This window comes from Pseudomonas sp. Pdm06 (assembly GCF_014851795.1).
GTDB lineage: Bacteria > Pseudomonadota > Gammaproteobacteria > Pseudomonadales > Pseudomonadaceae > Aquipseudomonas > Aquipseudomonas fluorescens_AA.
In genome coordinates, this window is the sequence record NZ_JACVAH010000015.1 from 166207 (window position 1) to 209309 (window position 43103).

Consider the following 43103-nt stretch of genomic DNA (forward strand, 5'->3'; position numbering starts at 1 on the left):
GGTCAAGGAGCTGGAGCTGGCGATCGGCAGCGAAGTGATCGCCTTCGTCAAATCCACCGAGGTGTCTATCGCCAAGTTGTGAACGATGCTTCACCCACAGCCCCGGACGGCGTGAGCCCTTCGGGGCTTTTCTATAGCGTAGTGCCGGTCAGTCAAGGACCAAGCGGCGCAGAAATCTGTGGGAGCAAAGCTTGCTCGCGATTGGGCATGACCGTTGAAAACCGTATCGGCTGGACCACCGCTATCGCGAGCAAGCTTTGCTCCCACGGGTCAACTGACAGTGGCTGTCATCACCGGATGGTTTCACGCTTGGGCAAATACGGCGGCAGGTACAGCCCCAGGTACGCATCGAACACCCGCATGCCTTCTTCGGCCATGCGTGGGGTGATCTGGCCGTGCTGCTGTATCGAGCGGGCGTAGACGCGATCGCCCAGCTCCATGGCCAGGGCGAACACATCGACGTCGCCGGGCAGGGGCGGCAGGGCGAAGTGGTGGTCGAACACCTTGTGCATCAAGTCACTCAGCTCGAGGTCGTGTTGGCGGTCGGCCTGGGTGACTTCGGTCAGGCCGTGCTGGGCCAGGATCAGTTGGCGAGCGGCGGCGTCCTGGTTGTAGATGGCGAGCATGCGCTGTTCCACCAGCCGTGACAGGTCGTGCCAATGGTTCAGCGCTGCATGATCGATCGGTGCTTGCAGGCCAGCGCGAAAAGCGGCGTGGACGTCGGCGGTCAGGGCTTCGAGCAGTGCCGGGACGCTGGCGAAGAAGTGGTACACGGAAGAGGGCGGGATCCCGGCGCGCTCGGCGACGCTGTAGATCGACAGGCTGGCCACGCCTTCGGCGGCAAGCAGCGTACGGGCGGCATCGAGAATGGTGTCGATCCGGGCCTGGCTGCGTGCGCGGGGTTTGCGGGGTGTGGCGATGCGTGTCATGAAGCTCTCCTGCGGGGCTGCCGGGCATTGTACGAGTCGGGTCCGGTGTTGTCTTCCCGGCCCTCATCGCGGGCAAGCCTTGCTCCCACAGAGCAATACTCAGTGAATCAGACCAAACGATCACAAAGCCCCCTGTGGGAGCTGAGCTTGCTCGCGATCCGCCGAAGGCGGCCATCCCTTCAAATACAAAAAAACGCCGCAGCCCCGAAGGCCTGCGGCGTTTCTTTTTTACCGCAACTGCTTACACGGTATGCAGGTACCAGTTGTACTCGAGGTCGGAGATGGAGTGTTCGAACTCCTCCAGCTCACTCTCCTTGCAGGCCACGAAGATATCGATGTATTTCGGATCGATGTACTTGGCCATGACTTCACTGTCGTCAAGCTCGCGCAGGGCATCGCGCAAGTTGTTCGGCAGGCTTTGCTCGTTTTGCTCGTAGCTGTTGCCTTCCACCGGCGCACCGGGCTCGATCTTGTTGACCAGGCCATGGTGCACGCCCGCCAACACGGCCGCCATCAGCAGGTAGGGGTTGGCATCGGCGCCGGCGACGCGGTGTTCCAGGCGCACGGCATCGGCCGAGCCGGTCGGCACGCGCAGGGCCACGGTGCGGTTGTCCAGGCCCCAGGTCGGCGAGTTCGGCACGTAGAACTGTGCGCCGAAACGACGGTAGGAGTTGACGTTCGGGCAGAGGAAAGCCATCTGCGCGGGCAGGGTCTCGAGCACACCGCCGATCGCGTGACGCAGTGCGGCGTTCTGCTCGGGATCCTCGCTGGCAAAGATATTCTTGCCGTCTTTATCCAGAATCGAAATGTGGACGTGCAACCCATTGCCCGCCTGGCCCGGATACGGCTTGGCCATGAAGGTGGTGTCCATTTCATGGTCGTAGGCGATGTTCTTGATCAGGCGCTTGAGCAGGACCGCATAGTCGCAAGCCTTGATCGGATCGGCCACGTGGTGCAGGTTCACTTCGAACTGCGCCGGGGCACTTTCCTTGACGATGGCGTCGGCAGGAATGCCTTGCTCCTTGGCCCCTTCCAGAATGTCCTGGAGGCAATCGACGTATTCGTCGAGGTCATCGATCAGGTAGACCTGGGTCGAATGCGGGCGTTTGCCGGAAATCGGCGAGCGAGGCGGTTGTGGGCGTCCATTCACGTTCTCCTGGTCGATCAGGTAGAACTCCAGCTCGAATGCGGCGCAGATGGTCAGGCCCAGTTCATCGAACTTGGTCACGACTTGGCGCAGGACTTCACGGGGATCGGCGAAGAAAGGTTCGCCTTCGAGTTCGTGCATGGTCATCAACAGTTGCGCAGTCGGGCGCTTCTGCCAAGGCTCGTTGCACAGGGTGTCAGGAATTGGATAACAGATCCGGTCAGCATCACCGATGTCCAGGCCCAGGCCGGTGCTTTCCACCGTAGAGCCATTGATATCCAGAGCAAATAAAGAGGCCGGCAGGTTGATGCCTTTCTCGTAAACCTTGTGGAGGCTGGTGCGTTCTATGCGCTTGCCGCGCACCACACCATTCATATCCGCAATCAGAAGGTCAACGTACAGAACCTCAGGATGTTCCTTAAGGAACGCGTTCGCTTCGTTAAGCTGAACGGCACGCGGGGGTACCGACATGATGCAACACCTTTGTTGTTAAAAATATCAATCATTGATCTCTTCGAAAGCCAGTCAACCCGAACGGCATGCCGAAGTCAAGCAGGGCCTTTTTTGCCCTAAAAAAGCACCTGCAGGGCTTTTTTGAGGCAATTTAGGGCGTTTTTTTCCCTTTAGGGGCCTTGGCGCCCGCAGGCTTGAGCGGGCCGTGTTGTATTTTTTACGGGGGTGTTGTGTAAAAAAATGAACAAGGCTAAGCTCGATTCAAACCCATAACAGCAATAATACCGGGGTGCTTCATGTCTCGCCTGCCGTTAATCGGCGTCACCACCTGCTCCAGGCAGATGGGTCTGCATGCTTATCACACCAGCGGCGATAAATATGCCCGGGCTGTCGCGACAGCCGCCAAGGGCTTGCCAGTGCTGGTCCCGTCCCTGGCGGATCTGTTCCCGCCGTCCGATATTCTGGACGCCCTGGACGGCATTCTTCTGACCGGCTCTCCTTCCAATGTAGAACCTTTTCATTATCAGGGCCCAGCCAGCGCGCCAGGCACTGCCCATGATCCTGCACGGGACGCCACCACCCTGCCGCTGTTCCGCGCCGCTGTCGAGGCGGGCGTCCCGGTGCTGGGCATTTGTCGTGGTTTCCAGGAGATGAACGTAGCCTTTGGCGGCAGCCTGCATCAGAAAGTTCATGAAGTCGGAACGTTCATCGATCATCGTGAAGACGATACTCAAGCGGTGGAGGTCCAATACGGTCCTGCCCACGCCGTGCACATCCAGCCTGGCGGCATACTGGCAGGCCTGGGGCTGCCCCAGTCGATTGAGGTCAACTCGATCCACAGCCAGGGCATCGAGCGCCTGGCGCCTGGGCTGCGGGCCGAAGCGGTGGCGCCGGATGGCCTGATCGAGGCCGTTTCGGTGCCAGAAGGCAAGGCTTTTGCTTTAGGTGTGCAATGGCACCCTGAATGGGAGGTAAGCTCTAACCCGCACTACCTTGCGATTTTCCAGGCATTTGGCGATGCCTGCCGAGCAAGGGCAACACAACGCGACGCAGATGCGTCAAACAACGCCTGACAACTAATAGCAGTCAGGAAACTCACGCCTAGAGGCATTTATGAGTAACAACCTCGACCAGCTCACCGATTGGTTGAAAGACCACAAGATCACAGAAGTCGAATGCATGATTGGCGACCTGACCGGTATCACCCGGGGCAAGATCTCGCCGACCAACAAGTTCATCGCCGAGAAAGGCATGCGCCTGCCCGAGAGCGTTCTGCTCCAGACCGTTACGGGCGACTATGTCGAAGACGACATCTATTACGAACTGCTCGACCCGGCTGACATCGACATGATCTGCCGCCCGGACGAGAACGCCGTGTTCCTTGTGCCCTGGGCCATCGAGCCCACCGCCCAGGTCATCCACGACGCCTACGACAAGCAGGGCAACCCCATCGAGCTGTCGCCGCGCAACGTGCTCAAGAAAGTGCTCAAGCTCTATGCCGACAAAGGTTGGCAGCCTATCGTCGCGCCGGAAATGGAGTTCTACCTGACCAAGCGCAGCGACGACCCGGACTTCCCGCTGCAACCGCCCATTGGCCGCTCCGGCCGCCCGGAAACCGGTCGCCAGTCTTTCTCGATCGAAGCGGCCAACGAATTCGATCCGCTGTTCGAAGACGTCTACGACTGGTGCGAACTGCAGGAGCTGGACCTCGATACCCTGATCCACGAGGACGGCACGGCGCAGATGGAAATCAATTTCCGTCACGGCGATGCCCTGTCCCTGGCCGACCAGATCCTGGTGTTCAAGCGCACCATGCGCGAGGCGGCACTCAAGCACGACGTGGCCGCCACCTTCATGGCCAAGCCCATGACCGGCGAGCCGGGCAGCGCGATGCACCTGCACCAGAGCATCATCGACAAGGAAACCGGCAAGAACGTCTTCTCCAATGAAGACGGGACCATGAGCGATCTGTTCCTGCACCACATCGGTGGCTTGCAGAAGTTCATCCCCGAGCTGTTGCCGCTGTTCGCCCCCAACGTCAACTCGTTCCGCCGCTTCCTGCCGGACACCTCGGCACCGGTGAACGTTGAGTGGGGCGAAGAGAACCGCACCGTGGGCCTGCGCGTGCCGGATGCCGGGCCGCAGAACCGTCGGGTGGAAAACCGTTTGCCGGGCGCCGACGCCAACCCGTACCTGGCGATTGCCGCCAGCCTGCTGTGTGGCTTCATCGGCATGGTCGAAGGCATCGATCCGAGCGCGCCGGTGGTGGGCCGTGGCTACGAACGCCGCAACCTGCGTTTGCCGCTGACCATCGAAGACGCCCTGGAACGCATGGAAAACAGCACCACCATCGAGAAATACCTGGGCAAGAAATTCATCACAGGCTACGTCGCGGTCAAGCGGGCCGAGCATGAAAACTTCAAGCGCGTCATCAGTTCGTGGGAGCGGGAATTCCTGCTCTTTGCCGTCTGAAGCGCCGGGCGAGGCTGCTTCAGGCAGCTTCGCCCCCACCGATAACAGGAGAATTCGCATGACCCGCAATAACCCGCAAACCCGTGAATGGCAGGCCCTGAGCAACGATCATCACTTGGCGCCGTTCAGCGATTTCAAGCAGCTCAAAGAGAAAGGCCCGCGCATCATCACCCACGCCAAGGGCGTCTACCTCTGGGACAGTGAAGGCAACAAGATCCTCGACGGCATGGCCGGCCTTTGGTGTGTGGCCGTCGGTTATGGCCGCGAGGAACTGGCCGACGCCGCCAGCCAGCAGATGCGTGAACTGCCGTACTACAACCTGTTCTTCCAGACGGCCCACCCGCCGGTGCTGGAATTGTCCAAAGCCATCGCCGACATCGCCCCTGAAGGCATGAACCACGTGTTCTTCACCGGCTCCGGCTCCGAGGGCAACGACACCATGCTGCGCATGGTCCGCCACTATTGGGCGATCAAGGGCCAGCCGAACAAGAAAGTCATCATCAGCCGCAAGAACGGTTATCACGGTTCGACCGTCGCGGGCGCGAGCCTGGGCGGCATGACCTACATGCACGAGCAGGGCGACCTGCCGATCCCGGGCATTGTCCACATCGCCCAGCCTTACTGGTTCGGTGAAGGCGGCGACATGAGCCCCGAAGAATTCGGCGTGTGGGCGGCCAACCAGTTGGAAGAAAAGATCCTGGAGATCGGCGTGGACAACGTCGGGGCCTTCATCGCCGAGCCGATCCAGGGCGCCGGTGGCGTGATCGTGCCGCCGGACAGCTACTGGCCGCGCATGAAGGAAATCCTCGCCAAGTACGACATTCTGTTCGTGGCCGACGAAGTGATCTGTGGCTTCGGCCGCACCGGTGAGTGGTTCGGTACCGACCATTACGGGTTGAAACCGCACATGATGACCATCGCCAAGGGCCTGACCTCCGGCTATATCCCCATGGGTGGGCTGATCGTGCGCGACGACGTGGTCGCGGTGCTCAACGAAGGCGGTGACTTCAACCACGGGTTTACCTACTCCGGTCACCCGGTGGCCGCGGCGGTGGCCCTGGAAAACATCCGCATCCTGCGCGACGAGAAGATCATCGAGCGTGTCCACAGCGAAACGGCACCCTATTTGCAGAAGCGTTTGCGGGAACTGAACGATCATCCGCTGGTGGGTGAAGTACGCGGGGTCGGTTTGCTGGGGGCGATCGAGCTGGTCCAGGACAAGGCCACGCGCAAACGCTACGAAGGCAAGGGCGTGGGCATGATCTGCCGGCAGTTCTGCTTCGATAACGGGCTGATCATGCGCGCGGTGGGCGACACCATGATCATTGCGCCGCCGCTGGTGATCAGCAAGGCCGAGATCGATGAATTGGTGACCAAGGCGCGGCAGTGCCTGGACCTGACGCTCAGTGCGTTGCAGGGCTAAGTGCTAGGCTCTGAGCGAGGTGCCGGTACAGGCCTCGCCCAGCGTGAACAAAAGGCTGGGCTTGTGTTGAAAGCCTGCCCTGTAACTTGCCAGACTACCGACTGTTCAAGTTGCCCGCGAGCCGGCTACTGAACGTGGCTAAAAAGAATAACTGGAGCATCAATCCATGAAGGCATTAGGTATGAAGATAGCTGGCAAGACCCTCCTCGCCATGTCACTGATGGGCGTGATGGCGGGCGCCGTCCAGGCGGACGACAAAGTGCTGCATGTCTACAACTGGTCCGACTACATTGCGCCGGACACCGTCGCCAAGTTCGAGAAAGAAACGGGGATCAAAGTCGTCTACGACGTGTTCGACAGCAACGAAACCCTGGAAGCCAAGTTGCTGGCCGGCAAGTCCGGTTATGACATCGTGGTGCCGTCGAACAACTTCCTGGCCAAGCAGATCAAGGCCGGCGTCTACCAGGAGCTGGACAAGTCCAAGCTGCCGAACTGGAAGAACCTGGACACCGACCTGCTCAAGGCTGTCGGCGATGCCAGCGACCAGGGCAACAAACACGCCTTCCCTTACATGTGGGGCACCATCGGCATCGGTTACAACCCCGAGAAGGTCAAGGCCGCATTGGGCGTCGACAAGATCGATTCCTGGGACACCCTGCTCAAGCCCGAGAACATCGCCAAGCTCAAGAGCTGCGGCGTGAGCTTCCTCGATTCGCCAACCGAAATGATTCCGGTGGCCCTGCATTACCTTGGCTACCCGACCGACAGCCAGGACAAGAAACAACTGGCCGAGGCCGAAGCACTGTTCCTCAAGTTGCGTCCATCGATCGGTTACTTCCATTCCTCCAAGTACATTTCCGACCTGGCCAACGGCAACATCTGCGTCGCCGTGGGCTACTCGGGTGATATCGAGCAATCCAAGAGCCGTGCTGCCGAGGCTGGCGGCAAAGTGAAAGTGGCCTACACCATTCCCAAGGAAGGTGCCGGTTCGTTCTACGACATGGTCGCCATTCCCAAGGATGCCGAAAATGTCGAGGCCGCTTATAAATGGATGAACTTCATCATGCAGCCGGAAATCATGGCGCAGATCACCGACAACGTGCGTTTCCCTAACGGCAACAAGGCCGCCACCGCGTTGGTGGACAAGGAAATCTCCGGTGACCCGAGCATTTACCCATCGGACGAAGTGAAGGCCAAGCTGTACGCCATCAGCGATCTGCCGCCCGCGACTCAGCGGATCCTGACCCGCAGCTGGACCAAGATCAAATCCGGTAAATAAGCCGGTCTGAAGCATCCTCCTGTTGTCGCTGGCATCGCCGCGGCGGCAACAGGAGCAGCTCAATAACTAAAAGTTTTGCTGGATCGGTTTATCGAGGGTAAGTTGCGCGCCGGTTTTGTTGCAGGGTCCATCGTGGCCAAGTAACGGGGGCAACTTGGGCCCAACTATTTAAGAGGACCTCCACGTGCCAGTCTTTTCTTTGTTACGCAACGCCTTGCTGGTCGGCGCCGGCCTGACGCTCGCCGTCAGTGTCCAGGCCGCTTCCACCGTGCATATTTATAATTGGTCGGACTACATCGGCGAGACCACCCTGGCGGATTTCGAAAAAGCCACTGGCATCAAGCCGGTGTATGACGTGTTCGACTCCAACGAAACCCTGGAAGGCAAGTTGCTGGCCGGACGTACCGGTTACGACGTGGTCGTGCCGTCCAACCACTTCCTGGGCAAGCAGATCAAGGCCGGGGCGTTCCAGAAACTCGACAAGGCGCAGTTGCCCAACTACGCCAACCTCGACCCTGCGCTGCTCAAGCGCCTGGAAAAGAACGACCCGGGCAACCAGTACGCCGTGCCTTACCTCTGGGGCACCAACGGCATCGGCTATAACGTCGAGAAGATCAAGGCGGTCCTGGGCGTCGAGAAGATCGATTCGTGGGCCATGCTGTTCGAACCGGAAAACATCAAGAAGCTGTCCAGCTGCGGTGTTTCGTTCCTCGACTCGGGCGACGAAATGATCCCGGCGATGCTCAATTACCTGGGCCTGAACCCCAACAGCGAAGACCCCGAAGATTACAAGAAGGCCGAGGCGCAGCTGCTCAAGATCCGGCCTTACGTGACCTATTTCAATTCCTCCAAGTACATCTCCGACCTGGCCAATGGCGAGATCTGCGTGGCGGCCGGTTTCTCCGGCGACATCTTCCAGGCCCGTGCTCGTGCCAGCGAGGCCGGCAAGGGCGTCAACATCGCCTACGTGATTCCCAAGGAAGGCGGCAATCTCTGGTTCGACATGCTGGCGATCCCGCGCGACGCCACCAACGTCAAGCAAGCGCATGCCTTCATCAACTATGTGCTCAAGCCTGAGGTCATCGCCCAGGTCAGCGACGTTGTCGGTTATGCCAACCCGAACCCGAAGGCTGGCGAACTGATGGATCAGAAAGTACGCACCGATGAAGCGGTTTATCCACCGCAGGCGGTCGTCGACAAGCTCTACGTCAACTCCGAGTTGCCGCCCAAGATCCAACGACTCATGACCCGCAGCTGGACCAAGGTCAAGTCGGGTAAATAACCTCAACACTCTTGTTCGTCCGCGTGGGGCGAACTGCAAATTCTGTGGGAGTTTCGTAAATGGCAGTTGCCTCCGGCGCCTATAAGAAAGCCCTCGAGGGCGACCAGACACCCAAGCAGGTGCTGGTCAAAATCGACCGGGTCACGAAGAAGTTCGACGAGACGATTGCCGTGGACGATGTGTCCCTGGAGATCAAGAAAGGCGAGATCTTCGCCTTGCTCGGCGGTTCGGGATCGGGCAAATCCACCTTGCTGCGCATGCTGGCCGGTTTCGAGCGGCCCACCGAGGGGCGGATTTTCCTCGACGGTGTGGACATCACCGACATGCCGCCCTATGAGCGGCCGATCAACATGATGTTCCAGTCCTACGCCCTGTTCCCGCACATGACCGTGGCGCAGAACATCGCTTTCGGCCTGCAACAGGACAAGATCCCGAAGGCCGAGATCGATGCCCGCGTAGCGGAGATGCTCAAGCTGGTGCAGATGAGCCAGTACGCCAAGCGCAAGCCGCACCAGCTCTCCGGCGGCCAGCGCCAGCGTGTGGCCCTGGCCCGTTCCCTGGCCAAGCGGCCGAAGCTGTTGTTGCTCGACGAGCCGATGGGCGCGCTGGATAAGAAACTGCGCTCGCAGATGCAGTTGGAGTTGGTGGAGATCATCGAGCGGGTTGGCGTGACCTGCGTCATGGTGACCCACGATCAGGAAGAGGCCATGACCATGGCCGAACGTATCGCGATCATGCACCTGGGCTGGATCGCCCAGATCGGCAGCCCGATCGACATCTACGAGACCCCGACCAGCCGGCTGGTCTGCGAGTTCATCGGCAACGTCAACATCTTCGAGACCGAAGTGGTGGACGACGCCGAAGGCCACGCGGTGCTGACCTGCAAGGACCTGGACCGCAACATCTACGTCGGCCACGGCATCAGCACCTCGGTGCAGGACAAGTCCGTGACCTACGCCATTCGCCCGGAAAAACTGCTGGTCACTTCCGAGCCGCCGACCTGCGAGCACAACTGGTCCAGCGGCAAGGTCCATGACATCGCCTACCTGGGCGGCCACTCGGTGTTCTACGTCGAGCTGCCGAGCGGCAAGCTGGTGCAGTCCTTCGTCGCCAACGCCGAACGCCGTGGCCAGCGCCCGACCTGGGGCGACCAGGTGTTCGTCTGGTGGGAAGACGACAGCGGCGTGGTACTTCGCTCATGAACATGCGCAAACTCAAACGCCGACTCGATCGAATAACGCCCGGTGGCCGCCAACTGGTCATCGGGGTGCCCTTCATCTGGCTGTTCCTGTTCTTCATGCTGCCGTTCTTCATCGTCCTGAAGATCAGCTTTGCCGAAGCCGACGTGGCCATCCCGCCGTACACCGAGATCTACAGCTACGTCGACCAGAAGCTGCAGGTGCTGCTCAACCTCGCCAACTACGCGATGCTGAGCGAGGACGAGTTGTACATCGCCGCCTACCTCGGCTCGCTGAAGATGGCCCTGATCAGCACGGTCTTGTGCCTGCTGATCGGCTACCCGATGGCCTATGGCATCGCCAATGCCCGCAAAGAGATGCAGACGGTGCTGGTGCTGCTGATCATGATGCCGACCTGGACCGCGATCCTGATCCGCGTCTACGCGTGGATGGGCATCCTCAGCAACAACGGCTTGCTCAACGGCTTTTTGCTGAGCATGGGTTGGATCAGCGAACCGCTGCAGATCCTCAACACCAACCTGGCGGTGTATATCGGGGTCGTCTACTCCTATCTGCCGTTCATGATCCTGCCGTTGTACGCCAACCTGGTGAAACATGACGCCAGCCTGTTGGAAGCCGCGTCGGACCTGGGGTCGAGCACCTTCAACAGCTTCTGGAAAATCACCGTGCCGCTGTCCAAGAACGGCATCGTCGCCGGCTGCATGCTGGTGTTCATCCCCGTGGTGGGCGAGTTCGTGATCCCGGAGCTGCTGGGCGGCCCGGAAACCCTGATGATCGGCAAAGTGCTGTGGCAGGAATTCTTCAATAACCGAGACTGGCCGGTGGCATCCGCCCTGGCGGTGGTGATGCTGGCGATCCTGATCGTGCCCATCATCCTGTTCAACCGCAGTCAGGCCAAAGAAATGGAGGGCAAGGAATGAAGCGCTTCAGTTTTTCAAGCCTGATGCTGGTGCTGGGTTTGCTGTTCATCTACGCACCGATGCTGATCCTGGTGATCTATTCGTTCAACGCCTCGAAACTGGTGACGGTGTGGGGCGGCTGGTCGATCAAGTGGTACGTCGGCCTGCTGGACAACAGTCAGCTGATGGGCTCGGTGGTGCGCTCGCTGGAAATCGCCTGCTACACGGCGATTGCCGCGGTGGCCCTGGGGACGCTGGCGGCCTTCGTGTTGACCCGCATCACTCACTTCAAGGGCCGCACGTTGTTCGGCGGCCTGGTCACCGCGCCGCTGGTGATGCCGGAAGTCATCACCGGCCTGTCGCTGTTGCTGCTGTTCGTCGCCATGGCGCAAATGATTGGCTGGCCCCAGGAGCGTGGCATCGTCACGATCTGGATCGCCCACACCACGTTCTGCGCGGCCTATGTGGCGGTGGTGGTCTCGGCACGCTTGCGTGAGTTGGACCTGTCCATCGAAGAGGCAGCCATGGACCTGGGTGCCCGGCCGTGGAAGGTGTTCTTTTTGATCACCATCCCGATGATCGCGCCGTCGCTGGCGGCGGGGGGCATGATGTCCTTCGCGTTGTCCCTGGATGACCTGGTGCTGGCGAGCTTCGTCTCCGGTCCCGGTTCGACCACCTTGCCGATGGAAGTATTCTCGGCCGTGCGCCTGGGGGTAAAACCGGAAATCAACGCCGTGGCGAGCCTGATCCTGCTGGCGGTGTCGCTGGTGACCTTCCTGGTCTGGTACTTCAGCCGCCGCGCCGAAGAGAATCGCAAGCGCGCGATCCAGCAAGCCATCGAAGAAAGCGCCGCCGACTCCTGGAAACAACCGGAAGTCCGCCGGGCCGAGACCGCACCGGTCTAACCCGACGCAGCTCTACCTGTGGGAGCGAGCTTGCTCGCGATAGCGGTGAGACAGTCGACGAAGATGTTGAATGTCAGTACGCCTTCGCGAGCAAGCCCGCTCCCACAGTTTTTTGGGGCGCCTACAAATCCGCAGTCGAACGCAGAGCCCATTGTGGGAGCGGGCTTGCTCGCGATAGCGGTGAGACAGTCGACGAAAAGGTTGAATGTCAGTCCGCCTTCGCGAGCAAGCCCGCTCCCACAGTTTTTTGGGTCGCCTACCAATCCGCAGCCGAACGCAGATCCCATTGTGGGAGCGAGCTTGCTCGCGATAGCGGTGAGACAGTCGACGAAAAGGTTGAATGTCAGTCCGCCTTCGCGAGCAAGCCCGCTCCCACAGTTTTTTGGGTCGCCTACAAATCCGCAGTCGAACGCAGATCCCATTGTGGGAGCGGGCTTGCTCGCGATAGCGGTGAGACAGTCGACGAAGATGTTGAATGTCAGTCCGCCTTCGCGAGCAAGCTCGCTCCCACAGTTTTTGGGGCGCCTACAAATCCGCAGCCGAACGCAGAGCCCATTGTGGGAGCGGGCTTGCTCGCGATAGCGGTGAGACAGTCGACGAAGATGTTGAATGTCAGTACGCCTTCGCGAGCAAGCCCGCTCCCACAGTTTTTTGGGGCGCCTACAAATCCGCAGCCGAACGCAGATCCCATTGTGGGAGCGGGCTTGCTCGCGAAAGCGATGTGACAGTCGACGAAGATGTTGAATGTCAGTCCGCCTTCGCGAGCAAGCTCGCTCCCACAGTTTTTGGGGCGCCTACAAATCCGCAGCCGAACGCAGAGCCCATTTTGGGAACGAGCTTGCTCGCGAAAGCGATGTGACAGTCGACGAAGATGTTGAATGTCAGTCCGCCTTCGCGAGCAAGCCCGCTCCCACAGGTCTTTTTGTTGCCCACAAATCCGGGGGACAGACCCCAATCCAATGTGGGAGCGAGCTTGCTCGCGATAGCGGTTCAGTTATCGCCGCTCATTTCTTCAGCGCGTCATGGGCCTCCAGGGCTCGCAGGGAATAGATGTACGCCGCGCCGGCATTCAATGACACGGCGGTGGCCAGGGTGGCGGCGATTTCTTCGCGGGTGGCGCCGGCCTTGATGGCGGCGTCGGTGTGTACGCCAATGCAGCCGTCGCAGCGGGTGGTGATGGCCACGGCGATGGAGATCAGCTCGCGGGTCTTGGCATCGAGCACGTTGTTTTCAGCCGCGGCTTCGTCCAGGGCCATGTAGGCCTTGACCATCTTCGGATTGCTCTTGCCCAGGGCGCCAAAGGCGCTCTTGATGGTGGGCAGCAGTTCGGACCAGTTATTGAACATAGCGTTGACTCCTGTGAGAGAGGCGGGGAAGTGGGCCCCTGTAGTCTTGACCATCCGTGACGATCGAGCCCGGTTCAGTGATGAAAAAGATCTGCACGCACGGTTCAGGGCGCCCGGGCCGGCAACAGCTTCAGGGTCGTGCGGGTATTGGCGACCACTTCTTCCTCGGCCAGGTGCGCCTGGTAATAGACCCCTTCGATGTACGCCTCGGCCTGATCCTCGTAATGCTTGTCGAACGGCACGCCGCTCTGGCCGACGGGGTTGATGGTGACGCTATGGCTGGGGTCGGCGAAGTCGATGATGCGCCGGGTCGAAGGCCCGTAGGTCACCGGCCACGGCGCCGGGCCGATTCTGGCGGAGAGGTTGTTGGGCACTTCATGGGTACCAGGGGCCGCAAATGGCCCAACGTTGAAGACACGGTCCAGCGGCTTTTGCTGACCCAGCGGATGACCATGGGTCAGGGTGTGAGCCTTGCCCCATTGCCATTGCGTGGCATCGTCGCCCAGGGTGGCCCGCAGGTGCGCCAGGCTTTTCTTCCAGGCGACGCTCACCGTGTCTGCACGGGTTTCCGTGCCCAGCGTCGTGCGGTCATCCCACCACGGTGAATCCTTCGATGCCGCCAGGCGTGGCAGGGCCGCGTCGATCACCCGGGTCGACAGCGCGGTGTCGAAGAATCCGTCACCCAGTTCATCGTGCAGGGCGGCGTCGGCCAGGTTGAACAGGAACTGGTTGAACAGCGTGGCGTTGATGGAGTCCAGCGGGTAATCGCCCGGCCATTGGGCCAGTTGTTCCACCCATTTGCGTTCCTGCGGGTCGCTGACCACTTCACGCAGCACCGGCAACAACGGCGCGAGCACGCGAGGGCCGTAGGCGGTGGTGGTGCCCAGTTGCAGCTTCTGGGTGGTTTGGATGTCCCATTTCGCCTGCTTGTCGCTGAGCTGCTGGTTGAGTTGCTGGCCGCGGTCGGCGGGGTTGTAGTAGCCCGGGATCTCGATGCCGCTGGCCGGCACCGGCTGAAAGTTGGCCGAGACGATGTAGCCCCGTGCCGGGTTCTCTTCCTGGGGGTTGCTGCTGAACGGGTAGAAGCCTTCCTTTTCCGACTCCGGGCTGCTGCCATCGAGGATGAACGCGGGTTTCACGCCGGCGGGGCGCTTGGGCAGTTGCGCGGCGGCCCACCAACCGATATCGCCCTTGGCGTTGGCCCACACCACGTTCAGCCCCGGCGCGTGGATCTGGGCCGAGGCGCCACGGGCCTTGGCCAGGGTATCGGCGCGGTTGAGCTGGTAAAAGGCGTCGAGGATCGGGTTGCGACTTTCCAGGAACCCCCACCACATGGCGACCGGGGTCTTGCCGGCGTTCGCACCGAGGGCATCGTTGACGATCGGGCCGTGGGGCGACTGGCGCAGCACCAGCGTCACCGGTGCCTGGCCCTTGACCGCGATCTGCTGTTCGCTGCGGGTCATGTCCACCCATTGGCCGCGATACCAGACCTGCTCGGGATTGTCCGGGTTGACCTTCTCGGCGATCAGGTCCAGGTCGTCGTTCTGGAACATGGTGATGCTCCAGCCGAAATCCTTGTTCATGCCCAGCGTCGCAAAGGGCATCAAGGCCTGATAGTGCCCGTAGAGTTCGAAACCCGGCGCGGACAGGTGCGCCTCGTACCACACCGACGGCGTGGAAAAACGGATATGTGGGTCGCCCGCCAGCAACGGCTTGCCGCTGTGGGTACGGCTGCCAGCGAGCGCCCAGGCGTTACTGCCCTCGAACTGCGGCAGGCTGTTTTCCGCCAGGGCCTGTTCGCTCAGGCGGGCCAGGGCATTGAGGTCTTTCCAGTCGGCGGCGGCCAGGGCCAGGCCGCGCTTGGGACCTTCGGCCAGCACGCCCTGGGGCTGCCAGTCGAGGTCGAAGATGTTCAGGTAATCGGCGCCCAGTTGATCGCGCACATAGGTCAGCAGCGGTTCGGTTCGGAACGCCGCCGCGAAGCTGTAGGCCATGTAGCCGGTAATGCTCACGGTGTCTTCAGCCGTAAAGGGGCGCTTGGGAATGCCCAGCACATCGAACTCCACGGGCCGGGTGTGGCTGTCCTGGTAGGCGTTGATGCCGTCCAGGTAGGCCTGCATGGCGACCCAGGCCGGGGATTGCGGGTCTTGTTCGGTCACATAGGCCGCGGCGCGCTCGCGGATACGCAGGCTGCGCATCAGTTTGTCGGTGTCCAGCAGCTTCGGTCCCAGCACCTCGGCCAGTTCGCCCCGGGCGAGACGACGCATGATCTCCATCTGGAACAGCCGGTCCTGGGCATGGACATAGCCGAGGGCGCGGTACAGGTCGGTTTCGTTCTCGGCGCGGATATGCGGCACGCCACGTTCGTCGTAGCGCACCGTCACCGAGCCCTGGAGCCCTTGCACCTGCATCGTGCCCTGGCGGGTGGGCTGCTTGCTGTAGAGGTAGCCGCCCGCGACGATGATCGCGGTGACGATCAATGACAGGAAGGCGATGAGGGTGCGTTTCATAAAAATCCTTTTCTAAATGCCTATGGCTATCGATAAACAGCGTAGAGCATTGATCTTGAAAAAATAATAACCCGGCACCGAGTGTGATTCCTACTAAAACAAGTTGTATGTAAGAAGCTTCCTTCGATTTTTTGGGAATTGCACTACAAGAATTCCGTTGCTGGAGGGCGTAGACGAGACCTATAAATATAGGAGGGGTATAGGGTTGATTTATGTAGAGGCGGATCTTGAGAAGGCCGTAAGGAGGTGGGCATGTCCGGACTCATGGAATATATTTCAAAAAAAATAGCAGATGCTGATTTGGTGAGTAAGCCATTCAAGTTTTTTGAAGTAAAGGACTTTGTTCCAGAGCGGTGTTACAGCGCATTCGTTTCTAGCTTGCCAGCGTTGGACCTGTATAAGCCTTTAATGCATAAAAGCACTTTGAAGAATGGGCGTCCAACACGTTTTGAATTGCCTCTGTCTCTTGAAGACTGTTCGGCTGATTTGGGTAATGTTTTTTTGGGGTCTAAGGTTTCTATCGATGTTGTTGAGTTTCTTCGTGGTGAACAGTTCAAAAGTCTTTTGCTAAGCAAGTTTGGTTCAAGTGTTGATGTCACTCCTTATCCGCATCTGTACAAGGATTTCGCTGGATTTGATTTGCCTCCGCATACGGATATTGTTGAAAAGGCAATAACCTTTGGATGGTATTTGCCAAGGAGTGATGAATGTAAGGATTCGGGGCTTGGGCTGTTTGTGAAAAACGAAGATGGGTTTGAAGAGTTCAGGAAAATTCCCTATGCACCTAATGTGGCATTTGCTTTTTTGAGGTCAAATAATAGCTGGCATGGTGCTACACACCATCCCAATGCTCCCTATGAGAGAAATAGTTTTTTTGTAACGTTCTATCGAAAAAATCATTATAGGAATGGGGCTCTGCTAGTAAATGATCCAAATGTCAGCCGTAAGGAGATAAGGATTTATGAAGGATGAATTGTCGTTGGGCATAGGGTCTGATAAACATGTTCTAACTTTGGGGCGAGAGGTTTTGATCCGTGAGGGGCAGGCATTGATAAAACTTTCCAATGAGTTGGAGGGTAGCGGTTTTGTCGATGTCGTTAGACTTATATTGGCCTGCAAGGGACACGTGGTGATTTTAGGTGTTGGGAAAAGTGGCCATGTCGGTAAGAAAATTGCGGCAAGCCTAGCCTCCACTGGTACGCCTAGTTTTTTTATCCATCCGTCTGAGGCTAAGCATGGGGACTTGGGTATGATTACGGCACGCGACCTTGCAGTGTTAATATCGTATAGCGGTAGAAGTGAAGAGATTTTGTCTCTGCTTCCATATCTTCATGATATAGGTGTAAGTACGGTAGCGTTGACAAATCTTTCAAGCTCGGAATTGGCAAGTAAAACAAGTGCGCACGTCGCGTTGAAAGTTGATAGGGAAGCATGTCCGTATAATCTCGCGCCAACGGTAAGCTCCAGCGCTACATTAGGTGTCGGAGACGCTATTGCTATGGCTCTTATGAGGATTAAGCGTTTCACGAAGGAAGAGTTCTCAAAAAACCATCCCGCCGGAAATCTTGGTAAAGTGCTAACTGTGAAGATTCGTGACGTAATGGTGACAGGGGATAAAGTCCCTGCCGTACCTCCTGGTACGTTGTTTTTAGATGCGATCAGTTATATGGCGAATAAGCGCCTTGGATTTGTCGTCGTGGTAGATACATTCTCACGACCCTTGGGTGTATTTACGGATGACGATATGGTTCGAGTACTCAAGGGGCGTGATAATGTTTTTGACCTTAAAATCTCGGATGTTATGGCGGTGAATTTAAGGTGTGTGCATGAATATGAACTTATCGCAGACTGTGTAAGTATTGATGTGTCTGCAATTTTGGTTGTTGACCATAAAGGAAAACTTGTAGGTGTGTCGCACAAACATGATCTTGTAGCCTCTATTGTCGTATGAGTTGTTAGGAGAGGAACTCCCTGTTGTTGGTAAAGTGTGTTCGGTTGACTGCTGGCTGATCGGCAAGGCGGACTGGTTATGTTGATGCTGTCGTTGAATTCAACGTTGTCTATATTTGGTTTGATACTTTTGGGCTTTTTGCTTTCGTTGGCCGGCCTTATGCGTCGCGGTGCCGATGAGGTACTGAGTGACTATGTTTTTTATCTTGCTCTTCCGGTAGAGATTTTTTTAACAACGTTGAAATCCAATTACACTTCAGGCGTTAATGTCAGTGCTTATGTGCAAGCGTATGGTGTGGGTGTTTCTATACTGTGGGTTGTGATATTTATCGTGTATAGAATCTTTCTGAGGAAGAGCCTGGTGGAGGTCGGTTTAAATCTTATTGCTATCGGGCAAACTAATACCGCGTTCTTGGCGGTGCCTATCTTCATACTGCTGTTGGGTGATTCAGCTTTGGTTGTGCCAATAATTGTTTTTCAGTCCGTCATTCTTACGGCTGTTGCAATATTTGTCATGGAGGTTTCTTCTTTTTCGAAAGCTGGATCCTTAGGCGCTTTCTTAAAGAAAGCTCTATGGGTGGTGTTCAAGAATCCACTGATAACTTCCGCGCTCACAGGGTCCCTCATTTCGCAGGTTAAGCTCCCGCACTTGATCGATACAGATTTTTTTATCATCGAAGGCATGGAGGTGATTGCTAAAACTGCGGCACCTATTGCTCTAATAGCACTGGGCGCTTCGTTTTATGCTGGTCGCGTAACCTCCACTTTGAAAAACAACTGTAATGAAGTAGCGATGGGTGTGCTTATAAAGAATTTTTTACATCCGGCGATTTCTTTTGGGGTAGGACAGTATTTTTTTGGGTTGTCTGGCTTGTTGCTGTTTTCACTTATTTTGATATCTGCAATGCCGTCTCCGAAAAATACTTTTATTTTTGCGCAGATATATGGTGTGTCAGTGCAGAAGTTTAATTTGATACTTTTAGCTACCACTGGGGTTTCTTTTTTTGTAGTCAATGTGGCTTGTTATTTTTTTCTTCCTCATGTGGCATGAGGTTTTGAATTTGTTTTTTGTCAAACAGATCGGTACAGCAATTGAGGCTGTGATGAAGACGGCCGATGCAATTGCTCTTGGCGCTTTATTCGGCTTCTTCAACCAAACTTTATTTCGCCATTGGCCACGGACAATAACAACCCACCGCCATCGTATGGGTCGCATTGACCGTCCGACCAGCGCTCAATGCCTCGAGAATCGGCTCGATGAAGCTGTTGCTCGAATTGCAGGTCAGGCCTTCACTGTAAGGGCCGAAGTACGCCAGTTGGCCGCTGCGATCCCAGATCGCCACCGCTGGGCTGGCAGGAATCTGGCTTGAACCCGGAAGCGTCGGCAGGTTTTTCAGGCTGTTCAAGGTGGCCGGCAGTTGACCTTGGCTGCCGGCTTTTTGTACGGCATAAAACTCAACGCCTTGCGGTACATACTTATCGATCAGTTCGGCAAGGTGCTGCTGGTTGCCAACGTTGCACGGGCACGCCGGGTCCCAGAAGTGCACCAGGCGGATCGCGCCAGGGCCGGCCAGGTCGGCGGGCAGGCGCAGAGGGTCGCCGGAAAACACCGCGGTGTGTTGACTGAAGGCCCGCAGGAAACGGCCCTGGAACCAGTCGTAGGCCACCCACAAGACGACGGCGCACCCGAGGGCAAGCAGGCTGGCAAGCAAGGTCGTGCGGTGGGTCGGGCGCATGGAGTCGATCCTCTGAAGCCGCGTAGCTTGCCATGCTTGCCGCGACAGATGAATATCGCAGGCCTGTAAAGTCTGTTTCGCGCGATGCGCCCATGCCTGGAAACCTTGATGCCTGTCACTTTCGACCCCGATCTCCTGCGTGCCAGCCTGCAACCGCTGGCACAGTGGCAAGCCCTGTCCGAGCAAGCCCAGGCTTACCAGCGGTTCTACGGGCTGGATTTTCCCCAGCGCAGTGTGCGCAAAGGGTTGGGGCGTTTCGAGGTGGGCGGGTATGAGGTCGTCAGTCAGGTCTGGTGGCCGGAAAAGGCCGTGGCGACGTTGTTTGTGTTCCACGGTTACTACGACCACATGGGGTTGTACCGGCACTTGATCGAGTGGGCCCTGGAGCAGAAGTTCGTGGTGATCGCCTGCGACCTGCCGGGCCATGGCCTGTCCAGCGGCGAACGCGCCAGTATCGAGGATTTCGCCGAGTACCAGGCCACCTTGCAGGGGCTGTTGGCCGAGGCCGCGACCCTGGACCTGCCGCACCCCTGGCACCTGTGCGGGCAGAGCACCGGCGGGGCGATCGTGGTCGATCACGTGCTCAACCACGGCGCGCAGAGCCCGGCCCAGGGCCAGGTCATCCTGCTGTCACCCCTGGTACGGCCGCGGGCCTGGGGGTGGTCGCGCCTGAGTTATTACTTGCTCAAGCCGTTCGTGACGGGTATCGCCCGGCGTTTCAGCGAGAACTCCACCGACCCGCAGTTCCTGCCATTCCTGCAAGCCGACCCGCTGCAACCGCTGCGCCTGCCTACTGCCTGGGTGGGGGCATTGGCGCAATGGATCAAGCGTATCGAAGCGGCCCCGAGCAGCCCGCGCCAGCCCTTGATCGTGCAGGGGCAGGCGGACATGACGGTGGATTGGGTACACAACCTGCAAGTGCTGCGCGGCAAGTTCGACCGGCCGCAGGTCTTGATGCTGCCCGAGGGCCGGCATCACCTGGCGAACGAAGCGCAGGCTTTGCGGCAGGAGATGTTTGGGTTCTTGAGTAAGCGGATGAGTCGGTTTCGGGGTTGACCTGGATATAGCTATCGCGAGCAGGCTCGCTCCCACAGGGGGATTGGGTGAAATCGAATATTGCGACCGGCCACGATCCAATGTGGGAGCGAGCCTGCTCGCGATGGCGTAATCCCAGGCACTGGAGTTCTATCTACTGCCCCAGATTCTGCCCCACCGCCAATCCCGCCCGAATCGCCGCCAAAGCCGCCTGGTAATAAGCCTGGCCCTCGGCCGATTCGGCGAAGGTGGCGAACTCTTCCAGCTCGGTATCCGACAAGTCACGGTAGACGTACAGCAACGTGTTGTTCAGGTCCGCGCCGATCTGCTCCATCAGTCGCTGGCGCTGGCCGTTGAGCATGCCTTGGGCCTGGCCAGCACCCAGCAGACCGGGGATCATCGAACTCAGGCTGTCGGCTGCCACGCCGGCGATCGCCAGGCTGACTTCGGCGCCGGCTTCGCGGGCGGGCAGGGCCTGGGCCAGGTGGCCGATGATCAACAGGCGGTTGTCGCTGGCTTGCATCTTCGGCAGGCCCTTGGCGTTTTTTGCCAATTGATCGCGCCGGGTCGCCAGCAACTCGGCCGCCACGACCTTGCGGCCCAGGGGCGACTGGAAAAAGCCCAGGGCCGGGTTCGGGTCTCGAAGCTTGCTGCGTATTTGCGCCTCGGCCCGCTGGTCCATGGCCTGGGGGGCGAAACGTTGATTGCTGTTGTTGACCAGGGCTTGGAACACCGCCGGCGGCAGGCTGCTCTGATAGCGCTGCTGGGCGGCGCTCAAGGCATCATTGAAATGCGCCCGCTGTTCCGGCCAGCCGGCGACCTTGTACAACTGGTCGTAGCTGTCTGCCCAGGCGGGCAAAACGCAGAACATCAACAGTGAGAAAAGCAAACGGCGCATAGGGACTCCTGTCAGCAGCCGACTATTCTCCGTGGGGTGTGGGGTCTTGTCGAGAATTCGTATCAAGTTCGTACGGTGGTGCTATCCGACGCAGCGAACCCGCTGCGTGGCGCTGTCGGTTTTGCAGGCACAGGCATACTATGCGCGCCATGCAAATACCTTCTGATCACCCACTGCTGTTACGTATCGTCGACGACTTGGCCGAGCGCGGCTGGTCGCAGCAGAACCTCTTCCTGCCGGACGCGCTGACCCGTGCCCTGGCGGCTGAATGCCGCCAGCGTGCCGCCGAGGGCGAGTTGGCTCCGGCAGCGGTCGGGCGTGGGCCGTTCTCGGAGATTCGCGAAGGCATTCGGGGTGATCGTATCCAGTGGATCGAACCCGGCCAGGCGCCAGCCTGCGACCGTTACCTGGGGTTGATGGACAGCCTGCGCGAGGCGATGAATCGCGGGCTGTTCCTGGGGCTGGAGGATTTCGAAAGCCATTTCGCCCTGTACCCGCCCGGTGCGTTCTACCTCAAGCACGTCGACCGCTTCCGCGATGACGACCGACGCGCGGTGTCTGCGGTGCTCTACCTCAACGACGATTGGCTGCCGGAGCACGGCGGCCAGTTGCGCATGTATCTGGAGAATGGCGTGGAGCGTGACGTGGTGCCCATCGGCGGTTGCCTGGTGGTGTTCCTGTCGGGGGATATCCCCCATGAAGTACTGCCGGCCACCCGGGATCGCCTGTCCTTGACGGGGTGGTTCCGACGCCGCGGCAACGAGTTGTTCTGACGATGGAAAAGATCCTGGTCAGTCGCTGCCTGCTCGGCCATCGCGTGCGCTACGACGGCGGTGCCAGCGGGCCGTTCGATCAGCTTCAGCACTGGCTCGACGAAGGCCGGATCGTGGCGCTGTGCCCGGAAGTCGCCGGTGGCTTGCCCACGCCCCGGGCGGCGGCGGAGATTCCCGGCGGGCAGGGTGGACAGGTGCTCGACGGCCACGCCGCGGTGATCACCACCGAGGGCGAAGACGTGAGCACACAGTTTTTGTCAGGCGCGTATCAAGCGCTGGAACAGGTGCGTGAACACGGCATCCGTATCGCCGTGCTCAAGGCCAACAGCCCGTCGTGCGGCAATCTGCTGACCTATGACGGGACGTTCAGCGGTGTGAAGGTCAGTGGCGAAGGCGTGACGGCGGCATTGCTCAAGCGCCATGGGGTGCAGGTGTTCAGTGAGCTGGAGTTGGCTGAAGCGGCGGCGGCCCTCAAGGCCTTGAACAACGATTGATGGATTGCTTTTGTGGCGAGGGAGCTTGCTCCCGCTGGGCCACGAAGTGGCCCCGAAATGCTGAAACGCGGTAGGCCTGACACACCAAGGTGTCAGGTTTTGGGGTTGCTTCGCAACCCAGCGGGAGCAAGCTCCCTCGCCACAGGTCTTGTGTGCTTGCCAGAGGGTTTTGTGTCGCTTAGAGCTGCTCGGCCAACTGCTCGATCAGCTCCTGGCGTTCTGCCTGGCTCAACCGCGCCTGGGGATTGAGGGATGACCATTGTGGATGCGCCCGGGCCTTGTTCAGGGCGTCGGGCAGCTTGCCCTCGCGCCAGGTCTTGTCCTGGGGCGTGGCGATGCGGATGCTGTCCATCGCCGCATGGCCGCGCAGGTTGAGGGCTTGCAGCAATTGTCGTTGGCGCAGGGCCAGCAGGCGCAGCACGCCATCGTCCACCGTCAGTTCCCGTTGCCCCTTGAGCTTGCCCATCAACCGGTTGCCATAGCTGCGGGCGGTTTGCAGGGTGCCACCGACAATGGCCCCGGCCAAGGCCGCGGCACCGAGGGTCAGGCCGCCCACCAGCAAGTCCACGCCGGCACCGGCCGCCGCCCCTGCCGCGATTCCGCCACCGACGCGTACACCCAGTTGTTTGAGGGTTTCAGGGTTGAACAAATCATCGCCCCAGCGTCCGTCGAGCAGCGGCAGGTCGCTGGCGGCAGCGTCCTGGGGGCGGAACGCGTAGAGCTTGAGCAGGGCTTCGACGCAGCGCTGTTCGCGCTGACGCACCGCGTTGCGCAGCTCACTGATGGCCTCGCGTTCCAGCCCGGCATCACTGGCCACGCTGCGTCGGCAGGCGGCGCAGTCGATCAGCAATTCGGCGATCAAGCGCGCCGCGCTCTGCTGGCGGGCCAGGCGTTGGGCCTGTTGGTCGGCGACCAGTCGCTCCAGTTGCCCACGGGCGCTTTCCAGCAACAACGCGAGGCTTTCATACAGGCGCCGCTCGCCGTCCTCGGGCGGGGCGACGCTGTCAAAGCGCACCAGGGCGTGCAGCCCCAATCGCGCCAGGGCTTCGCGCCAGTCGGGCTCGCGATGGTGGGCGCTGCTGACGAAATTCAACACCGGCAGCAGCGGTTTGCCACAACTGGCGAGGACTTCCAATTCATCGCGGTACTTGGCCAGCACCGGCTCACGGGCGTCGATCACATACAGCCCGGCGTCGCTGGCGAGCAATTGCCGCAGCACCTTGGCTTCCTGTTCGAAGCGTTGCCGCGCCTCGCTGCCCTCGAGGAAGCGAGTCAGGCGCGCCGGGCCGTCCAGGCGTTCGCCAGGGCGCTCCAGGCGCTCGAGGTAATCGAGCAGGGCGATGGCGTCTTCCAGGCCCGGCGTGTCGTACAGCTCCAGCAGCGCTTCGCCGTCCACCGACAAACGTGCGCCCTCGACGTGCCGGGTGGTGCTCGGACGGTGGGACACCTCGCCGAAGCCGACGTCGCGGGTCAAGGTACGCAGCAGCGAGGTCTTGCCGACGTTGGTATGGCCGACCACGGCCAGCTTCAACGGCTTCATGGGTTCAGTCATGGCCGGTCTCCAGCCAGTTCAAGGGCATGCAGTCGGCGAAGGGTAGCTGCAACTGCTGCAGCGCGTTGTGCCAGTCGCCCAGGCGTTCGGCGTCGAGGGCTTCGCCTAGCGGCGCCTGCAACAGCCAGACGCGGGTGGCGCTGGCGCTGCGGGCCAGCTCGGCGATCAGCGCCAGGCTGCCCCGGTCCGGTGAACGGCGTGGGTCACAGGCAATGGCCAGGCGTGCGGGCGGAAAGCGCGACAGTTGTTCCAGGAGTTTGTGGCGCGACTCGCGGCTGTCGAGAATGCCGGCGCTTTTCACGGTTTCGGGCAGTTTGGGCGGCCAGGGCCGATCGTCCAGTTCGATCGCCACCAGCAGCGCGCCGTCGCTGTCCATCGCGCCAACGGCACTTTCGATGGGGTGCAACTGCGCGGGTGCGGCGTCGTTGACGCCCAGGCGCTCGCTGCTGGGCATCAGCCGTTCACGCAGTTGGGCGTAGCCCGGCAGGTTCAAATCCAGGTGCAATGTGGCGCGACCGCGTCGCCAGCGCCACAGGCACAGCAACGCCAGGCCCAGGCGCGGCAGCACGCCATAGACCAGCAGCACGCCGACCAGCCAGGCGGCCCAGGCCTGGCGGGCGCTCTCGATGGCCAGGGCGCCGTCACCGCTGGCGCGGATCATCTCCACCGTCGGCACACTGAAGCCCAACAGGGCAGGCAACGCGCCGAGGCCACGGGTCATGGCGACGAAGGTCTCGCTGCCGAGGAGGGTGGTTTCCCAGACAAAGCCATAGCGCCGGGTCGCCATCAGCATCAGTAGGATGATCAGCGCGCTGAGCATCGCCAGCAACCACACGCCGTTGACCAGCGCACCGAGGGCCCAGCGATTGAGCTTGTGTCGTTGCAGCAACAGCAGCAGGGCCGGTGCCAGTTGGGCGGCCTTGGCATCACGGGCGAGTTTTTCGCTGAGCCACAGCCACAGGCGCCCCAGCGCGGCACCTTGCTCGCCCGCGAAGATCAGGCCCAGGACCCAACCGACGAGCAGGATCAGGTTCAGCCCCAAAAGACTGCCCAGGGCCCAGAACACATTGACCGGTGCCTGGCCGTCGCCGAGGGCGGCGAACCCGAGGCCGGCGCCGCTGATGATGGCGAGCACCGCCAGCACGATAAGCGCCAGGCGTGCCCCTTGCAGCCAATGGCGCAGGGCTTGGGTGAGGCCATCGCGCTCGGCCAGCCAGCGGGCGCGGTGGCGGATGCGGGTGGAAAGATCGCCGCCTGCCGCGCGGGCCAGGCGATTGGCTTCCTGGTCCTCGAGCGGGCCGGCGTGTTCTTCACGCAGGCGGATCGTCTCGGTCAACCAGAGGTTCTGCAGTGCTGTCACGGGGGCTTCCGTTGCTCGAATGAGGGTTGAGCATAACCGCTGTGATGCCTGTCGGGGTACGCCGGGCCTCTGGTATCCTCGCGGCCATGAACAAAACTCTCCCCTTAAGCCTGATCGCAGCCCTCGGTGAAAACCGCGTGATCGGCGTCGACAACAGCATGCCCTGGCACCTGCCGGGGGATTTCAAATACTTCAAGGCCACCACGTTGGGCAAGCCGATCATCATGGGACGCAAGACCTGGGATTCCCTCGGTCGCCCGCTGCCCGGGCGCTTGAACATCGTGGTCAGTCGCCAGCCGGACCTGGTGCTGGAAGGCGCGGAAGTGTTTTCCACCCTGGAGGCCGCAGTGGCGCGGGCCGAGGCCTGGGCCCTGGAGCAGGGCGTCGATGAGCTGATGTTGATCGGCGGCGCCCAGCTGTACGCCCAGGCCCTGGCGCAGGCGGATCGACTGTACCTGACCCGCGTGGCGCTGAGCCCGGAGGGGGATGCCTGGTTTCCGGAATTTGATTCGAGCCAGTGGGCGTTGGTCTCGAACCAGCCGAACCCGGCGGAAGGGGACAAGCCGGCCTACAGCTTCGAAGTGTGGGAGAAGCTGTAAGCCCTGTGGGAACATGTCTGTGGGAGCATGGCTTGCCCGCGATGAAAGCGACGCGGTCTTCCATGGACCGAGGCGCCCGGATCGCGAGCAAGCTTTGCTCCCACAAGTGTCAGGCCATCAAGCGTGCACCAACTCCCCATGCTCCTCGGCATCGAGCAAGGCCTTGTCAGTCTGCTGCATCACCTGGCTGGTAATCGCCCCGGCGGTGATCGAGCCACTGACGTTCAACGCCGTACGGCCCATGTCGATCAATGGCTCGACGGAAATCAGCAAGGCGACCAGCGCGACCGGCAAGCCCATGGCCGGCAGCACGATCAGCGCGGCGAACGTCGCGCCGCCACCGACCCCGGCCACCCCGGCTGAACTCAACGTCACGATCGCCACCAGCGTCGCGATCCAGACCGGATCCAGCGGGTTGATGCCCACCGTCGGCGCGACCATCACCGCCAGCATGGCCGGATAAAGGCCGGCGCAACCGTTCTGGCCGATGGTGGCGCCGAACGAGGCGCTGAAGCTGGCAATCGCCCGTGGGATGCCGAGGCGGCTGGTCTGGGCTTCGATGCTCAACGGGATGGTGGCCGCGCTGGAGCGGCTGGTGAAGGCGAAGGTCAGCACCGGCCAGATCTTGCGGAAGAAGCGCAACGGGTTGATCCCGGCAGCGGACACCAACAGGCCATGGACCACGAACATCAGGCCCAGCCCGAGGTACGACACCACGACAAAACTGCCGAGCTTGATGATGTCCTGCAGGTTGGAGCCGGCCACCACCTTGGTCATCAGCGCCAGCACACCGTACGGCGTCAGCTTCATCACCAGGCGCACCAGGCGCGTCACCCAGCTTTGCAGGGTGTCGATGGCGTTGATCACTTTCTGGCCTTTCTCCACGTCATCCTTGAGCAACTGCAACGCCGCGACACCGAGGAACGCGGCGAAGATCACCACGCTGATGATCGATGTCGGCTTGGCCCGCGCCAGGTCGGCAAAGGGGTTTTGCGGAATGAACGAAAGCAGCAGTTGCGGGATGTTCAGGTCGGCGACCTTGCCGGCGTAGTCGCTCTGGATCACTTGCAGGCGCGCCAGTTCCTGGGTGCCGGCCACCAGGCCTTCGGCGGTGAGGCCGAACAGGTTGGTCAGGCCGATGCCGATCAGCGCGGCGATGGCGGTGGTGAACAGCAGCGTGCCAATGGTCAGGAAGCTGATCTTGCCCAGGGACGAGGCGTTATGCAGGCGGGCCACGGCGCTGAGGATCGAAGCGAAGACCAGTGGGATCACGATCATCTGCAGCAATTGCACGTAGCCGTTGCCCACCAGGTCGAACCAGCCGATCGAGGCCTTGAGGACCGGATTGCCGGCGCCATAAATCGTGTGCAGGGCGATACCGAACACCACGCCCAGCACCAGTGCCAGCAGCACTTTCTTGGCCAGGCTCCAGGTGCTATGACGGGTTTGCGCCAGGCCGAACAGCAAGGCGAGGAATACCAGCAGATTGAGGATCAGCGGCAGATTCATCAAAAGAGCTCCATCAGACTTGTGCCAGTCGCCTGAAGCCGCGACTGCGAACCGGGGAGCCTAACAGCCTGATAACTAATGAATTAATACTAAAAAAGCATGTAGATTGTCGTTTATGGAATAAGGCAATGACGTTTACGGATACGCGGCTGGCGTGATCACGATGTAAGCGGTCGCCCACAGGCGAGGACTGTCACAAGCATTTGTTAGCGTCGGATTCTTTGAACCTGGGAGAAATGCCGATGAAACTCGCACCTCGTTTTCTCGCTGTCGCTTTGAGTCTTGGCCTCGCTGGCCAGGTGCTCGCCACCGAACTCAAGCACTGGCCGGCGGAACAGGCCAAGGCCCTGGACGCGATGATCGCGGCCAACGCCAACAAGGGTAACTACGCGGTGTTCGACATGGACAACACCAGTTACCGCTACGACCTTGAGGAGTCGTTGCTGCCGTTCATGGAGAACAAGGGCCTTATCACCCGGGAAAGCCTGGACCCGTCCTTGAAGCTGATGCCGTTCAAGGACACGGCTGACCACAAGGAAAGCCTGTTCAGTTACTACTACCGCCTGTGCGAAGTGGATGACATGGTCTGCTATCCGTGGGTGGCCCAGGTGTTCTCGGGCTTTACGCTCAAGGAGCTCAAGGGCTATGTCGATGAGCTGATGGCGTCCGGCAAGCCGGTGCCGACCACCTATTACGATGGCGACAAGGTGGTCCAGTACAACGTCAACCCGCCGAAAATCTTCACCGGCCAGGCCGAGCTGTACAACAAGTTGATGGAAAACGGCATCGAGGTCTATGTCATGACCGCCGCTTCTGAAGAGCTGGTACGCATGGTCGCCGCGGACCCGAAATACGGCTACAACCTCAAGCCGCAGAACGTGATCGGCGTGACCACGTTGCTCAAGGACCGCAAGACCGGCGAACTGACCACCGCCCGCAAGCAGATCACCGCGGGTAAGTATGACGAGAAGGCCAACCTCGGCCTGGAATACACGCCTTACCTGTGGACCCCGGCGACCTGGATGGCCGGCAAGCACGCGGCGATCCTGACGTACATCGACGAATGGAAAAAACCGGTGCTGGTGGCCGGTGACACACCAAGCAGCGACGGCTACATGCTGTTCCACGATGTGGACGTGGCCAAGGGCGGGATTCACCTGTGGGTCAACCGCAAGGACAAATACATGACCCAGATCAACGGGATGATGGCCAAGCACGCCGCCGCCCAGGCCAAGGAAGGACTGCCGGTTACCGCGGACAAGAACTGGGTGATCGTCAAGCCGGAAGATATCCAGTAAGCCCCACACCCTGTGGGAGCGAGCTTGCTCGCGATGGCGTCGGATCAGTAGCATCCTTGCTGGCTGATACACCGCCATCGCGAGCAAGCTCGCTCCCACATTGAGTGTCGGTGTTCTCAGGATTTGCGCTCATCGCTAAAAAAATGCCCCGCACTTGGCGGGGCATTTTTATTGCGACTAACGACGCTTACAGGCCGTCAAGCATCGCCTTGTTACGCACCGCACCCTTGTCGGCGCTGGTGGCGAGCAGGGCGTAGGCCTTGAGGGCCGTGGTGACTTTGCGTGGGCGCACTTCCACCGGCTTCCAGCCCTTGTTGTCCTGTTCGATGCGGCGCCCGGCCAGTTCTTCGTCGCTGATCAACAGGTTGATCGAGCGGTTCGGGATATCGATCAGGACCTTGTCGCCATCGCGCACCAGGCCGATGGCACCGCCAGCCGCCGCTTCCGGCGAAGCGTGGCCGATGGACAGGCCAGAGGTGCCGCCGGAGAACCGGCCATCGGTCAGCAAGGCGCAGGCTTTGCCCAGGCCTTTGGACTTCAGGTAGGACGTCGGGTAGAGCATTTCCTGCATGCCCGGGCCGCCTTTCGGGCCTTCGTAGCGAATGATCACGATGTCGCCGGCCTTCACTTCGTCAGCGAGGATGCCGCGTACGGCGCTGTCCTGGCTTTCGAAAATCTTCGCGTTGCCTTCGAACACATGGATCGACTCGTCGACGCCGGCGGTCTTCACCACGCAGCCATCCAGGGCGATGTTGCCGTAGAGCACGGCCAGGCCACCCTCCTGGGAGTACGCGTGCTCGACGCTACGGATGCAGCCGTTTTCACGGTCGTCGTCCAGCGTCTCCCAGCGGGTCGACTGGCTGAACGCGGTTTGCGTCGGGATGCCCGCCGGGCCGGCCTTGAAGAAGTGATGCACGGCCTCGTCGGTGGTCTGGGTGATGTCCCACTTGGCGATGGCCTCGGCCATGCTCTTGCTGTGCACGGTCGGCAGGTCGGTGTGCAACAGGCCGCCACGGGCCAGTGAGCCGAGGATGCTGAAGATCCCGCCGGCACGGTGCACGTCTTCCATGTGGTACTTCTGGATGTTCGGCGCGACCTTGCACAGTTGCGGCACGTGACGGGACAGGCGGTCGATGTCGCGCAGGTCGAAATCGATCTCGGCTTCCTGGGCCGCGGCCAGCAAGTGCAGGATGGTGTTGGTGGAACCGCCCATGGCGATGTCCAGGGTCATGGCGTTTTCGAACGCCTTGAAGTTGGCGATGTTGCGCGGCAACACCGACTCGTCGTTTTCGCCGTAGTAGCGCTTGCACAGCTCGACGATGGTCCGGCCGGCCTGCAGGAACAACTGCTCGCGATCGCTGTGGGTGGCGAGGGTCGAACCGTTGCCCGGCAGGGCCAGGCCCAGGGCTTCGGTCAGGCAGTTCATCGAGTTGGCGGTGAACATGCCGGAGCACGAACCGCAGGTCGGGCAGGCGCTGCGCTCGTATTCGGCAACCTTCTCGTCAGAGGCGCTGGAGTCGGCGGCGATCACCATGGCATCGACCAGGTCGAGGCCGTGGCTGGCGAGCTTGGTCTTGCCGGCTTCCATCGGGCCGCCGGAAACGAAGATCACCGGGATGTTCAGGCGCAGGGCGGCCATGAGCATGCCCGGGGTGATCTTGTCGCAGTTGGAAATGCACACGATGGCGTCGGCGCAGTGGGCGTTGACCATGTATTCGACGGAGTCGGCGATGATCTCGCGGCTCGGCAGCGAATACAGCATGCCGTCGTGGCCCATGGCGATGCCGTCGTCCACGGCGATGGTGTTGAATTCCTTGGCAACGCCGCCGACGCGTTCGATTTCCCGGGCAACCAGTTGGCCGAGGTCCTTGAGGTGGACGTGGCCGGGTACGAACTGGGTGAAGGAGTTGGCAATGGCGATGATCGGCTTCTTGAAGTCGTCATCCTTCATCCCCGTGGCGCGCCACAAGGCACGGGCGCCGGCCATGTTGCGGCCATGGGTGGATGTTTTCGAGCGGTAATCAGGCATGGAGCACTCCGGGCGGCTAATCAGGTACTTATCAGGTATCAATGGGGAAGTGAGCTTCTGTCGACGTCTGGAGCACCTGGGTTTGGCCGTGTGTCCGGAAGTGGCCGATGACTTTGCAGGATCGCTGCGCGCCTCGGCATGAGCTCATAAACCCGCCGGGGATGAATGGCGATGAATGCCACGATTCTACACCGCTGGCGCCAGGATGAAATGACGCAAAGCGCTGATCGGGCGCCAATGTCGTGCACGGGATGACGACTGGCAGGGTTCAGCCGGTCAACAACCCCCTGTCACGCTGTCGGACCAGGGCATTGAGCGCCAGCCCCAGCAGGCTGAGCAGGACCAGGCACAGGGCCAGGGTGAGCTGCAAGTCCAGCGGGGTGAGGCTGATCGCGGCACTGGTCAGCCCGCCGACGATGAAGATCAGCACACTGCCGGCGGAGGCGGACGTGCCGGCCCGCCCAGGAAATCTGTTCATGGCTTGGGTGTGGGCGGCTGCGCGGGCAATGGTCGTTCCGGTGGTGCACACGATCATGGGCAGTAACAGGGTGGTGACTGACAAACCCAGGTGATTGGCAAGCCCCAGCATCAGGAGGCCTGCGGCGAGGATCAGGACCAGCCCCGTGATGATTTGCGTCTGTGGATCGATTCGATTGCTCAGCACGGACGCTACCGCGCCCCCGCCGATGTAGGCCAGCCCATAGCCCAGCAGCGCCAGGGAAAAAGCCTCGGGGGAGAGGCGCAACTGGTCGATCAGGACCAGCGGCGATATGACGATGAACGAAAAGTGGCAGGAAAAAGCCAGCGCCGAGGTTAACCAATAGGCCATGAAGCTGAAGTCGCCGCAGACCTTTCGATAGGATGCGATGAAATCCAGGCGCCTGGGTTGGCTGTCTGCCACAGGGCGTTGAAGTAAACGACAGGCGCTGATGAATGCACCGATTGCCAGGGCAATGAACACCAGGAAGCTGCCTCGCCAGCCCATCCAGCTTTGCAGCCCGGTGCCGGCCAGGGGCGAAACGGAAATGAAAATCCCCCCGCAGGTGACCAGAAAGATCCGCAGGCGCTGCTGTTCCCGACCGGTGAACAGGTCTTGGATCAGCGCTTGGGACAGTACGAAGCAACCGCATCCCAAGGCCTGGACGACACGCAAGAACAGAAAGGCCCCGTAACCGTCGGCGAGCACGCAACCGGCTGCTCCAACGGCGGAAACGGTGATTCCGATCAACAGCAGGTTTTTTCGTCCCATGACGTCGGAGAGCGGGCCGACCAGCAGTTGGGAAAGGGCAATCCCCACCGCGAACAGGCTGACAGACAGGGCAATGTCCGCGGATGAGCGTTCAAAATGCTCGGACAGGGCGGGGAACAAGGGCAGCACGACATCGATGGGAAAGACGCCGAGCAGCGTCAGCGTCAGCAACAAGCCGACGGTGGCTGGTTTGCGGGCAGCCAGACGATTTTGCGGATCAATCATTGACGAGGTCCAAGGCGTACCTGAGGGGCGCTTTCAATCCTAATGCGTCATGCCCGCCGGGCGCGGGGAGATTGAGTAGGAAGGCTCTGGTAATTGCGTGGGAGTTCTCCTGCGGACTTATTCAGACGCGCAAAAAAATCGCAGCCGAGGCCGCGATCAGAATGCGATTCGAGTGCGCGGGGCGCAGCGCTGCGGCACTGGCCCCGCCCGGTGTCAGCTGTTGGGCAACAACCGGCAGGTGATGCTCTTGATGTAGCGGGTCTCGGCGATGGCCGGGTGTACCGGGTGGTCTGGTCCCTGGCCGCCGCGTTCGAGCAGTTGGATGTTGCGGTCCAGATGACGGGCGCTGGTCAGCAGGATGTTTTGCAGGTCGTCTTCGGGCAGGTGCATCGAGCACGACGCGCTGACCAGGATGCCGTCCTTGCTGAGCAGGCGCATGGCTTGCTCGTTGAGACGGCGATAGGCGCCTTCGCCGTTCTTCAGGTCCTTCTTGCGCTTGATGAAGGCCGGTGGGTCGGCCACGATCACGTCGAAACGTTCTTCGCTGGCCTTGAGTTCTTTCAAGGCCTCGAACACGTCGCCTTCGATGCAGGTCAGCTTCTCGGCGAAGCCGTTCAACGCGGCGTTGCGCTCGACACCGTCGAGGGCGAAGGCCGAGGCATCGACGCAGAATACTTCACTGGCGCCGAACGCCGCGGCTTGCACACCCCAGCCGCCGATGTAGCTGAATAGGTCCAGCACGCGCTTGCCCTTGGCGTACGGGGCCAGGCGTGCGCGGTTCATGCGGTGGTCGTAGAACCAGCCGGTTTTCTGGCCTTCCATGACCGGCGCTTCGAACTTCACGCCGTTCTCTTCCAGGGCCACCCATTCCGGCACCAGGCCGAACACGGTCTCGACGTAGCGGTTCAGACCCTCGGCGTCACGGGCCGCGGAGTCGTTCTTGAACAGGATGCCGCTGGGCTTGAGCACCTGGGTCAGGGCGGCGATCACGTCGTCCTTGTGGGCTTCCATGGTGGCCGAGGCGATCTGCACCACCAGGATGTCGCCGAAACGGTCGACCACCAGGCCTGGCAACAGGTCGGAGTCACCGTAGACCAGGCGATAGAACGGCTTGTCGAACAGCCGCTCGCGCAGGGACAACGCCACGTTGAGGCGATGCACCAGCAGGGACTTGTCCAGCGGCAGCTTCACGTCACGGGACAGCAGCCGGGCGCAGATCAGGTTGTTGGGGCTCATCGCAACGATGCCCAACGGCTTGCCGCCGGCGGCTTCGAGGATGGCCTGGTCGCCGGCCTTGAAGCCGTGCAGGGGCGTGGCGGCCACATCGATTTCGTTGCTGTAGACCCACAGGTGGCCGGCGCGCAGGCGACGGTCGGCGTTGGCTTTGAGGCGCAGGCTAGGCAGGGACATGACGTCGCTCCGGAAAAAAGAGCGGGAGTATACCGTGTTGCAAGGGTTGACGGGCTTGAAGGACGATCGGTGGCCCGGTGGTGTATCGGATCCATCTTTAAGGGTTAGAATCCCCGCCTGACCCAGAGTGTGTACTCATGTCCAAAGAACTTTCCGCCGAACAGATCCAACAGTCCCTGCAAGGGATCAGTGTGCCGCCCCAGCCGCAGATCATGGTGGATCTGCAGATGGAGCAGTACATGCCCGACCCGGACCTGGAGACCATCGCCAAGTTGATCTCCCAGGACCCGGGTCTCTCGGGAGCCTTGCTCAAGATCGTCAACTCGCCCTATTACGGCCTGCGCAACAAGATCACCTCGATCCAGCGCGCGGTGAACCTGCTGGGCAGCCGTTCGATCATCAACCTGATCAATGCGCAGTCGATCAAGGGCGAGCTGCACGACGACGCCATCGTGACCCTGAACCGCTTCTGGGATACCGCCCAGGACGTGGCGATGACCTGCCTGACCCTGGCCAAGCGCGTCGGCCTGGAGAACGGTGACGAAGCCTATGCCTTGGGGTTGTTCCACGACTGCGGCGTGCCGTTGATGCTCAAGCAGTTCCCCAACTACATGAGCGTGCTGGAGGAGGCCTACGCCAGTGCCAGCGCCGAGTGCCGGGTGGTGGACACCGAGAACCGCGTGTTCAACACCAACCATGCGGTGGTCGGTTACTACACCTCCAAATCCTGGCGCCTGCCGGATCACGTCAGCCAGGCGATCGCCAACCACCACAATGCCCTGGCGGTCTTCAGCGACGACTCTTCACGCAACAACAGCCAGCTGAAAAACCTGCTGGCGATCCTGAAGATGTCCGAGAACATCTGTGCGTCCCACCGGGTGCTCGGCAACCAGGCCGAAGACCACGAGTGGGATAGCGTCGGGAGCCTGGTGCTCGACTACATCGGTTTGTCGGAATACGACTTCCAGACCCAGAAACAGGAAATTCGCGACCTCGCCTCTCGTTGAGTGCGTGGCGTCGCCTGACGCGAGAACCTCATGCCAGAACTGCCGGAAGTCGAAACCACCCGTCGCGGCATCGCGCCCCATCTTGAAGGCCAGCGGGTCAGTCGCGTGGTGGTCCGTGACCGCCGCCTGCGCTGGCCGATCCCTGAAGATCTCGATGTGCGGCTCTCGGGCCAGCGCATCGTGCAGGTGGAGCGGCGGGCCAAGTACCTGCTGATCAATGCCGAGGTCGGCACGTTGATCAGCCATCTGGGCATGTCCGGCAACCTGCGGCTGGTGGAGGTCGGCATGCCGGCCCTCAAGCATGAGCACGTGGACATCGAGCTGGAGTCCGGCCTGGCCTTGCGCTACACCGACCCTCGGCGCTTCGGCGCGATGCTCTGGAGCCTCGACCCGCTCAATCACGAGTTGCTGATTCGCCTCGGCCCCGAGCCCTTGACCGACCTGTTCGATGGCGAACGGTTGTTCCAGCTGTCGCGGGGGCGTTCCATGGCGGTCAAGCCGTTCATCATGGACAACGCGGTGGTGGTGGGCGTGGGCAATATCTACGCGACCGAGGCGCTGTTCGCCGCCGGGATCGACCCGCGTCGGGCTGCCGGAGGCATTTCCCGGGGGCGTTACCTGAAGCTGGCGATCGAAATCAAGCGCATCCTCGCCCATGCCATCGAGCGCGGCGGCACCACGTTGCGGGATTTCATCGGTGGGGACGGCCAGCCCGGCTATTTCCAGCAGGAGCTGTTCGTCTACGGCCGGGGCGGGGAATTGTGCAAGGTCTGTGGCACGGGGCTGCGGGAGATCCGCCTGGGCCAGCGTGCCAGTGTCTGGTGCCCACGCTGCCAGAGCTGATTCGTCCGACGGTCTATAGTCAGTAGTCATATTGATTTAGCCGAAGGATCGCCCGATGAAACCGCTTCGACCTGTCGTTCTAGCGCTGCTGCTGAGTGTCGGTTTGCCTGCCCTGGCAAACAGCGGCAGCGGCGACCCGCGCTACACCATCCAGAATCCGCCGGCCTTCGCCATGCTCGGTGACTTGCTGATCGCCCGCCCGCTGCTGCTCGCCGCTACGGTGATCGGGGCTGGGGCATTCGTGGTGTCGTTGCCCTTTACCGCGCTGGGCGGTGGGGTCGGCGATGCGGGGAAGGCGTTGGTGGTGGACCCGGCCAGGGCCACGTTCGTGCGGTGCCTGGGGTGTGTGGGGGAGGGGTTTGAGCGGCAGGAGTGAGGCGGGCAGCTGGAGCTTGGGTGCTGCTGCTGGCCTCATCGCGAGCAAGCTCGCTCCCACAGGGATCTGCTGTGTTTAGTGCCTGAAGCAAAGCGCCTGTGGGAGCGAGCTTGCTCGCGATGGGGCCTGTGGGGCCGCCTAAAAGCTCAATCCTTGCCAGTAATCTTGCGATATTTCGCCATCAACTGCTCTTCAGTCTCCGGATGAGCCTCGTCCAGCGGGATGCAATCCACCGGGCAAACCTGCTGGCACTGGGGTTCGTCGTAGTGGCCGACGCACTGGGTGCACAGGTTCGGGTCGATGACGTAGATCTCCTCGCCTTGGGAAATGGCCTCGTTCGGGCATTCGGGTTCGCAGACGTCGCAATTGATGCAGTCGTCGGTGATGATCAGGGACATGCAGGCTCCTGCCGGGGCGTTGGGCCCGGGCATCTGAAAACGTATGGGCGCAATTGTGCCGCATTGGCGAGCGCAGTGCACGCGGGCGCGATGGACTGCGTTGCGTTGCGAGGTGGCTCGCAGCGCCTGCCGGTCATTTCTTGAAGCGCAGGGTCAGCGCATCGGCCACGGCCGGGTGGACAAACTTGGTGATATCACCGCCCAACGCCGCAATTTCCCGTACCAGGGTCGAGGAAATGAAGGAGTAGCGCTCCGACGGCGTCAGGAACAGGCTCTCGACGTCCGGTGCCAGTTGGCGGTTCATGTTGGCCAGTTGGAACTCGTACTCGAAGTCCGAGACCGCACGCAGGCCGCGCAGGAACACATTGGCGTTCTTTTCCTTGGCAAAGTGGGCCAACAGCGTCGAGAAGCCGACCACTTCCACGTTGGGCAGATGCTTGGTGACCTCGCGGGCCAGCTCCACACGTTGCTCCAGCGGGAACAGCGGGTTCTTCTTCGGGCTGGCGGCGACGGCAATGATCACGTGGTCGAACAGGCGCGCGGCGCGTTCGACCAGATCGCCATGGCCCTTGGTAATAGGGTCGAAGGTACCTGGGTACAACACTCGGTTCATCGCGTCGTCCTGGCGGGAGTCCGTTGGGGAGTCGGATGGTATCGCAGCCTTCTCGGTCGGCCAAGTCGGCTGTTGGATAAGAAAGCACTATAGACGCTGCGAATAATCCGGATATTCATGGGGTTTTCAGGCGTTCGGCCAGGGCTGTCGCCAATTGTGCGGTCAGCCCGTACACCGATAATTGCGGGTTGGCGCCGATGCTGGTGGGGAACAGCGAGCCGTCATGGATCGACAGGTTGCCCAGTTGATGATGGCGGCCCAGGCTGTCGGTGACGGCGGTTTTCGGGTCTTCACCCATGGCGCAGCCACCCATCACGTGGGCACTGCCCAGGCGCGTGCGGTACAAGGCCAGGTCGAGCCCGTCGATCAGCGTGCGGGCCTCGGCCAGGGTCTTCACGTAGCGTGCGTCGTTGTGCAGGGGCATCACCGCCTTGGCGCCGCCGGCGAACTGTATTTCGGCCATGCTGTGGAAGGCCCGGCGCAAGCCGTCCCAGGTATACGGCGAAATGGGGTAGTCGAGTACGGGTGTGCCGTCGCTGCGCAACTCGACGCGGCCGCCGGGGCTGTCCGGGTGAAAACCGTCGCGCAGCAGTGCCAGCATGGCGTGGGTGTGAGGCAGCCGGGACATGTGCAAGGCGTTCTCGGGGCCGAACCCGCCCAACAGCGTGGCGGCGAGCGCCGGGTGCAAGGGCGGGACTTCGAGCTTGTAGGACATCTTGCCGGTGGTTCCGTCCTGCCATTGGAAGTGATCCGAATAAATCGATTGCGGCGCACCGTAGAACGGGTTGATGACCTCGTCGAATTGCCCGGCGGACATGTTCACCAAGTGCAGGAAGGTGCGTTTGCCCACGCGTTCGTGCGGGTCTGGCGCAGCGGAGCGCAACAGCAGGCCGGGGCTGTTGATGCCGCCGCCCGCCAGCACGTAGTGCCGTGCCTTGACGGTGATGCGCCGCCCGGTGGGCGCCACGCAACGCTCGTCCATGGCCTGGCACTCGAGGCCGGCAACGGCATCGTTCTTGATCGTCAGGCGTTCGGCCCGCGCCAGGTAAAGCAGCGCGCCACCCTTGTCCAGTGTGGCCGGGATGGTGGTGACCAGCATCGACTGCTTGGCGTTGGTCGGGCAGCCCATGCCGCAATAGCCCAGGTTCCAGCAGCCGCGCACGTTACGCGGGATGACGTGCCAGGCGTAGCCCAATTGTTCACAGCCTTTGCGGATCACGTCGTTGTTGGCGTTGGGCGGAACCAGCCACGGCGCCACGCCCAGGCGTTGTTCCATCTGTGCAAACCAGGGCGCCATTTCAGCGCGGCCGTGGCCCTTGACGTTGTGCTCGGCGGCCCAGTGATCGAGGGTCTGGTCGGGCGTGCGGAAGCTGGAGGTCCAATTGATCAGCGTCGTGCCACCGACGGCCCGGCCCTGGAGAATGGTGATGGCGCCGTCCTTGCTCATGCGCCCGAGGCTTTCCTGGTACAGGCTGCTGTAGGCCTGGTCTTCGAGCAGCTTGAAGTCATGGCTGGTCTTGAGCGGCCCTTCCTCGATCAGCAACACCCGGTAGCCGGCAGCACTGAGGATTTCCGCCGTGGTGCCGCCACCGGCACCGCTGCCGATGATTGCCACGTCGGCTTCCAGGGTCAGGTCCTCGGTCAACTGCGCGCCGTTGTAGGTGGTCCAGCCACGGGCCAGGCCTTCGCGAAAGGGATCGGGTACGGGCATGTTCAGGCGCTCTTATTGTTATGAGTATGTAGACCCCTGTGGGAGCGGGCTTGCTCGCGAATGCGGCGGGTCAGCTTGCACAAGTGTTGAATGTGTAACCGCATTCGCGAGCAAGCCCGCTCCCACAGGGGGTGGTTCTGGTTTTCAAACCGTTGGCGGCCCCGGATACCCGCAATGCGCCCAGGCTTCGGATTGGGTGTACCAGGCCATCATCACCAATTGCAGCAACGAGCTGTGACCTTGCTGTAGCAGATCCAGCGAACTGTTTTCCCACCGCGCGAGGAACTGGCGGATGTCATCGGCGCTGGCGTTTTCCCACGCCCCCCAGACCCCGGTCAGTGGCCCGCGGGTAACGCCCAGCGTGAGCACATCGAACAGCTGGTGCAGGAGCTTGAGCATGGCGGGGGACAAGTGGGCCAGGCTTCTGTCCAGGCTGCCCAGGGTCGCGTCAATGGCGGCAGGGATCTGCCCGACGGCCACTGCGCCGTCCAGCATCACAGGGATGACGGCGCGTAAAAACGCCAGGTCGCTGTCGCGCAGGGCCGTCAGGCCGGCGGCCGGCTGGCTTGGCGAGCAGCCGCTCAGGCTGGCGCCCAGTCCGACGGTGGCCAGGAAGGCGCTGGCGCCGAGGCTGAATTTCAGCAGGCCGCGCCGTGACAGCGCGGGGGTATCGGTGAGGCTGGCGTTCATGATTGTGATTACCCGGGCAGACACGCGTCAGCGGACAAACAGCTTCTGAATCAGTTTCTGCAAGGGGTTGCCGTAGGGCGGATAAATCAGCTTCGCCGCGTTGAATCGCTGTTTGGTCAGCACGCCCTTGGCTTTGCTGAAGGTCAGGAAGCCTTCATGCCCGTGGTAATGCCCCATTCCCGAGGGCCCGATGCCGCCGAACGGCATGTCATCCTGGGCGACATGCAACAGCGTGTCGTTCAGGCAGACGCCGCCGGAATGGGTTTCGTGGAGCACGCGATGCTGTTCGGCCTTGTTGTAGCCGAAGTAGTAGAGCGCCAGCGGGCGGGGTCGCTGATTGATGTAGGCAAACGCCTGGTCCAGATGGTCATAGGGCACGATGGGCAGCAGTGGGCCGAAGATCTCGTCTTGCATGACGGTCATCTCATCGTTGACGTTGAGCAGCAGGCTGTGTGGCATGCGGCGACCCTGGCCTTGCTCGAACAGCTCGATCAGCAACGCGCCCTTGCCGGTGGCGTCGCTGATGTAGCCATTGAGCCGCGCCAGTTGTCGTTCGTTGATGATGGCGGTGTAGTCCGGGTTGTCCGCCAGGGTCGGATAAAACCCGCGAACCGCCTCGCGATACGCTTCGACGAATTCACCGACGCGGTTCTGCGGCACCAGCACATAGTCCGGGGCGACACAGGTTTGCCCGGCATTCAGGGTTTTGCCGAAGGCAATGCGTTCGGCGGCGTCCTTGATGGGTACATCGACCGACACGATGGCCGGCGATTTCCCACCCAGCTCCAGGGTGACCGGGGTCAGGTTTTCAGCAGCGGCCCGCATGACATGCTTGCCGATGCTGGTGGCGCCGGTGAACAAGAGGTGATCGAAGGGCAACTTGGAAAACGCCATGCCGACCTCCGCCTCGCCGAGCACCACGCACACCAGGTCCTGGGGGAAGATCCGGGCGAGCAACTGCTTGAGCAGCAAGCCGGTCGCCGGTGTCGATTCGCTGAGCTTGAGCATCACCCGGTTGCCCGCCGCCAACGCCCCGACCAACGGCCCGATGGCCAGGAACAGCGGGTAGTTCCACGGCACGATGACCCCGACCACGCCCAACGGCTGATAGATCACTTTGGCTGAGGCCGGTTGAAAGGCCATGCCCACCTTGCGTCGGGAGGGTTTCATCCAGCCCTGGAGGTGCCGGCTGGCGTAATGGATGCCGTGCAGGCTGGGCATCAGCTCGGCCAACAGAGTTTCGTCGGCGCTGCGGTGGCTGAAATCCTGGCTGATGGCGTCGATCAAGGCTTGTCGTTCGTTGCTCAATACCTCGCGCAGTGCCTTGAGCCATTGCCGGCGCTGTTCGGCCGGTGGCATTGGGTGGGCAGCGTAGGCCTGGCGCTGGGCATCGAAGAGCGACCGCAGTTCGTCCAGTTGTTGTTGAGACTCGTGCAGGTAGGCAACGTCGGCAGGCATCGTCAGGCACCGGATGTTATTAGAATGAGGGCTTTCTAGAGCTTATACTCTAGAAAGTCAATGGCATCCGCAACGGCTGTGGGTTTTTCCTGTGACCGATAGGTCGTAAGATGCCGATCAATGCCTTCGTCGAATTAAAGCCCAAACCATGGCCCCACGAATGAAAACCAGCGAGCGCATCGTGCAAAACAGCCTCGAGCTGTTCAACCAACAGGGTGAGCGCAGCGTCAGCACCAATCACATCGCCGCCCACATGGACATGTCTCCGGGCAATCTCTATTACCACTTCCCCAACAAGCAGGCGATCATCGCCGTGCTGTTCAGTGAATACGAGAACCTGGTGGACAGCTTCCTGCGTCCGCCCCAGGGCCGGGCGGCCACGGTGGATGACAAGCGCTTCTACCTGCAGGAGCTGCTGGCGGCCATGTGGCGCTATCGCTTCCTGCACCGGGACCTGGAGCATCTGCTCGACAGCGATCCGGACCTTGCGGCCCGCTATCGTCGGTTTTCCCAGCGCTGCCTGATCCACGGCACCGCGATCTACGAAGGTTTCGTTGCCGCTGGCATCCTGAAGATGGACCGGGTGCAGATCGAGTCCCTGACCCTCAACGCCTGGATCATCCTCACGTCCTGGGTGCGGTTCTTGTGCACCACGCGGGAAAATTTCAGCCACCTGAGTGAGCAGGCCATCAAGCGCGGCGTCTATCAGGTGCTGGTGCTGGAAGCCGGTTTCGTGACCGATCAGGCCCGCGAAGCGGTGGATGCACTGTTCAAGGAATATTACGTCCCCCTGGCCCAGACCCTGGAGGAAGGGCAGTAGGATCGATCCCCGACTTAGCCACAGGAGCTCACCATGCCCATCGCGCAACTCATCAGCCCCCAAGCCCTCGAACAGCGGCGATCACGGCCCGGGCTGGTCATCCTCGACTGTCGTTTTGCCCTGGAAGACCCGGATTACGGCCAACGCAGTTATGCCGAGGGCCACATTGCCGGGGCGTCGTTCGCGGACCTTGAGCGCGACCTGAGCGGGCCGGTGACCAAAGGCGTGACCGGGCGTCATCCGCTGCCCGAGCCCGAGGCCTTGATCGAGCGCCTCAGGGCTTGGGGGCTCGATAACGACAGCGACGTCGTGCTGTACGACGACGGCCCCGGCGCTTATGCCGCGCGGGCCTGGTGGTTGCTGGCCTGGCTGGGCAAGCGCGATGGCGTGTCCATCCTCGACGGTGGGCTCAAGGCCTGGCATGCCGCTGGCTTGCCTTTGAGTCTGGATCCGCCGCAGCACAGTCGTGGGACTTTCACGGGGGCGCCGGATGCGAGCTTGTTGATCAATGCGCAAGCGCTGCAACAACGCCTCGGTGAGTCGGCCATGACCCTGCTGGATGCCCGGGCGTTGCCGCGCTTCAAGGGCGAAGTCGAGCCGATCGACCCGGTGGCCGGGCATATCCCGGGCGCCCAGTGCGCAGCGTTCACCGACAACCTGGGCGCCGATGGACGCTTCTTGCCGGCCGCCCAGCTCAAGCAACGCTTCGCCGAAAAACTGGGCGAGCGCTCGCCCACCGAACTGGTGGCGTACTGCGGCTCCGGCGTGACGGCGTGCCATAACCTGTTCGCCTTGTGCCTGGCAGGGTATCCCTTGGGAAGGCTGTATGCCGGCTCGTGGAGTGAATGGATCAATGATCCCCAGCGGGGCGTGGCAAAGGGCGAATAGCCCAGCCCCTAACCATGTGGGAGCGAGCTTGCTCGCGATGACGGTGTGCCAGGCAACTTCAATGTCGCTGCCCCACGGCTATCGCGAGCAAGCTCGCTCCCACAGGGGATTCCTGGTGAACGCTGAACCGGTGAACACCCCAAAAAAATTGTGGGAGCGAGCTTGCTCGCGATGACGGTGTGCCAGGCAATTTCAATGTCGCTGCCCCACGGCTATCGCGAGCAAGCTCGCTCCCACAGGGGATTCCTGGTGAACGCTGAACCGGTGAACACCCCAAAAAAATTGTGGGAGCGAGCTTGCTCGCGATGACGGTGTGCCAGGCAATTTCAATGTCGCTG

At 61.1% G+C, this 43103-nt stretch carries 39 protein-coding genes (1 of these 39 running past the window's edge); 22 read left to right on the plus strand and 17 right to left on the minus strand.

The window, feature by feature from the left end; translation table 11 throughout:
• A protein-coding gene (locus tag IB266_RS23125; protein ID WP_003177394.1) for a TOBE domain-containing protein crosses the window boundary here: on the plus strand, positions 1-82 show its final stretch. 134 nt of this gene lie to the left of the window's left edge; the window shows 82 of its 216 coding nt (coding positions 135-216); the start codon falls outside the window, past its left edge; the stop codon is at positions 80-82.
• Positions 83-290: 208 nt separating this feature from the next.
• On the opposite strand, the gene IB266_RS23130 is transcribed toward IB266_RS23125, so the two are convergent.
• Together IB266_RS23130 and IB266_RS23135 are read right to left on the minus strand one after the other, a co-directional pair.
• Positions 291-929, minus strand: a complete 639-nt coding sequence (locus IB266_RS23130; protein WP_192262612.1) for a TetR/AcrR family transcriptional regulator — start codon at positions 927-929, stop codon at positions 291-293.
• A 241-nt stretch (positions 930-1170) separates the two neighbouring features.
• On the minus strand, positions 1171-2547 hold the full coding sequence (locus tag IB266_RS23135) for a glutamine synthetase family protein (RefSeq protein WP_025216023.1): 1377 nt from the start codon (positions 2545-2547) through the stop codon (positions 1171-1173).
• A gap of 278 nt (positions 2548-2825) precedes the next feature.
• Here IB266_RS23135 and IB266_RS23140 point away from each other — a divergent pair, with 278 nt between their 5' ends.
• From IB266_RS23140 to IB266_RS23175, 8 genes are all read left to right on the plus strand, one after another.
• Entirely contained in the window at positions 2826-3602 is a 777-nt protein-coding gene (locus IB266_RS23140) for a gamma-glutamyl-gamma-aminobutyrate hydrolase family protein (RefSeq protein ID WP_192262614.1), read from the plus strand.
• Between the two features lie 40 nt (positions 3603-3642).
• Positions 3643-5001, plus strand: coding sequence for a glutamine synthetase family protein (locus IB266_RS23145; RefSeq protein WP_060740155.1), 1359 nt, complete (start codon positions 3643-3645; stop codon positions 4999-5001).
• Positions 5002-5059: 58 nt separating this feature from the next.
• Entirely contained in the window at positions 5060-6424 is a 1365-nt protein-coding gene (locus tag IB266_RS23150; protein WP_103310517.1) for an aspartate aminotransferase family protein, read from the plus strand.
• A gap of 181 nt (positions 6425-6605) precedes the next feature.
• Entirely contained in the window at positions 6606-7703 is a 1098-nt protein-coding gene (locus IB266_RS23155; RefSeq protein WP_060740157.1) for a polyamine ABC transporter substrate-binding protein, read from the plus strand.
• 184 nt (positions 7704-7887) lie between these two features.
• A complete protein-coding gene (locus tag IB266_RS23160) occupies positions 7888-8985 on the plus strand; it encodes a polyamine ABC transporter substrate-binding protein (RefSeq protein WP_072405949.1) in 1098 nt (365 codons plus the stop codon).
• A 59-nt stretch (positions 8986-9044) separates the two neighbouring features.
• Positions 9045-10187: an ABC transporter ATP-binding protein gene (locus IB266_RS23165; RefSeq protein WP_060740159.1), complete on the plus strand. Its 1143-nt coding sequence runs from the start codon at positions 9045-9047 to the stop codon at positions 10185-10187.
• Positions 10184-11104 carry an ABC transporter permease subunit gene (locus IB266_RS23170; RefSeq protein WP_057449505.1) on the plus strand — a complete coding sequence of 307 codons (921 nt, stop codon included), beginning with the start codon at positions 10184-10186 and terminating at the stop codon, positions 11102-11104. The genes IB266_RS23165 and IB266_RS23170 overlap by 4 nt, the downstream gene beginning before the upstream one ends.
• On the plus strand, positions 11101-11988 hold the full coding sequence (locus tag IB266_RS23175; RefSeq protein ID WP_060740161.1) for an ABC transporter permease subunit: 888 nt from the start codon (positions 11101-11103) through the stop codon (positions 11986-11988). Before IB266_RS23170 ends, IB266_RS23175 begins: the two co-directional genes overlap by 4 nt.
• Positions 11989-12992: 1004 nt before the next feature.
• Here IB266_RS23175 and IB266_RS23180 read toward each other — a convergent pair.
• Positions 12993-13334 (minus strand): carboxymuconolactone decarboxylase family protein, encoded by a 342-nt coding sequence (locus IB266_RS23180; RefSeq protein ID WP_014340738.1) that lies wholly within the window; start codon positions 13332-13334, stop codon positions 12993-12995.
• Between the two features lie 104 nt (positions 13335-13438).
• Positions 13439-15844: a penicillin acylase family protein gene (locus IB266_RS23185; RefSeq protein ID WP_192262616.1), complete on the minus strand. Its 2406-nt coding sequence runs from the start codon at positions 15842-15844 to the stop codon at positions 13439-13441.
• Between the two features lie 252 nt (positions 15845-16096).
• Between IB266_RS23185 and IB266_RS23190 the strand changes: the two genes are divergently transcribed.
• The 3 genes from IB266_RS23190 (at position 16097) to IB266_RS23200 (ending at position 18845) form a co-directional block, all read left to right on the plus strand.
• On the plus strand, positions 16097-16816 hold the full coding sequence (locus IB266_RS23190; RefSeq protein ID WP_192262618.1) for a hypothetical protein: 720 nt from the start codon (positions 16097-16099) through the stop codon (positions 16814-16816).
• A complete protein-coding gene (locus IB266_RS23195; RefSeq protein ID WP_192262620.1) occupies positions 16806-17795 on the plus strand; it encodes a KpsF/GutQ family sugar-phosphate isomerase in 990 nt (329 codons plus the stop codon). The genes IB266_RS23190 and IB266_RS23195 overlap by 11 nt, the downstream gene beginning before the upstream one ends.
• Before the next feature lie 78 nt (positions 17796-17873).
• Positions 17874-18845 (plus strand): AEC family transporter, encoded by a 972-nt coding sequence (locus tag IB266_RS23200; RefSeq protein ID WP_192262621.1) that lies wholly within the window; start codon positions 17874-17876, stop codon positions 18843-18845.
• A gap of 109 nt (positions 18846-18954) precedes the next feature.
• Here IB266_RS23200 and IB266_RS23205 read toward each other — a convergent pair whose 3' ends face one another.
• Positions 18955-19530, minus strand: a complete 576-nt coding sequence (locus tag IB266_RS23205; protein ID WP_192262623.1) for a DUF6436 domain-containing protein — start codon at positions 19528-19530, stop codon at positions 18955-18957.
• 108 nt (positions 19531-19638) lie between these two features.
• Here IB266_RS23205 and IB266_RS23210 point away from each other — a divergent pair, with 108 nt between their 5' ends.
• Complete coding sequence (locus tag IB266_RS23210) at positions 19639-20586, plus strand: alpha/beta hydrolase (protein WP_192262625.1); 948 nt, start codon at positions 19639-19641, stop codon at positions 20584-20586.
• Positions 20587-20719: 133 nt separating this feature from the next.
• Here the strand turns inward: IB266_RS23210 and IB266_RS23215 are convergent, their stop codons facing one another.
• A complete protein-coding gene (locus IB266_RS23215; RefSeq protein ID WP_192262627.1) occupies positions 20720-21463 on the minus strand; it encodes a DUF2059 domain-containing protein in 744 nt (247 codons plus the stop codon).
• Between the two features lie 140 nt (positions 21464-21603).
• Between IB266_RS23215 and IB266_RS23220 the strand changes: the two genes are divergently transcribed.
• Together IB266_RS23220 and IB266_RS23225 are read left to right on the plus strand one after the other, a co-directional pair.
• On the plus strand, positions 21604-22236 hold the full coding sequence (locus tag IB266_RS23220) for a 2OG-Fe(II) oxygenase (RefSeq protein ID WP_192262628.1): 633 nt from the start codon (positions 21604-21606) through the stop codon (positions 22234-22236).
• Positions 22237-22238: 2 nt separating this feature from the next.
• The gene (locus IB266_RS23225) at positions 22239-22730 is read left to right on the plus strand and encodes a DUF523 domain-containing protein (RefSeq protein WP_192262630.1); all 492 of its coding nucleotides are present in this window, start codon (positions 22239-22241) and stop codon (positions 22728-22730) included.
• Positions 22731-22908: 178 nt separating this feature from the next.
• Here IB266_RS23225 and IB266_RS23230 read toward each other — a convergent pair whose 3' ends face one another.
• A complete protein-coding gene (locus IB266_RS23230; protein ID WP_192262632.1) occupies positions 22909-24282 on the minus strand; it encodes a GTPase/DUF3482 domain-containing protein in 1374 nt (457 codons plus the stop codon).
• Positions 24275-25642: a DUF2868 domain-containing protein gene (locus IB266_RS23235; RefSeq protein WP_192262634.1), complete on the minus strand. Its 1368-nt coding sequence runs from the start codon at positions 25640-25642 to the stop codon at positions 24275-24277. Before IB266_RS23235 ends, IB266_RS23230 begins: the two co-directional genes overlap by 8 nt.
• 86 nt (positions 25643-25728) lie before the next feature.
• On the opposite strand from IB266_RS23235, the gene IB266_RS23240 reads away from it, so the two are divergent.
• A complete protein-coding gene (locus IB266_RS23240) occupies positions 25729-26241 on the plus strand; it encodes a dihydrofolate reductase (RefSeq protein ID WP_103309868.1) in 513 nt (170 codons plus the stop codon).
• A gap of 117 nt (positions 26242-26358) precedes the next feature.
• Here IB266_RS23240 and IB266_RS23245 read toward each other — a convergent pair whose 3' ends face one another.
• On the minus strand, positions 26359-27750 hold the full coding sequence (locus IB266_RS23245) for an L-cystine transporter (protein WP_060740172.1): 1392 nt from the start codon (positions 27748-27750) through the stop codon (positions 26359-26361).
• Between the two features lie 242 nt (positions 27751-27992).
• Here IB266_RS23245 and IB266_RS23250 point away from each other — a divergent pair, with 242 nt between their 5' ends.
• A complete protein-coding gene (locus tag IB266_RS23250; protein WP_192262636.1) occupies positions 27993-29048 on the plus strand; it encodes a haloacid dehalogenase-like hydrolase in 1056 nt (351 codons plus the stop codon).
• A gap of 187 nt (positions 29049-29235) precedes the next feature.
• On the opposite strand, the gene ilvD is transcribed toward IB266_RS23250, so the two are convergent.
• The 3 genes from ilvD to IB266_RS23265 all read right to left on the minus strand — a co-directional run bounded on the left by ilvD (position 29236) and on the right by IB266_RS23265 (position 33961).
• Entirely contained in the window at positions 29236-31077 is a 1842-nt protein-coding gene (gene ilvD, locus IB266_RS23255) for a dihydroxy-acid dehydratase (protein WP_053126275.1), read from the minus strand.
• A 268-nt stretch (positions 31078-31345) separates the two neighbouring features.
• The gene (locus IB266_RS23260; RefSeq protein ID WP_192262638.1) at positions 31346-32551 is read right to left on the minus strand and encodes an MFS transporter; all 1206 of its coding nucleotides are present in this window, start codon (positions 32549-32551) and stop codon (positions 31346-31348) included.
• Positions 32552-32764: 213 nt separating this feature from the next.
• A complete protein-coding gene (locus IB266_RS23265) occupies positions 32765-33961 on the minus strand; it encodes a class I SAM-dependent rRNA methyltransferase (protein WP_003206543.1) in 1197 nt (398 codons plus the stop codon).
• Positions 33962-34152: 191 nt separating this feature from the next.
• Between IB266_RS23265 and IB266_RS23270 the strand changes: the two genes are divergently transcribed.
• From IB266_RS23270 to IB266_RS23280, 3 genes are read left to right on the plus strand one after another with little or no spacing between them, the layout of a single operon-like run.
• Positions 34153-34968, plus strand: a complete 816-nt coding sequence (locus IB266_RS23270; protein WP_192262654.1) for an HDOD domain-containing protein — start codon at positions 34153-34155, stop codon at positions 34966-34968.
• Between the two features lie 30 nt (positions 34969-34998).
• Positions 34999-35811, plus strand: a complete 813-nt coding sequence (gene mutM, locus IB266_RS23275) for a bifunctional DNA-formamidopyrimidine glycosylase/DNA-(apurinic or apyrimidinic site) lyase (protein ID WP_060740178.1) — start codon at positions 34999-35001, stop codon at positions 35809-35811.
• A 55-nt stretch (positions 35812-35866) separates the two neighbouring features.
• Complete coding sequence (locus tag IB266_RS23280) at positions 35867-36187, plus strand: hypothetical protein (protein ID WP_060740179.1); 321 nt, start codon at positions 35867-35869, stop codon at positions 36185-36187.
• A 146-nt stretch (positions 36188-36333) separates the two neighbouring features.
• On the opposite strand, the gene IB266_RS23285 is transcribed toward IB266_RS23280, so the two are convergent.
• From IB266_RS23285 to IB266_RS23305, 5 genes are all read right to left on the minus strand, one after another.
• Complete coding sequence (locus IB266_RS23285) at positions 36334-36585, minus strand: YfhL family 4Fe-4S dicluster ferredoxin (protein ID WP_060740180.1); 252 nt, start codon at positions 36583-36585, stop codon at positions 36334-36336.
• A 133-nt stretch (positions 36586-36718) separates the two neighbouring features.
• Positions 36719-37198 (minus strand): pantetheine-phosphate adenylyltransferase, encoded by a 480-nt coding sequence (gene coaD, locus IB266_RS23290; RefSeq protein ID WP_003177462.1) that lies wholly within the window; start codon positions 37196-37198, stop codon positions 36719-36721.
• Between the two features lie 115 nt (positions 37199-37313).
• A complete protein-coding gene (locus IB266_RS23295) occupies positions 37314-38909 on the minus strand; it encodes a GMC family oxidoreductase (RefSeq protein ID WP_192262640.1) in 1596 nt (531 codons plus the stop codon).
• 144 nt (positions 38910-39053) lie between these two features.
• Positions 39054-39599 carry a twin-arginine translocation pathway signal protein gene (locus IB266_RS23300; protein WP_192262642.1) on the minus strand — a complete coding sequence of 182 codons (546 nt, stop codon included), beginning with the start codon at positions 39597-39599 and terminating at the stop codon, positions 39054-39056.
• A gap of 27 nt (positions 39600-39626) precedes the next feature.
• Positions 39627-41057, minus strand: a complete 1431-nt coding sequence (locus IB266_RS23305; RefSeq protein ID WP_192262644.1) for a coniferyl aldehyde dehydrogenase — start codon at positions 41055-41057, stop codon at positions 39627-39629.
• A gap of 148 nt (positions 41058-41205) precedes the next feature.
• Between IB266_RS23305 and IB266_RS23310 the strand changes: the two genes are divergently transcribed.
• Both IB266_RS23310 and IB266_RS23315 read left to right on the plus strand, forming a co-directional pair.
• Positions 41206-41877 (plus strand): TetR/AcrR family transcriptional regulator, encoded by a 672-nt coding sequence (locus tag IB266_RS23310; protein ID WP_060740184.1) that lies wholly within the window; start codon positions 41206-41208, stop codon positions 41875-41877.
• Positions 41878-41910: 33 nt separating this feature from the next.
• Positions 41911-42765 carry a sulfurtransferase gene (locus IB266_RS23315; protein WP_192262646.1) on the plus strand — a complete coding sequence of 285 codons (855 nt, stop codon included), beginning with the start codon at positions 41911-41913 and terminating at the stop codon, positions 42763-42765.
• The last annotated feature ends 338 nt before the right edge of the window (positions 42766-43103 follow it).

What these genes read in the sequence shown, in the direction of transcription:
- IB266_RS23130 (WP_192262612.1), bottom strand. Translation starts at nt 929, where the DNA reads ATGACACGCATCGCCACACCCCGCAAACCCCGCGCACGCAGCCAGGCC.
- IB266_RS23135 (WP_025216023.1), bottom strand. Translation starts at nt 2,547, where the DNA reads ATGTCGGTACCCCCGCGTGCCGTTCAGCTTAACGAAGCGAACGCGTTC.
- IB266_RS23140 (WP_192262614.1), top strand. Translation starts at nt 2,826, where the DNA reads ATGTCTCGCCTGCCGTTAATCGGCGTCACCACCTGCTCCAGGCAGATG.
- IB266_RS23145 (WP_060740155.1), top strand. Translation starts at nt 3,643, where the DNA reads ATGAGTAACAACCTCGACCAGCTCACCGATTGGTTGAAAGACCACAAG.
- IB266_RS23150 (WP_103310517.1), top strand. Translation starts at nt 5,060, where the DNA reads ATGACCCGCAATAACCCGCAAACCCGTGAATGGCAGGCCCTGAGCAAC.
- IB266_RS23155 (WP_060740157.1), top strand. Translation starts at nt 6,606, where the DNA reads ATGAAGATAGCTGGCAAGACCCTCCTCGCCATGTCACTGATGGGCGTG.
- IB266_RS23165 (WP_060740159.1), top strand. Translation starts at nt 9,045, where the DNA reads ATGGCAGTTGCCTCCGGCGCCTATAAGAAAGCCCTCGAGGGCGACCAG.
- IB266_RS23170 (WP_057449505.1), top strand. Translation starts at nt 10,184, where the DNA reads ATGAACATGCGCAAACTCAAACGCCGACTCGATCGAATAACGCCCGGT.
- IB266_RS23175 (WP_060740161.1), top strand. Translation starts at nt 11,101, where the DNA reads ATGAAGCGCTTCAGTTTTTCAAGCCTGATGCTGGTGCTGGGTTTGCTG.
- IB266_RS23180 (WP_014340738.1), bottom strand. Translation starts at nt 13,334, where the DNA reads ATGTTCAATAACTGGTCCGAACTGCTGCCCACCATCAAGAGCGCCTTT.
- IB266_RS23185 (WP_192262616.1), bottom strand. Translation starts at nt 15,844, where the DNA reads ATGAAACGCACCCTCATCGCCTTCCTGTCATTGATCGTCACCGCGATC.
- IB266_RS23190 (WP_192262618.1), top strand. Translation starts at nt 16,097, where the DNA reads ATGTCCGGACTCATGGAATATATTTCAAAAAAAATAGCAGATGCTGAT.
- IB266_RS23195 (WP_192262620.1), top strand. Translation starts at nt 16,806, where the DNA reads ATGAAGGATGAATTGTCGTTGGGCATAGGGTCTGATAAACATGTTCTA.
- IB266_RS23200 (WP_192262621.1), top strand. Translation starts at nt 17,874, where the DNA reads ATGTTGATGCTGTCGTTGAATTCAACGTTGTCTATATTTGGTTTGATA.
- IB266_RS23205 (WP_192262623.1), bottom strand. Translation starts at nt 19,530, where the DNA reads ATGCGCCCGACCCACCGCACGACCTTGCTTGCCAGCCTGCTTGCCCTC.
- IB266_RS23210 (WP_192262625.1), top strand. Translation starts at nt 19,639, where the DNA reads ATGCCTGTCACTTTCGACCCCGATCTCCTGCGTGCCAGCCTGCAACCG.
- IB266_RS23215 (WP_192262627.1), bottom strand. Translation starts at nt 21,463, where the DNA reads ATGCGCCGTTTGCTTTTCTCACTGTTGATGTTCTGCGTTTTGCCCGCC.
- IB266_RS23220 (WP_192262628.1), top strand. Translation starts at nt 21,604, where the DNA reads ATGCGCGCCATGCAAATACCTTCTGATCACCCACTGCTGTTACGTATC.
- IB266_RS23225 (WP_192262630.1), top strand. Translation starts at nt 22,239, where the DNA reads ATGGAAAAGATCCTGGTCAGTCGCTGCCTGCTCGGCCATCGCGTGCGC.
- IB266_RS23230 (WP_192262632.1), bottom strand. Translation starts at nt 24,282, where the DNA reads ATGACTGAACCCATGAAGCCGTTGAAGCTGGCCGTGGTCGGCCATACC.
- IB266_RS23240 (WP_103309868.1), top strand. Translation starts at nt 25,729, where the DNA reads ATGAACAAAACTCTCCCCTTAAGCCTGATCGCAGCCCTCGGTGAAAAC.
- IB266_RS23245 (WP_060740172.1), bottom strand. Translation starts at nt 27,750, where the DNA reads ATGAATCTGCCGCTGATCCTCAATCTGCTGGTATTCCTCGCCTTGCTG.
- IB266_RS23250 (WP_192262636.1), top strand. Translation starts at nt 27,993, where the DNA reads ATGAAACTCGCACCTCGTTTTCTCGCTGTCGCTTTGAGTCTTGGCCTC.
- ilvD (WP_053126275.1), bottom strand. Translation starts at nt 31,077, where the DNA reads ATGCCTGATTACCGCTCGAAAACATCCACCCATGGCCGCAACATGGCC.
- IB266_RS23260 (WP_192262638.1), bottom strand. Translation starts at nt 32,551, where the DNA reads ATGATTGATCCGCAAAATCGTCTGGCTGCCCGCAAACCAGCCACCGTC.
- IB266_RS23265 (WP_003206543.1), bottom strand. Translation starts at nt 33,961, where the DNA reads ATGTCCCTGCCTAGCCTGCGCCTCAAAGCCAACGCCGACCGTCGCCTG.
- mutM (WP_060740178.1), top strand. Translation starts at nt 34,999, where the DNA reads ATGCCAGAACTGCCGGAAGTCGAAACCACCCGTCGCGGCATCGCGCCC.
- IB266_RS23280 (WP_060740179.1), top strand. Translation starts at nt 35,867, where the DNA reads ATGAAACCGCTTCGACCTGTCGTTCTAGCGCTGCTGCTGAGTGTCGGT.
- IB266_RS23285 (WP_060740180.1), bottom strand. Translation starts at nt 36,585, where the DNA reads ATGTCCCTGATCATCACCGACGACTGCATCAATTGCGACGTCTGCGAA.
- coaD (WP_003177462.1), bottom strand. Translation starts at nt 37,198, where the DNA reads ATGAACCGAGTGTTGTACCCAGGTACCTTCGACCCTATTACCAAGGGC.
- IB266_RS23295 (WP_192262640.1), bottom strand. Translation starts at nt 38,909, where the DNA reads ATGCCCGTACCCGATCCCTTTCGCGAAGGCCTGGCCCGTGGCTGGACC.
- IB266_RS23300 (WP_192262642.1), bottom strand. Translation starts at nt 39,599, where the DNA reads ATGAACGCCAGCCTCACCGATACCCCCGCGCTGTCACGGCGCGGCCTG.
- IB266_RS23305 (WP_192262644.1), bottom strand. Translation starts at nt 41,057, where the DNA reads ATGCCTGCCGACGTTGCCTACCTGCACGAGTCTCAACAACAACTGGAC.
- IB266_RS23310 (WP_060740184.1), top strand. Translation starts at nt 41,206, where the DNA reads ATGGCCCCACGAATGAAAACCAGCGAGCGCATCGTGCAAAACAGCCTC.
- IB266_RS23315 (WP_192262646.1), top strand. Translation starts at nt 41,911, where the DNA reads ATGCCCATCGCGCAACTCATCAGCCCCCAAGCCCTCGAACAGCGGCGA.